The organism is Puerhibacterium sp. TATVAM-FAB25, from assembly GCF_046535855.1.
GTDB classification, from domain to species: Bacteria; Actinomycetota; Actinomycetes; order Actinomycetales; family Cellulomonadaceae; genus Puerhibacterium; species Puerhibacterium variabilis_A.
The window spans coordinates 1-56313 of the sequence record NZ_JAXUAK010000016.1 but is presented as its reverse complement, the minus strand read 5'-3'; the positions used below and the strand labels follow the sequence as shown (position 1 = coordinate 56313).

Here is a 56313-nt window from a genome sequence, read left to right as displayed (position 1 = left end):
GTGCGCACGACCAGGATCAGGGGGATGACGAACGGCACCATCAGCACGACCAGTCCGGCTCGGGCAAGGGCGCGGCGCAGTGGCGTGTCGCGGCCGATCATCGTTGCTCCCCGAATCGGTAGGCCCGCATCTGAACGAGTGTGAGCGCCAGGGTCAGTGCCAGCATGAGCACGGTGAGCGCGGCACCCAGCCCCACCTGGAACTGGTTCACGGTGAGGCGGTAGAGGTACGTCGTGACGAACTCCGTCACGCCACCGGGGCCACCGCCCGTGGTGAGGTAGACGACGTCGAACGTCTTGATCGCCCCGATCACGCCGGTGATGATCAGCGTCGCGTGAGTGCCCCGCAGCTGAGGCAGCACCACGGAGGTGATGGTCCGCACCGTGCCGGCGCCGTCGAGCTGCGCGGCCTCGAGCGTGTTCTGGTCGATCTGCGTCAGGGCGGCTTGGTAGAGGAGCGCGCTGAAGCCCGTCCACTGGAACACGTTGATGGCGACGATGGCGTACAGGGCGGTCCCTGGGTCGGCGAGCCAGGGCGTCGCCAGGGCGCCGAGACCGATGTCCCTCAGCAGGACGTTGAGATCTCCACCCGCGGCCAGGAGCTGCCGAGCGGTCGTCGCGATGGCCGCCGGTGCGAGGACGACGGGCAGGAAGACCATGACCTTGAAGATCCCAGTCCAGCGACCTGCCATCACCATCAGCTGCGCGATGATGAAGCCGAGGACCATCTGGATGCCGACGGTCAGCACGGCGAAGATCGCCACGTTGCGGAGCGCGCGCCACAACGTCGGGTCACCGAGCAGCGTCGCGTAGTTGTCCAGCCCCACCGCGCGTGGTGCGGGGCTCAGGCCGTCCCACGAGAGGCGGCTGATGCCGGCCGTGTAACCGATCCCGACGTAGACGATCCCCACCACGACGACGAGGGCCGGCAGGACGAAGAGGTACGCGGACCTGTCCCACCCGCGCCGCCGCCTCCGCTCGCCCGCCTCGGCAGCAGGACGGACGAGGTCGGTCGCGGCTGCGGTCGTCCTGGGGTCGTCCGTTCCCGCGGTACTGGGGCCTGCGTGCGTGACATTCATCGGGTGCTCTCGAGGACCGTCTGCACGTCGGAGAGCGCCGCGGCCGGTTCGCTCGTGCCTGCCGCGACGGCAGACAGCGCCTGTCCGAGAGCCTGCTCGACGTCAGCGTTCGGGATCTGGCGCGGGCCGACGAGGTTCTGGAGCGCCTTGCTCTCCCACTGCAAAGCCTCCTCTTGCTCGGGGGTGACCACGTCCGAAGCATCGATCTCGACCGTCTTCAGCGCTGCGGACTGGAGCGTCGCGTTCGCCAGAAGCTGCTGACCCTCCTCCTGCGACGTCATCCAGCTGATGAACGTCCAGGCCGCATCCTTGGCATCGCTCCGCGCACTCATCGCCCAGCCGACGTCGGGTCCGCCGAAGAGTCCTGGTTCGGGATGCTCGCCCGCCACGAGGGGGAACGGCACGGGCAGGAACACGCGCTCGCCGACATCCGGATCGTCCAGCTCCTCCGAGAGGCGGGTGAGAACCGTCTTGGTCATCGTGTTGTTCTCCCACGTACCCAGCGCAATGGTGGCCGCCTCGCCGCGTCGGAACATGTCGGAGGCGTCCGGGTACTCCGAGATCCCCGTCGCGCCCTCCTGGACGATCCCTGCGGTGAAGAGCTCCTGGTACGCCTTCATGGCGGTGACGAAGGGCTCGTCGGTGAACGACGCCGTGCCGTCCAGAGCGTCGTACAGGGCGCCCGGCTGCACCTGGTTCAGGATCGTCTGGTACAGGTCGATGTTGACCCAGGCGTCCTTCGCGCCATGTGCGAGGCAGGCGATGCCCTGCTCCTGCACCGTGGCGCAGACCCGCTTCCACTCCTCCAGGGTCGTCGGCGGCTCTAGGCCGAGGGAGTCGAAGAGCGTCTTGTCGTACCAGAGCAGGCCGCCGGCGGTGATGGTCCATGGCATCCCGACCTGCTTGCCGTCGACCTGCAGCTGGTCAGTGGTCAAGAGGCGATCTGCCCAGTCCGCACCGAATTCCTCTTGCGCGTACGGTGCCAGGTCCTCGGTCAAGGGCGCGTAGGCGTGCGTCAGCGCGCCGACCTGGAGGCCGAAGACGTCAGGGCCCGAGTCGGAAGTCACGGAGAGGCGCAGGGCGTTCGTGTACTCCGTGTACTGCAAGAACCTGTGCTCGACGGTGATGTTCGGGTGTGCCTTCTCGAACGCCTCGATGTACTGGCCCGCGGAGCCCTCGTCGGGGTTCCATGACCACCACTGGACGGTCACCTCGCCGTTGGCGCCATCGTCCTCGCCGCCCGCGCCCGAGCTGGAGCATGAGGTAAGAGCCAGGACTGCTGCCGTCGCCACCAACGCGACGGATGCGCGGGAGGCGGGACGGGCCTTGTAGTGCGAACGCCTCATCGGATGCTCCTCATTGAGCTGGTGTCATCGGCGCTCGATCTGGAGCGACCGACTCGTGAAACGGTTCACCCACACGCTAGGGTGCTGACTGCCGCTCGTCAAGGACGATGAGCGGGCGACGTGTGACGTGCCGCGCCGGCCGTGTGGTGAAATGTTCATTCATGGGAGAAGCAATGAAGCCGCGACCGACGATTCGTGACGTGGCTCGCCGAGCGGGTGTCTCGCTCGGCACCGTCTCGAATGTGCTCAACAGGCCTGAGAGGGTCAGTGCTGAGTCCCGGGAGCGCGTGCGCGCGGCGATCGAAGCCCTCGCATTTACTCCCTCGACCCCCGCGCGGTCCCTTCGCACCGGCGGCTCGGGGGCGATCGGGCTGGTCGTCCTCGACATCGCGAACCCGTTCTTCGCCGACCTCGTTCGTGGTGCCGAGGACGCTGCGCGGGCAGCCGGCCTCGTGCTCATGGTCAGCAGCAGCGACGAGGAACCGGGCCGTGAGTCCGACTGCTTGGACCTGTTCGGCCGTCAGAGAGTGCGCGGTGTCGTAATCACTCCCGCCAGCGACGTCGAGCCGCAGCTCGACTCGTTGCGAGCTGACGGCATACCCGCGGTGCGGATCGACAGCCGCGCGCACGACGGCGAGTGCTCGCTGACCACCGATGAGCTGGCCGGAGCCCGCATGGCCGTCACCCACCTGCTCGAACGGGGACACCGAACGATCGGGTTCGTCGGTGGTTCTCTGTGGCCCGTCGCTCGACGCCGGACGGGTGCCCTGCAGGCCATGGCTGCTGCGGGGCTCGGATCTGAGTGCCTCATCGACATACCGGTCGAGCACCACACGTTCATGGCCGGCCGCGACGCGGGAGAACGGCTCCTCGGCCTCTCTCCCCGTCCCTCGGCCGTGCTGTGCGTCAACGATCTCATCGCGATCGGGGTCCTTCAGGTGATGACCGAGCACGGGGTGCGCGTGCCTGACGAGCTCGCGATCGTCGGGTACGACGACATCGACTTCGCTGCAGCAGCGGCGGTGCCGCTCACCTCCGTCCGTCAGCCACGAAGACTGCTCGGCCGGACAGCGGTGGAGATGGTGCTCTCGGAGGCCGCCGAAGGGGAGGCGCACGTGCACGAGCACCGGGCGTTTCTCCCGGAGCTGGTCGTGCGCGGGTCGACCCGCGGGCGTGACGGCTCAGGTGGCGGGCAGGTGCGTTGACACCCCAGGGCTCGCCGTCCCGACGGGTGCTGGAGGGTCACGCATCAGTGCGATCGGGGACGTCGAGGTCGTCGTGCCGCGGGTGATGGAGCAAGGGCGCGGGCTGAATGCCCAACGTCCGTGAGCACCATGGCTCGACCCGTGGTCTCCGCCGTCGTGGGCGTCGTCATCCTCCTGGTTCTCTCGGTCGCGGCCGGTCTCGTGGCGCCTATGTGAGCGCCCTCCCGCTCCGGTTCCTGCCGCGAAGCAGAGGCGTTCGCCTGGGCCCGGCCCGCCCGGGGCCCTTTCGGCCAACCTCAAGCCCTGCGACGATGGCGGCGTGGAGCAGCGCACCAGCGTCGACGTCGCCGCCCCGCCGGACCGGGTGTGGGAGGTGCTCGTCGACGTCGAGCGCTGGCCCGAGTGGACCGACTCGGTTACCAGCGCCCGACGGCTGGACGCCGGACCCCTCGCCGTCGGGTCGCGGGTCGAGGTCGCGCAGCCGCGGGTCCCGCCCGGGACGTACACGGTGACCATGCTCGAGCCCGGCCGCGCCTTCACCTGGGAGCAGCGGCAGCCGGGCAGCGCGGTGTCGGCGCAGCACGAGTGCGCTCCGCTGCCCGACGGCGGCACCCGCGTCGAGCTGCGGGTCGTGATGGGCGGGGCGGTCGGGGGAGTCGTGGGCCGGATGTACCGGAGGCTGACCGAGCGCTACCTCGCCATGGAGGCGGCCGGCCTCAAGGCCCGCGCCGAGGGGCGCCGCTAGAGGTGGGTGTCACGGAAGGGGTCAGCCGGGTCCGGCTGACCCCTTCAGGTGAAGCGTCCCGCTCAGTCGGTGCGAGAAGCCGCTGACCGGATGACCTCGGCGAGGTCGCGGGGACGGCTCCACATGGGCCAGTGCCCGGTCGGGAGGTCGACGACGTCGAGGTGCTCGAGGTTCGCGACCTCGGCGAACATGGCATGGCCACCTCGGGCCATCTCCAGCACCTGCGTGCTCGGGATCGAGCAGCACACCAGGGTGGTGCGGACCTTGCGGCGGGCGTCGTTCGTGAGCTCGACGGGCTGGCGCAGCACGGGGCCAGGCTCAGGGACCGCCCGGGCGCGGAAACGCTCGAGGATCTCCGCGCTCAGGCCTTCGAGGCTCGCCTGCTGCGCGAGGACGTCGAAGGACGGCAGCGGGAGCTCATCCAGGCCCTCCGGGAGGTCGGGGGCGAAGGCGCTCCCGGCCGCCGCAGGGCCCGAGTCGACCCACACCACCCGCTGGACGAGCTCAGGGTGCCGGTCGAGGACGAGGCTGACGGGGCCGTTCGCCCCGCTGTGGGCGACGATCGTCGCGGGCTGCCCCTCGTCGCCGAGTCGAGCGAGGACGTCCAGGACCGCTGCGGCCTGGTCGTCGAGGGTCTTCGCCGCACGCTCAGGATCGTCGCCGTCGAGACCGGGCAGCGTCATCGCGGTCGCACGAGTGTGGTCGGTCTCCAGGTGTTCGAGGACTTCGTCCCACGCCCATGCGCCCAGCCAGTGGCCGGCGATGAGGACGATGGTCGGGCTGTTCGTCGTCGTTGTCATGTCTCCACCGTCGTAGACGCTACGGACAGGTGCATGTCACTATCTGTGTCATGAATTTGACGCGGATTGGACGGTGAAGCGGGCAGAGCGACTCCATGCCCTGTCGGAGATGCTGCGCCGTAGCGGCACACGGGGCTGCTCCGCCGAGCGGCTGGCACGAGAGTTCGGCGTGTCCGTGCGCACCGTCAAGAGGGACCTCGCTGCGCTCGAGAGCAGCGGCGCGCCCGTCTGGTCGCGCCCGGGTCCGGGTGGTGGCTACGGGCTGGCGCCAGGTGCGTCCCTGCCGCCCGTCAGCCTGTCCCCGGCGCAGGCCGTGGCGCTCATGGCGGCCGTGTCCGCGGCGCCCGACGCCCCCTACGCGGATCTGGCAGCCGCCGGGGTCCGGAAGGTCCTGGACGTCCTCGATCCCCGGACCCGGGCGCGGGCCGACGAGCTGGCCGGCCGCGTCTGGGTCGACGCGATTCCGTCCCCTTCGCGCGCGATCAGGTCGGCGCTGGAGGAGGCGATGGCCGAGCAGCGGGTGGTCCGCATCCGCTACACAGCGGGAGACGGGACGACGACCACCCGCGACGTCGAACCCGTGCTGTTCGCCTCCACGAACGGCCGGTGGTACCTCGTGGGGTGGTGCCGGCTGCGCGACGCGATGCGATGGTTCACCGTGTCGCGCATCGAGCGGGCCAGCGTGACCAGGACGGCGTGCGGCGGGCATACCGTGCACGAGGTCGGAGAACCCCCGGCGAACGCCAGACCCGTGCACGGCCGGGTCGAGCGAGCCACCCGAACTACCGCTCCGGTCGGGACGGCTAGACCAGGGCCGTGACGAGCGCGACGAGCGGCGGGCCGCTCTGGCCGATCATGCTGCGCCACAGCCTGCGGTCGGAGACCCACAGCACGACGCCGCACCCCGCCATGAAGGCGCAGCCGTAGATCACCAGCGCCCGGCCGACGCTCTCGTGCCCGGCGTGGTAGGCGATGAGCCCGGTGGCGGGACCGGCCGCCAGGAAGAGGTTGTAGAAGCCCTGGTTGAAGGCCCAGAGCCGCACCCCGGGCGCCGGCTCGGGCTTGCCGAGCAGGAAGGTCTGCACGCTCGGCCGGTGGAAGAGGAAGCTCTCCAGGACGAACGCCACCACGCCGAAGAGCACCGCGATCATCGCGAAGATCTGCGCCACCAGGCTCATGCCTCAGTATGCGTCTGCACCGTCCCGGCGTACCTCGCTCAGACGGTGCCGGGCGGTATGCCCCCTACGTCTCTGCGCGGCCCTGACAGGGCCCTACGTCACCAGCTCGGCGAGCGTCGCGACCACGTCGACGAGGGCCCCGCGCCGGTAGACGGTGACCGAGAACGGCTTGCCCACCGCGGTGCCGAGCATGAGGCGCTGCAGGTCCTGGGGGCTGCGGATCGGGACGTCGCCCGAGGCGATGACGATGTCGCCGATGAAGATGCCGGCGCTCGCGGCGGGGCTGCCGCGCACCACCTCGGCGACGCGCAGACCGGTGCGGCGCCCGAGCCGCTCGGCCAGCCGCGGCGGGACCGGCATGGCCGCCCCCGCGATGCCCAGCCAGGCCCGGCGCACCCGCCCGACGCTCGCCAGCTCGGTGAGGATGCGCCGCGTCGTGGTGTTGACCGGGACGGCGAGTCCCAGGCCGATGCCGGCGACGGCGGTGTTGACGCCCACGACGGTGGCGGTGGCGTCCGCGAGCGCCCCGCCGCTGTTGCCAGGGTTCAGCGCGGCGTCGGTCTGGATGACGTCGTCGATGGCGTGCGCGCCGAGCGAGGTGCGCACCGGCAGGGACCGGCCGAGCGCGCTGACCACCCCGGCGGTCACGGAGCCGGCGAAGCCCAGCGGGTTGCCGACGGCGACGACGAGCTGCCCGACGCGCAGGTGGTCGGCGTCGCCGAGCCGTGCGGGCGGCGCGACCCTGCCGCGGGTGCGCAGCACGGCCAGCTCGGACAGCCGGTCGGCGCCCAGCACCTCGAACGGCGCCTCCTCGCCGTCGGCGGTGACGACGCCGCCGCCCTCGACCCCCTCGACGACGTGCGCGCTGGTGAGCAGCAGCCCGTCGTCGGTGAACGCGACGGCCGACCCGGCGCCCTCGCCGCGGCGGCTGCGGACGAGCACCGACAGCACGGACGGCTGCAGCGCCGCCGCCACGGAGGTCACCACCCGGGAGTAGGTGTCCAGCGGATCGTCCATGACTGTGCAACACCGCTGCGGGGCGGTCCATGCCCGGCTCGCCGGAGTAGCGTCCACAGTGACGGGCTGCGCCGTACCGGCGGCCTGGCCCGCGGGAGCGGCATGAGCGTGGACCTGCTCGGCGAGGCGCGGACGTCCTTCGCGCGGCGGCGGTGGGCGGAGGCGTACGCGCGCCTGGCCGCGGCGGACCGGGCGGGCGGCGTGGGCGCCGACGACCTCGTGCGGTTCGCCACGGCAGCCGTGCTGCTCGGCCGCGACCTCGAGGGCAGCGACCTGTTCGGCCGCGCCCACCTCGCCCACCTCGAGGCGGGCGACGGGGAGGCGGCGGCCCGGTGCGCGTTCTGGGCCGGGATGGTGCTCGTCGGGCACGGCCGGGCCGTCCAGGGCGGCGGCTGGCTCGCCCGCGCCGCACGGGCGGCGGCCGACGCGCCGGCCGAGAGCGCCGTGCACGGGTACCTGCGGGTCCCGCCGGCGCTCGCGGCCATGCGCGCGGCGCGGTATGCCGAGGCGCTCGAGGGATTCGACGCCGCGCTGGAGGTCGGGCGCCGGTGCCGCGACCGCGACCTGCTCGCGCTGGCGCGCCTCGGCGTCGGCGGGACCCGGATGCTCGTCGGCGAGGGTGCCGCCGGCGCCGCGATCCTCGACGAGGTGATGGTCGACGTCACCGCCGGCCAGGTCTCGGAGATCCCGTCCGGCATCGTCTACTGCGCGGTGATCGGCGTGTGCCGCGCGACGTTCGACCTGCCCCGGGCGCGTGAGTGGACGGCGGCGCTGACCCGGTGGTGCGAGGAGCAGCCGGACCTCGTGCCGTTCCGCGGCGAGTGCCTGGTCAACCGGGCGCACGTCATGCTCGTGCGCGGGGACTGGCTCGACGCCCTGGAGGAGTGCGAGCGGGCCGTCGCGCGCCTGTCCGACCCGCCCGGCCAGCCGGAGGTCGGCCGCGCGCTGTACCAGCAGGCCGAGGTGCTCCGGCTCCTGGGCCGGACGGCGGAGGCGGAGGAGGCGTACCTGCGCGCGAACCAGCACGGGTGGCGGCCCCAGCCCGGGCTGGCGCTGCTGCGGCTCGACCAGGGCCGCGCGGACGACGCGGCGAGCGCCGTCCGGAGGGTCCTCGCCGACACGGAGCACGCCGCCGAGCGGTCCGCGGTGCTGCCCGCCGCCGTCGACGTCCTGCTGGCCGCGGGCGACGTGGCCGGTGCGCGGGCGGCGGCGGACGAGCTCGTCGCGGCGGCGGGGCGCCGCGGGGTCGCCTGGTTGGCGGCGGCGGCCGCCGCGGCCGACGGCGCCGTGCTGCTGGCGCAGGGGCGGCCCGCCGAGGCGCTGGGGGTGCTGCGCCGGGCCTGGGGCGGCTGGCAGGAGCTCGGCATGCCGTACGACGCGGCCCGGGTGCGGGCCGCGACGGGCCGCGCCTACCGCGCGCTCGGTGACGAGGACGCCGCCCAGCTCGAGCTCGACGCGGCCCTGTGGGCGTTCGGCGAGCTCGGCGCCCGCCACGACCTGGCCCGGGTGGAGGCGCTCCGCCGGCGCCGGCCCGTCGCGCCGGGCGGGCTGACCCCGCGGGAGGTCGAGGTGCTCCGCCTCGTGGCGACGGGGCGGACGAACCGCGCCGTCGCCGCCGAGCTGTTCCTCAGCGAGAAGACCGTCGCCCGCCACCTCAGCAACATCTTCGCCAAGCTCGACCTGTCCTCCCGTGCCGCCGCGACGGCGTACGCCTACGAGCACCACCTCGTGTGAGCCCGCCGCCGCGACCCGCCCCGCCGGCGTGCGCAGAAGTACCCATGCCGCCCGCGCGCAGATGGGTCGGTCGTCCGACGTCCCCGCCCGCCCCGGTGTTTAGCGTCGTGGGTGGCGGCTCCCGCCCGGGAGCCAGGAGGGACAGTCATGAGCGAGCAGGTCGAGACCCTCGTCGTCGGCGCCGGCCAGGCCGGCCTGTCCACCGCCTACCACCTGCGCCGGCTGGGCGTGCCGACGCTGGTGCTCGAGGCGCGGCGACGGGTGGGGGACGTGTGGCGAGAGCGGTACGACTCGCTGCGGCTGTTCTCGCCCGCGCGCGGCACAGGCCTGCCCGGGATGGCTTTCCCGGCGCCCCGCAACAGCTACCCCACGGGCGCCGAGATGGGCGACTTCCTCGAGGCGTACGCCGCCGCCATGGACCTGCCCGTGCGCACGGGCGTGCACGCGGAGCGCGTCACGGCCCGCGACGGCGGCGGCTTCCGCGTCTCGACGGCGGACGGGGGAGCCGTGGACGCCGAGCAGGTCGTCGTGGCCACGGGCGGGCACCAGCGGCCCTCCGTCCCGGCCTTCGCGGCGGACCTCGACCCGGGCATCGTGCAGGTCCACTCCGCGGGGTACCGCAACCCCGGCCAGCTCCAGGACGGGCCGGTCCTCGTCGTCGGCGCCTCGCACTCCGGCGCAGACCTGGCGCTCGAGGCCGCCGCCACGCACCCGACGTACCTCTCCGGGCGCGTGCACGGCGAGGTGCCGTTCACGCTGGGCCGGCCCTCGGCGGAGCTGGCCTACCTCGTCATCCCGACGGTCTTCCTGCACGTGCTCACGCTGCGTACGCCGGTCGGACGCCGGGCGGCCGCGGCCGTGCGCCGCGGCGGCGCGGCACCGCTCATCCGCGTCAAGCGCCGGGACCTCGCCGCGGCGGGCGTGGAGCTCGTCGAAGCCCGCACCGTCGGCGTCCGCGACGGCCGGCCCCTCCTCGCCGACGGCCGGGTGCTGGCCGACGTGCGCACCGTGCTGTGGTGCACCGGGTTCCGGGAGGACTTCCGGTGGGTCGAGCCGGCGCCGCTGGACGAGGACGGCTACCCGCGGCACCGCCGAGGCGTGGTCGAGGACGTGCCTGGCCTGTACTTCACCGGCCTGGTGTTCCAGTACGCCTTCGCGTCGATGCTCGTGCTCGGCGCGGGCAGGGACGCGCGGTACGTGGCCCGCCACGTCGCCGCCCGCCGGGGCGCGCCGGCGCTCGCGGCGGCCGCGGCGGGGTGACGGGCCCGCGCGTCAGGGCCGACGCCAGTCGTCCGACGTCAGGCTCGACCCCGCCATGGGGCCCATCCTCGTCATGCCGCCGTCGACGACCCACGAGGCCCCCGTGACGTAGGACGACTCGGGGCCGCAGAGGAGCGCGACCACGGAGGCGATCTCCCGCGCGTCGCCGGGGCGGCCCAGCGGCACGCCGGGGCGGGCGTTGCCGTGCGGGTCCTCGTCCTCCTGGCCGGTCATCGGGGTGGCGATCTCGCCGGGGGCGACGGCGTTGACGGTGATGCCGTGCTCGCCGAGCTCCAGCGCCGCCGTCTGCGTCAGCAGGCCGAGGCCGCCCTTGGCGGCGCAGTACGGGGCGGCGCCCACCTTCGGCAGGTGCTCGTGCACGCTGGTGATGTTGACGATCCGCCCGCCGCGCCCGGCGGCGACCATCCGCCTCGCGGCCGCCTGCATGAGCACGAACGGCCCGTCCAGGTCGGTCCCGATGACCGTGCGCCAGGCCGGGTAGTCCAGCTCGAGGAACGGCGTGGACGTGCCGGTGCCGGCCACGTTGACGAGGGCGTCGACCCGCCCGAGCCGCTCGGCCAGGTCGTCCACGGCGGGGCCGAGCGACGGCAGGTCGGTGACGTCGAGGTGGCGCAGCTCGGCGCGCGCGCCCTGCGCCTCGACCTCCCGCGCGGTCGCTTCGGCCTCGTCCTCGTCGGCGTACCAGCACAGGCCCAGGTCGAACCCGGCGGCGGCCAGCGCGACGGCGCTGGCGCGGCCGATGCCGGACTCCGAGCCGGTGACGAGGGCGACGGGGCGCCCGCCGCCGGGGGAGGCCTGCGCGGCGCTGCGCGGGTCGAGGTCCGGGGTGGTCTCGAGATCCGGGGTGTTCTCGGGGCTTCCGCTGCTCTGCGTCATGGCCCCAGGCTCGACAGCCGCGGCGGCGCTCGCACGCGCAGCCTGGATCGCGTCAGGGTTCGTCGCGCCGGGGCGCTCCCCGGAAAACACCGGAGGGCCGGCCGCCTCCGCAGAGACGGCCGGCCCTCGGCGAGCACGGGCGGGGAGGTCAGGACCCCGCGTGGCTGTGGTAGTCGACGTCCTTGGTCTCGCGCTCGATGAGCAGCGCGACCAGGGTCAGCACCGCCATCACGGCGAGGTAGACGCCCACCAGCCAGGTCGACCCGTCGGCCAGCGTCCAGAGCCACACGGCGATGAACGGGGCCACCGCGGCGCCGAGGATCGACGACAGGTTGTACGCCACGGCCGAGCCGGTGTAGCGCACGTTCGACGGGAACAGCTCGGGCAGGATCGCCGCCATCGGGCCGAACGTCAGGCCCATGAGCGTGAAGCCGAGCACGAGCACCGCCATGACGCCCACGGTGCCGCCGGAGAACAGCGGGGCGAACAGCGCGCCGAACACGATGATGGCGGCGGTGACGCCCAGCAGGTGCTTGCGGCGGCCGAAGCGCTCGGCCATCGGGCCGGAGACCACGGTGAAGATGCCGAAGAACACGACGCCGATGATCAGCATCCACAGGAAGTCGGTGCGCTCGTAGCCGAGGCCCGCCGGCGTCGCGTCGGACGCCGTGGTGCCGTACGTCAGCGTGAACGTGGTCATCAGGTAGAAGAGCACGTACGTGGCCAGCATGATGAACGTGCCGGAGACGATCTTGCGCCAGCTCGAGCGGAAGACGTGGGCGACCGGGACGGCGACGACGGCGTTGTCCTCCTGGACCTTGCGGAAGGCCGGGGTCTCGATGAGCTTGAGGCGCACCCACAGGCCCACGATCACCAGCACGGCCGAGGCCAGGAACGGCACGCGCCAGCCCCACGACAGGAACTGGTCCTCGGACAGCGTGCCGGCCAGGGCGATGAAGACCGTGTTGGCCAGGATGAAGCCGATCGGGGCGCCCAGCTGCGGGAACGTGCCCCAGACGGCGCGCTTGCCGGCCGGCGCGTTCTCCGTGGCCAGGAGGGCGGCGCCGCTCCACTCGCCGCCGAGGCCCAGGCCCTGGCAGAAGCGGCACAGCACCAGCGCGGCGGGCGCCAGGATGGCCCAGCCCGGCGTCGAGGCGGGCGGGATGAGGCCGATGAGGAACGTCGCGACACCCATGACGAGCAGGGACGCCACGAGGGTCGCCTTGCGCCCGACGCGGTCGCCGAAGTGGCCGAAGAGGATCGACCCGACCGGGCGCGCGACGAAGGCGACGCCGAAGACGGCGAACGAGCTCAGCAGCGCCGTCGCGTCGCTCTGCGTGGCGAAGAAGAGCGTCGGGAAGACGAGGACGGCCGCCGTGGCGTACGCGTAGAAGTCGTAGAACTCGATGGAGGTGCCGATGAGGCTCGCGACGACGACACGACCGCGCGAGTTCTCGGCGGCCGGTGCGTCGACGACGGCGGCGCCGGCACTCGTGGCAGCAGGGGTGGACATGCGGGCGAGGCTAGCCCGGCCGTCCGCATGGCGGATGTCTGTGTCCGCGATGTGGACGGGCGTTGACACCGTCCCCGGCGCTGTGCGGCATCGCACAGCCGCTGACGGTGCTCGTGCGTCACGCGCGTGACCCGGCGCGCCGCAGGTCCGCGCGGGGTGGTGGTGAAGGGCTGCGGCGTGTCGGCGAGCGTCGCGACGGAGGCGGCGTGAAGGTGTGGTGAACGGGAACGAACGGCCCGGTCGGCGTGTTGGCACCGGCGAACTCGCGGGGGGAGGATCAGCGGCGGTCCAGGGCGCACGGAGTGCGACCGACCGCACCGACCTTGCCCCGGACGAAGACCTCGACGACAGGACGACGACGAGCACATGAACGACTTGCTGTACGTGAACGGCGGTAACCCCCTCGAGGGCACGATCACCGTGCGAGGGGCCAAGAACTTCGTCTCCAAGGCGATGGTCGCCTCGCTCCTCGGCGAGACCGCCAGCGTGCTGCGCAACGTCCCGCAGATCCGCGACGTCGGCGTGGTCACCGGCCTGCTCGAGCTGCACGGCGTGACGGTGAAGTCCGACCCGGACGCCGGGATCCTCGATCTCGACCCCTCCAACGTCGAGTCGGCGCACATGGCGGACATCGACGCGCACGCCGGCTCCAGCCGCATCCCGATCCTGTTCTGCGGCCCGCTGCTGCACCGCCTGGGGGAGGCCTTCATCCCCGACCTGGGCGGCTGCCGCATCGGCGACCGGCCCATCAACTACCACCTCGACATCCTGCGCCAGTTCGGCGCCGTGGTGGACAAGCGACCCAACGGCATCCACCTGCGCGCCCCGCGCCGCCTGCAGGGCACCAAGATCGCCCTGCCGTACCCGTCGGTCGGCGCCACCGAGCAGCTGCTGCTGACGGCCGTGCGCGCCGAGGGCATCACGGAGCTGTCCAACGCGGCCACCGAGCCGGAGATCATGGACCTCATCGCCGTCCTGCAGAAGATGGGCGCGATCATCTCCGTCGACACCGACCGCGTGATCCGCATCGAGGGCGTCGACCGGCTCGAGGGCTACACGCACACGGCGCTCGGCGACCGCATCGAGGCCGCCTCCTGGGCCTCGGCGGCGCTGGCCACCGGCGGCGACATCACCGTCAAGGGCGCCACCCAGCCGGAGATGATGACCTTCCTCAACACCTTCCGGAAGGTCGGCGGCAACTTCGACGTCCAGGACGACGGCATCCGGTTCTGGCACCCGGGCGGCGACCTGCGGTCCATCGTGCTGGAGACCGACGTCCACCCCGGCTTCATGACCGACTGGCAGCAGCCGCTCGTCGTCGCGCTGACCCAGGCTACCGGCCTGTCGATCGTGCACGAGACGGTCTACGAGAACCGGTTCGGCTTCACCGAGGCGCTGCGCCAGATGGGCGCGACGATCCAGGTCTACAAGGAGTGCCTGGGCGGCGGCGACTGCCGCTTCGGCCAGCGCAACTTCCACCACTCCGCCGTGATCTCCGGCCCGACGCCGCTGTCCGCGGCGGACATCGAGGTGCCGGACCTGCGCGGCGGGTTCTCGCACCTCATCGCGGCGCTCGCCGCCAAGGGCACCTCCACGGTGCGCGGCATCAGCCTCATCGACCGCGGCTACGAGAACTTCCAGGAGAAGCTGGTCGCCCTGGGCGCGGACGTCTCCCGCGACTGATCCCGCGACCGACCCGCGACGGGGGCCGCCCGACGGCGGCACCCGCTCGGCACCGACGACGGCGCCCCCGGCCACCCGGCCGGGGGCGCCGTCGTCGTCGCGGGTACTCTCTTCGGGTGCCTGTCGCCCGCCCCGAGTCCCGAGCGTTCCGCGCCGTCGCGTGGCTCGTCCGCACCCTGCTGTTCGCGATCTTCCGCTACGAGTGGTCCGGCGGGCGCAACCTGCCGGCCCAGGGCGGGTTCATCGCCGCGGCGAACCACGCCACCGAGCTCGACGCGCTGACGTTCGCCCACTACCTGTTCGACCACGGGTACGAGCCGCGCATCCTCGCCAAGCGGGGCCTGTTCACCGCGCCGGTCGTCGGCTGGGTGCTGCGGGCCACCAACATGATCCCCGTGGACCGCGGCACCGCCGACGCGGGCCGCTCGCTCGAGAACGCCCGCGAGCAGCTCGGCGCCGGGGCGTGCGTGGCGATCTTCCCCGAGGGCACCATCACCCGGGACCCCGACCTGTGGCCCATGGAGGGCAAGACCGGCCTGGCCCGCATCGCGCTGGCCACGAGGATGCCGGTGGTGCCGATCGCGCAGTGGGGCGCGACCGCGGCGCTGCCCCGGTACGGGCGCATGCTGCGGCCCTTCCCGCGCAAGCGGGTGCAGGTGGTCGCCGGCCCGCCGGTGGACCTGTCCGACCTCTACGACCGGCCGATGGACTCCGCGACGCTGCGCGAGGCCACCAGCCGCGTCATGGACGCCATCACCGAGCTCCTGGCCGGGCTGCGCGGCGAGCCTGCCCCCGCGGCGCGCTTCGACCTGCGCAAGCACCCCGAGTACGCCGCGAGGCGCACCGTCTACCCGCCCGTGGAGCGCCCGTGACCGCGTCGGCCACCGAGCCCACCACGGACCCCACCACGGACCCTGCGGCGCAGCCGCTGGTCGCCGCCGTCCTCGGCTCCGGCTCGTGGGGCACCACGTTCGCCAAGGTGCTCGCCGACGCCGGGTGCGAGGTGCGCCTGTGGGGCCGCGACCCCGAGGCGGCGCGGGAGGTCACCGAGCGGCACCGCCACAGCCGGTACCTGCCCGACGTCGAGCTGCCCGCGCGCCTGACCGGCACCACGGACGCCGCGGCCGCCCTCGCCGGCGCGCGCGTCGTCGTCGTCGCCGTGCCGTCGCAGGTGGCCCGCGGCGTGCTCGACGGCGTGCGCGACCTCGTCGAGCCCGACGCCGTCGTGGTGTCGCTCATGAAGGGCGTCGAGCTCTCCACCGACCGCCGCATGAGCCAGGTGGTGGCCGAGACGCTCGGCGTGCCGGACGAGCGCGTCGCCGTCGTGTCCGGGCCCAACCTCGCCCGCGAGATCGCCCACGAGCAGCCCACCGCCACCGTCGTCGCGTCGACGTCCGAGGCGACGGCGCGGCTCGTGGCGTCCGCCTGCACGACGAGCTACTTCCGCCCGTACACCAACCCCGACGTCGTCGGCGTCGAGCTGTGCGGCGCGGTGAAGAACGTCATCGCCCTGGCCGTCGGGATGGCCCAGGGGCTCGGCTTCGGGTGGAACACCACCGCGAGCCTCATCACGCGCGGCCTGGTGGAGATCACCCGCCTGGGCCAGGCGCTGGGGGCGGAGCCCGAGACGTTCTCCGGCCTGGCCGGCATGGGCGACCTCGTGGCGACCTGCGCCTCGCCGCTGAGCCGCAACCACACCCTGGGGCGGCACCTGGGCCAGGGGCTGAGCCTGGAGCAGGCCGTGGCCGCCACGGGCGGCACCGCCGAGGGCGTGAAGTCCTCCCAGTCGGTGCTCGACCTCGCCTCGCGCCACGGCGTGGAGATGCCCATCACCGCGGGCGTGGTCGCCGTCGTCGAGGGCACGCTGCCCATCGCCGAGCTCGGCCCGACGCTCCTGGCGCGCCCGCAGAAGGCCGAGGGCGCCTGACCTCAGGCGGTCGCGGCGCGCAGCGCCCGGTCGAGGTCCGCCCAGAGGTCCTCGACGTCCTCGACGCCCACCGACATCCGCAGCAGGTCCTCGGGCACCGTGACCGACTCGGTCGCGAAGCGGCGGCGGCGCTCGAGCGTCGACTCCACGCCGCCCAGGCTGGTGGCCGGGACCCACAGGCGCAGCGCGGCGACGACGGCGTCGGCCGCCGCGGCGCCGCCGACGGGCCGCAGCCCGATGATCGCGCCGTAGCCGCCCATGAGGCGCGTGGCGCGGTCGTGGCCGGGGTCGGACGGCAGCGACGGGTGGCGCACCTCCGCGACGGCCGGGTGGTCGGCGAGGCGGCGGGCCAGCTCGGCGGCGTTGGCCTGGGCGCGCTCGACCCGCAGGTGCAGGGTGCGCAGGCCGCGCAGCGCCAGCCACACCTCCATCGGGCCGGCGATGGCGCCGTGCAGCGTGCGGTACCCGCGCAGCTCGGCCTCGATGGCCGGGTCGTTCGTGAGCAGGGCGCCCATGACGACGTCGGAGTGGCCGGCCAGGTACTTGGTCACCGAGTGCAGCACCACGTCGGCGCCGAGCTCCAGCGGCCGCTGCACCAGCGGGGTGGCGAAGGTGTTGTCGACGACGGTGCGCACGCCGCGCTCCTTGGCCGCGGCGATCAGCGCCGGCAGGTCGGCGACCTCGAGCATCGGGTTGGTGGGCGACTCCAGCAGCGCGACGTCGGCGCCGTCGAGCGCCGCCACCACCTGGTCGGTGTCGGCGATGTCGACGCGGCGCACCTCGACGGCGCGGTTGGCGGCCAGGTCGTCGGCGAACCCGAGGCTCACCTGGTAGGCGTGGCGGGGCACCACGAGCACGCCGCCGTGCGGCACGGCCGCCAGCGCGGCGGCGACGGCCGCCATGCCGGACCCCATGACGATCGCCGGGCGGGCGGCGCCCTCGAGGGCCGCGAGCGCCGCCTCGAAGTCCTGCCAGGTCTCGGTGCCCGAGCGCGTGTAGAGCAGCTCCTCGCCGGGCGCGCCCTGCGACACGTAGGTGGAGCTGAGCACGATCGGGGCGTTGACCGGGCCGCCCTGCACCCGCGGCGGCCGCCCGGCGGTGACGGCGATCGTGGCCGGGGCGAGGGACTCGAAGGACATCTCGGGCATGGCGGCAGGGTACGACGCCGCACCGGCGGGGCGTCTCGCCGGCTCAGGCCTCGAGCGGCCCCAGCAGCGACTGCGCGACCGTGGAGTGCGCCGACTCGTCGTCGGACGGGTGGAAGATCCCCGCGAGCACGTCCCGGTAGAGCCGGCCGAGCTCGGAGCGGTTGAAGTAGCTCGACCCGCCCGAGGCGCGGATCGCCTCGTCGACGACGTAGCGGGCGGTCTCGGTGGCGCGGACCTTGACGCCGGCCGTGGCGCGGAAGTACCCGGCGCCGCGGTCGACGCCCGCGTCGAGCTGCGCGGCCACCTGGTCGATCTGCGGCCAGATCCCGTCCTGGGCCAGGGCGGCCGAGGCGAGGCGCCGCCGGATGTCCGGGTCCTGCGCGTAGGCCTTGCCGGTCTTCATCGACGTGCGCCGGCCCACCGTCTCGACGGCGAGCTCGAGCGCCCGGTCGGCGATGCCGGCGTACACCGACGCCAGCAGCACCTCGAACGACGTGAAGATGCCCAGCACGTACGGGTCGAGCGACGGCCCCGGGGCGATCCGGCGCATCACCCGGTCGGCGGGCGCGTGGGCGCCGTCGAGCACCGTGGTGCGCGACTGGGAGGCGCGCATGCCGATCGTGTCCCAGTCGTCGAGGATCTCGAACCCGCCGCCGTCGCGGGTGACGAAGGCGTGCACGATCACCGGGTTGTCCGGGTCGGTGGCCGAGTCCAGCCCCATGACGCCCAGCCGGGTCCAGCCGGGGGAGTTGGAGGTGAAGATCTTGCGGCCGTGGAAGGTGTAGCCGCCCGCGCCGTCGGGCCGGGCCTCGGTGCGCGCGCCCAGCAGCACCAGGTCGTTGCCCGCCTCGGAGTAGCCGAAGCCGAACACCTCGCCGGCCGCCGCCTCCTCGAGCAGCCAGTCCATCGACGCGTCGCCGCGGTCGTGCAGGTAGCGGGCGACGCCGACCCACACGTGGTGCATGTTGACCGCCAGCGCCGTCGCCGGGGCCGCGCCCGCCAGGCGCGCCTGCTCGTGCGCCGTCTCGCGCAGCCCGAGCCCCGCGCCGCCCAGCTCGGCCGGCACCAGCGCGCCGAGGTACCCGGCCGCCCGCAGGTCGGCGAGGTCGTCGGCGAAGAACGCGTTCTCGCGGTCGTAGGCCGCCGCGCGGCCGCGGACCGTGGCGAGCAGGTCGTCGTCGAGGAGGGTGCGGGAGGGCAGCGTGGCGGTGCCCACGAACGGTTCGGCGGCCATGGGACCTTTCCTACCACCCGGACCCCGCTCGCGGACCCCGGGGCGCCGCGGCGGTCCGGTAGGGTCGGCGCGATGTCCGAGACCGCCCCGACGCCGCCCGCCGGCGCCGCCCCCGCGCCCGCCACCCCCACCGCCGACCCGACCGCCGCCGCGCCCGCCGCGCCTGCCGTCGACGCCCCGGCCGGCACCCGCAAGACCCGCGTCGCGCTGCTGTTCGGCGGCCGCTCCGGCGAGCACGCCGTCTCCGCGGCCACGGCCGCCGGCGTGCTGCGCGCCATCGACCGCGAGAAGTACGACGTCGTGCCGGTGGGCATCACGCGCGACGGTCGCTGGGTCGTGGCGGCCGACGAGCCGGAGCGCTGGGACATCACCGCCGGCCGGCTGCCCGAGGTCACGGCGGGCTCGGGCGGCGAGGTCGTGCTGTCGCTGACGTCGGGGGAGCGCACGCTGCGCGTGCTGGAGCCCGGCCGGGTGCCGGACGTGCTCGGCCAGGTCGACGTCGTCTTCCCGCTGCTGCACGGCCCGTTCGGCGAGGACGGCACGCTGCAGGGCCTGCTCGAGCTGGCCGACGTGCACTACGTCGGGGCCGGCGTGCTCGCCTCCGCCGTCGGCATGGACAAGCACTTCATGAAGCTGGTGCTCGCCGGCCAGGGCCTGCCCGTGGGCCCGTACACGGTGATCCGGCCGCAGGACTGGGACCACCGCCGCCCGGCGTGCCTCGGCGCCGTCGAGACCCTCGGCCTGCCCGTGTTCGTCAAGCCGGCCCGCGCCGGCTCGTCGCTCGGCATCACCCGCGTCGACGACCTGGCCGACCTGCCCGCCGCCGTCGAGGAGGCCCGCCGGCACGACCCCAAGGTGATCGTCGAGGCGGGCATCGAGGGCCGCGAGGTCGAGTGCGCCGTGCTCGGCGGCCGGGACGGGCAGCCGCCGCGGGCGTCGCTGCCCGGCGAGATCGTCGTCGACCACGCCACGCACGCGTTCTACGACTTCGAGGCCAAGTACCTCGACGAGGCGCACGTGGACCTGCGCTGCCCGGCGGACCTGCCCGAGCACGTCATCGCGGAGGTGCGCCGCCTCGCGGTGCGCACGTTCGAGGCGGTCGGCGCCGAGGGCCTGTCGCGGGTGGACGTGTTCGTCACGCCCGACGAGCAGGTGGTCGTCAACGAGATCAACACCATGCCGGGGTTCACGCCGTTCTCGATGTACCCGCGCATGTGGGCGGCGTCGGGCCTGGCCTACCCCGAGCTGGTCGACGAGCTCATCCAGCTCGCGCTGGAGCGCCCCACCGGCCTGCGCTGACCCGGCCTGCGCCGAGCCGTCCTGCGCCGACCCGTCGCCGGCTCGCCGGCGCCGCGTCGGCGGCGGCTGGCACGGTGGCGGCATGGACCAACGACTGAGCCTCGTGACCCTCGTCGTCGCGGACGTCGAGGCCGCCCGCCGCTTCTACGCCGACGGGCTCGGCTGGGAGCCCGCCTTCGTCGGCGCCGACGTGGCCATGTTCCGCGTGGGCGAGAAGGTGCTGCTGTCCCTGTGGGACGCCACCGCGGCCGCCGCCGAGATCGGCGAGGTCTCCGGGGCGGGCGCGGCGCCGCTCACGCTGGCGCACAACGTCGCCAGCCGCGAGGAGGTCGACGCCGTGCTGGCCCTCGCCCGGCGCGCCGGGTCGCCGCGCGTGGGGGAGGCCGTCGAGCGCGAGTGGGGCGGCTACTCCGGCTACTTCGCCGACCCCGACGGGTTCCGGTGGGAGGTCGCCCAGAACCCCGGCCCGCTCGGCGACTCGCTGCTGCCGTAGCCGCGGGTCACGAGCACTGCGGGTCACGAGCACTGCGCGGTGGCCTCGACCTTCGACACGGCCGGGGCCAGGTCGCCGATGAACGACGTCGAGTGGTCCTCGGTGACGGCCGGCGGCACCAGCACCTCGACGGCGGGCTCGCGGCCGTAGGTGACGAAGCGCCACGTGCCGTCCTCGCCGGCCTGGACGATCCAGTCCACGGTGCCCGTGGGCGACTCGACGTGCTGGCAGTCGGCCGACGGCCCCGGCGGGGTGACCCCGCAGCGCAGCGTCACGGCGGCGCCCGCGCTGCCCCACGCCGTGGTGGCCTGCGAGTCGGTGCTCAGCTGCGGCAGGTCGCCGCCCAGCTCGTCGGGCAGGGTCAGCATCACCTCGGCGCACTTCGGGTCGGCCGCGTCCTCCGCGGCGGGCACGCCGATCGTCGGCGCGCAGGCCGCCAGGGCGGCGACGGAGGCGAGGGCGAGCGCGGCGGGGACGGCCCGGGCGGGGCGGGGCCGAGCGGGGCGGGGCCGGGCGGTGACGGAGGCGGTGACGGAGGCGGTGACGGACGGGCGGCGGAGCACCCGACCACGGTACCCGCGCCGGCGCCGCCCTCCCGCCCCGGGTGGGCTGCCTCCCGGCGACGCCCCGTAGGGTCTCCCCGTGACGTCCCCCGACCCGCTGCGCGTGGCCGACCTCGACGAGTCCGCGCTGCTCGCGCGGATCTTCCCGCTGCTGCCCGCGGGCGCCGCCACGCTGCTCGGTCCCGGCGACGACGCCGCGGTCGTCGCGGCCCCGGACGGCCGGTTCGTCGTCTCCACGGACGTGCTCGTCGAGGACCGCCACTTCCGCCGCCGCTGGTCGACGGGGTACGACGTCGGCGCGCGGGCCGCGGCGCAGAACCTCGCCGACGTGGCCGCGATGGGCGCCCGGCCGACGGCGCTCGTCGTCTCGCTGGCCGTGCCCGGCGACCTCGCGGTCGCGTGGGTCGAGGGGCTCGCGCGCGGCCTCGCCGACGCGTGCGCGCCCGCGGGGGCTGCCGTCGTCGGCGGCGACCTGTCCGGCGCCGACGCCGTGGTGGTCGCGGTGACCGTGCACGGCGACCTCGGCGGGCGGGCGCCCGTGCGGCGCTCCGGCGCCCGGCCGGGCGACGTCGTCGCCCACGCCGGCGTGCGGGGCTTCTCGGCCGCCGGCCTCGCGCTGCTGGTCGCGGGCGTCGCGGCGCCCGCCGACGGCGCCCTGGGGGCCGACGGCCCGCTGGCCCCGTTCGTCGCCGGTTACCTGCGCCCGCGGCCGCCGCTGGGGTCCGGCCCGGCCGCGGCGGACGGCGGGGCGACGGCGATGCTCGACGTCTCGGACGGCCTGCTGCGCGACGCCGGGCGCGTCGCGGCGGCGAGCGGCGTCGTCGTCGACCTGGACGGCGATCTGCTCGCGCCGGACGTCGCCGCGCTCGCCCCGGCGGCCGCGGCCCTCGGTGCGGACGACGGCACGGCCCTCGGCTGGGTGCTCGGCGGCGGGGAGGACCACGGGCTGCTCGCGACCTTCCCGGCGGACGCGGCCCTGCCCGCGGGCTTCCGCGCCGTCGGGCACGTGCGGGCGGCCGACGGCGCGCGGCCCGGGGTCACCCTCGACGGGGCGACGCCCGACGTCGGCCCCGGCTGGGACCACTTCGGCGGCTGAGCCGCCGGGCGTCGACCGACCCCTCCGGCGTGTCAGGCGTCCCAGTCGTAGGCCGGCCGCAGCTCGACCGCGTCACCGGGCCCGGCGAAGCCGCGGGCGACCTCCTCGGCGCGGGCACGGGTGGCGACGTCGACGAGGAAGAACCCGGCGAGGTGCTCGTCCGCCTCGGCGTACGGGCCCTCCGTCGCGAGGACGCCCCGGTCGGACCAGCGCAGCACCGTCGAGGTCGCGGGGTCGGCGAGCGCCTCGGCCGCGACCAGCTCCCCGCGGGCGGACAGGTCGGCGAGGAAGGCGTCGAACGCGGCGGCGCTCTCCGCACGCTCGGCCGCGGGACGGGCGCGGCCCTCGGGCGTGAGGTCGATCGTGGGATGGCCCCAGGGCTTGGGGTGCGAGTGGACCAGGACGACGTACCGCATGGCGCTCCTCCTGACGGAAGGCGGTGCCGTCGGCACCGATGAGCCACAGGGTGGCCCGTGCCCGGCGCGCTGTCGACCCGTCGCCGTCCCCGGGCGCTCAGCCGCGGCGGTAGCGCACCTCGGTGACGGGGGTGCCGCCGAGCTCGTCGATGCGCTCGATCCCGTCGGCCTGGAAGCCGTGCCGCCGGTAGAAGTGCTGCGCGCGCTCGTTGTCGGCGAGCACCCACAGGGTCATCGGGGTGCGGGGCGGCAGGTCGGCCAGCACGGTGCGCATGAGCTCGCGCGCCACGCCGCGGCCCCAGGCGCCCGGCTCCAGGTACATGGCGTACAGCTCCTGCGTGCCGGCGTCGGCGTCCTCGTCGAGCGAGGGGCCGAAGCTGGCGAAGCCGACGGTGCGGTCCCCGGACTCGGCCACGAGCACGCGGGCCCCGCCCGGGCGCGAGCCGTCGCTCTCGGCGATCGCGGTCTGCCACCGCTTCGCGCGCACGGCCGGGTCGAGGCCCTCGAGGAAGGCCTCCGGCAGGATGCTGGAGTAGGCGCTGCGCCACGAGGTGACGTCCACCTGGGCGATGGCCTGGGCGTCAGACGTCTTGGCGGGCCGGATGGTCACGCCGTCGAGATCCACCGTCATGGGCTTAGCGTGCCACCTGCAGGGCTGCCGACCAAGCGGTATTGGTGAACCCTTCACGAACTCTTGGCAGTCGGGCGGTGCCGGGACGCGACGGAGCCCGCCGGGACGTGTCCCAGCGGGCTCCGTGAAGATCTGAGGCAGTGCTGCGGGCGGACCCGTCAGCGCAGCGGGCTCACGCCTGGCGCGTGACCTTGCCGGCCTTGAGGCACGAGGTGCACACGTTGACGCGCTTCGGGGTGCCCGCGACCACGGCACGCACGCGCTGGATGTTCGGGTTCCAGCGGCGCTTGGTGCGGATGTGGGAGTGCGAGATGCTGTGCCCGAAGCCCGGGCCCTTGCCGCAGACGTCGCAGTTGGCAGCCACGGTGTCTCCTGATGTGTCGTGCACGTCCGCTGCGGGGCAGCGTCGACGTGGTGGTGGAAAGGTCGGGGGCCCGATCGTGACCGGGCAACCACGACAGGATAGCCGACGCCCGGGACGGTCTCCAACGTGGGGCCGGTCACCCCGTCCGCGCCGCTACCGTGGACGTCAGCCCGGGCGAGATCCGCACGGGGACGAGGAGGCGCGCGTGACCGACGAGCTCCGTGGGGCCGTCGTGCGCGCCTGGGCCTCCCTCGCGGTCGGTGCCCTGGCGCGCGAGCGTACCGCCATCGACCGCGTCAACGTCTTCCCCGTGGCCGACGGCGACACCGGCACGAACCTGCACCTGACGCTGCGCGAGGGCGCCCGCGCGCTGGCCGGCGCGGACGCCGGCGCCGGCGGCCCCGCGCTGCTGCGCCGGCTGGCCCGGGGCGCGCTGCTCGGCGCGCGCGGGAACTCGGGCGTCATCCTCAGCGAGTGGCTGCGCGGCCTGGCCGCCGCGGCCACGCACGGCGACGCGCTCGCCGTGGGCCTCGACCGCGCCGCGCGGACCGCCCGCGCCGCCGTCGCGCACCCCGAGCCCGGCACGATCCTCACCGCCGCCGACGTCGCCGCCGCGGCGGCCCGGCACGCGGCGGCCGCCCCGGGCGCGGCGACCGACGACGTCCTGGCGGCGGCGGTGCGCGGGGCGCGCGAGGCGGCGTCCTCGAGCGTCGCCACCCTGGCGCCGCTGGCCCGCGCCGGCGTGCTCGACGCCGGCGCGTGCGGGCTGGTGCTGGTGCTCGACGCGCTGGCGGTCGCCCACCGGGCCGCCTCCGCCGCGCCCGCCGGCGCCGCGGTGTCGGTGGCGACCGCGATGATCCCTGTCGTGACCCCCACCACGGTCCGGGCGCCGGCTCCCGTGACGCTGGGCCTGGAGCTCGCCGGGCACGCGCCGGACCCCGGCGCCCCGGGCCTGCCCGGCGGCGCGCACGCGCCCGGCCACGAGCACGGACACGAGCACGGCCACGGGCACGAGCACGAGCACGGGCACGCCGACGCCGACGAGCTCGAGGTGATGTTCGTGCTGCGCCGCGCCGCGGGCGCGCGGGAGTTCGCCGAGGGGGAGGTGGCCCGGGCGCTGCGCGCGGACCTCGACCGGGTCGGCGGGTCGGTCGTGGTGGTCGGCGGGGCCGGCGAGGACGAGGACTCCGTCTGGCAGGCGCACGTGCACACCACGGACCTCGACGCGGCGCTGGCCGTGGCCCGCGAGTGGGCGCGCCACGGGCACGTCGACCCGGCCCACGTGCGGCACCTCGCGGTGCCCGAGGAGGGCTGGGGCGTGGTGGCCGTGACCGGCGCCCCGGCGCTCGCCGCCGAGCTCGCGCGCGGCGGCGCCGTCGTGCTGCTGCCCCAGGGCGGCCCCGTGACGCCCGACGACGTCGCCCTGGCGGCGCTCGGGACCGGCAGCCCCGTGCTCGTGCTGCCGGCCGGCGTGGACGCCGACGCGGTCCGCGCGGCCGTGGCGCGCCGGACGGACGGCGACGGCCCCGACGGTGCCGGTGCGGACGGCGACGGCCCCGACGGTGCCGGTGCGGCCGGCGTCGTGGTCGTGCCCGCGCCCACCGACGCCCACGTCGCCGTCGGCGTGGCGACGCTCGCCGGGGCGGCCGACCTGGCCGACCCGGCCGCGGTCGTGCGGCGCTCCCTGGCCGGGCTGCGGGTCGCGACCGCCGACGCCGCGGGCGCCGAGGACGCGCTCGCCCGCCTGCTGGGCGCGGGGCCGGCCGCGGTGGTCACGGTCCTGACGGACGCGGACCTGCCGGAGGCGGTCGCCGGGGCGCTGGCCGCGGCGGCGGAGGCGGCGACGGCGGGGGCGGAGGTCGTGGTGCTGCCCACCGGGCGGCCCGGCGGCGGCGTCACGATCGCGGTCGAGGGCGGCGTCGAGGGCGGGGTCGAGGACGGCGTCGGGAACGACGCAGGGCACGGCGAGGAGGAGGCGGGCGCGTGACGGGCCGGCTGGAGGAGAAGCTCACCCGGCTGCTGGGGACCCGCAGCGGCGCGGCGCTGGAGAAGATGGGCCTGGTCACCGCCGACGACCTGCTGCGCCACTATCCGCGCCGCTACGCCGAGCCGGGCCAGCTCACGGACATGGCGCAGCTCGCGCTCGGCGAGCACGTCTCGGTGCTCGCCCGCGTCGCCGAGGCGACGGTGCGGCCCATGCGCAACCGCGGCGGCGTGCTGCTGCAGGTGGTGGTCACGGACGGCCGGCAGCGGCTGGCGCTGACGTTCTTCGCCCGGCACGCCGGCGCGCTGCGCGGGCACGAGGCCAAGCTCGTGCCGGGCCGCACCGGCGTCTTCTCCGGCACCGTGAGCGCCTACCGCGGCGAGCGGCAGCTGACGCACCCGGACTACGTGCTGGTCGGCGGCGACGTCGAGGACGCCGACGCCGCGCTCGACGAGGCGAGCAAGCCGATGCCGATCTACCCCGCCACGGCCGCGGTGCCCACGTGGCGGCTGCAGCGGGCGGTGCGCACCGTGCTCGACCCGCTCACCGAGGACGACGTGCCGGACCCGGTCCCCGCCGAGGTCCGCGCGAGCGCCGGGCTGCCGAGCCGCCTGGAGGCCCTGCGCCGGGTGCACGCCCCGGCCACCGCGGCCGACTGGCGGGCCGGGCAGCACCGGCTGCGGTACGAGGAGGCCTTCGTGCTGCAGGCCGCGCTGGCGCAGCGGCGGGCCGCCGCCGCGCAGGAGGACGCCACCGCCCGGCCGCCGCGGCCCGCGGACGACCCGGGCATCCTGGCGCGGTTCGACGCGTCGCTGCCCTTCACGCTCACCGCGGGCCAGCGCGCCGTCGGCACCGACATCGCGGACGACCTGGCCCGCCCGCGGCCGATGCAGCGCCTGCTGCAGGGCGACGTCGGCTCCGGCAAGACCGTCGTGGCGCTGCGCGCCATGCTGCAGGTGGTCGACGCGGGCGGCCAGGCCGCCCTGCTCGCGCCCACCGAGGTGCTCGCCGCCCAGCACGCCCGCACGCTGCGGGCGCTGCTCGGCCCGCTCGCCGAGGGCGGCCTGCTCGGCGGGGCCGAGGACGGCACGCGCGTCGCGCTCCTGACCGGCTCCCTGCCCGCCGCCGCCCGCAAGACGGCGCTGCTGCAGGCGGCGAGCGGCGAGGCCGGCATCGTCGTCGGCACGCACGCCCTGCTGTCGGAGCACGTGCAGTTCGCCGACCTCGGGCTGGTCGTGGTGGACGAGCAGCACCGCTTCGGCGTCGAGCAGCGCGACGCCCTGCGCGCCAAGGGGCGGGTCGCGCCGCACCTGCTGGTCATGACGGCCACCCCGATCCCGCGCACCGTCGCCATGACCGTGTTCGGCGACCTCGAGGTCTCGTCGCTGACCGAGGTGCCCGCCCAGCGCGCCGGCATCCGCACGCACGTGGTGCCCGCCGACAACCCGCGCTGGATGGAGCGCACCTGGCAGCGGGTGCGCGAGGAGGTCGACGCCGGGCACCGGGCGTACGTGGTCTGCGCGCGCATCCACCCGGACGAGGAGGACGACGCCACCGGCAAGGCCAAGGCGGCCGAGTTCGACGACGAGGTGCCGGAGTTCCTCGACGGCGACGCCGAGGAGCGTCCGCCGCTGCGGGCCGTGCTGGAGGTGGCCGACGCGCTGCGGGCGACGCCGGCGCTCGCGGGGCTGGAGGTCGGCGTGCTGCACGGCCAGATGCCGCCGGCGGAGAAGGACGCGGCCATGGCGGCGTTCGCCTCGGGCGCCAGCCAGGTGCTGGTCTCGACGACGGTGATCGAGGTGGGCGTCGACGTGCCCGAGGCCACCGCGATGGTGGTGTTCGACGCCGACCGCTTCGGCCTGTCCCAGCTGCACCAGCTGCGCGGCCGCGTGGGCCGCGGGTCGGCCCCGGGGCTGTGCCTGCTGGTGTCCACCGCGCAGCCCGGCACGCCGGCCGCCGCGCGCGTCGAGGCGCTCGCGGAGACCACCGACGGCTTCCGGCTCGCCCAGCTCGACCTCGAGCTGCGCAACGAGGGCGACGTGCTCGGCGCCGCGCAGTCCGGGCGCACCAGCTCGCTGCGCCTGCTGCGGGTGGTCAAGGACGCCGACCTCATCGAGGAGGCCCGCCGGGCGGCCGTCGCGCTCGTCGACGCCGACCCCGGCCTGTCCGGCCACCCGCTGCTCGCCGCGGCCATCGCCGCGCAGCTCGACCCGGAGAAGGAGGAGTTCCTCGAGCGGGCGTGACGCGCGGCGGTCCCGGCGGCCCACGGGGTCCCCGGAGCGACAGCCCGCCGTTTCGACAGCCCGACCGGCGCGAACCTAGGCTCGCGCGCATGACGCGGATCGTGGCCGGGACCGTCGGCGGGCGCACCCTGCGGGTGCCGGCGAAGGGCACCCGGCCCACGAGCGAGCGCGTGCGCGAGGCGATCTTCTCCCGCCTGGAGCACTACGGCGTCGTGGACGGCGGCCGGGTGCTCGACCTGTACTGCGGCTCCGGCGCCCTCGGCATCGAGGCGGCCAGCCGCGGCGCGGCCCGCGTGACGCTCGTCGACGCCCAGCGGCGCGCGGCCGACGTCGCACGGGCCAACGTCGCCGCCCTCGGCCTCGCCGGCGTCGTGCGCGTCGTCGCCGACGACGCCGTGCGCTACGCCGCGTCCCTCGCGAGCGCGCTCCCGGCCGGCGCGTCCCCGGCCGGCGCGGACGACGCCCCCGCCGCGCCCCCGCCCGCACCCGGGCCGGGCCTGCCGCTCGACCTCGTCTTCCTCGACCCGCCGTACGACCTGGCCGAGGAGGCGCTCGCGGCCGTGCTCGGCCACCTCGCCGCGCCGGGCGTGCTCGCCCCGGAGGCCGTCGTCGTCGTCGAGCGCTCCACCCGCAGCCCCGAGCCGGCGTGGCCCGCCGGGCTCGTGCCGCTGGCGCGCAAGGACTACGGCGAGACCGCCGTGCACTACGCCGAGCCAAATGCCCCCGCCGCCTGACGCCGCGGCATACCGTGACCGCGTGACCATCGCCGTGTGCCCCGGGTCCTTCGACCCGTTCACCCTCGGCCACCTCGACGTCGTGCGGCGCGCCCGCCGCCTGTTCGACGTCGTCGTGGTCGGGGTCGCCAGCAACGCCAGCAAGAACGCCCTGCTCACGCCGCCGCAGCGCGTCGAGGTCGCGCGCGCGGCCCTGGCCGCCGACGCGGGGACCGTCGACGTGCGCGTCGAGCTCGTGCCCGGCCTGCTGGTGGACTTCTGCCGCGAGCTGGGCGCCGTGGCGGTGGTCAAGGGCCTGCGCGGCGGGGCGGACTACGACCACGAGGTGCCCATGGCGCTGATGAACCGGCACCTGACCGGGCTGGAGACCGTCTTCGTCACGGGTGACCCCGCGTACGCCCACGTGGCGTCGTCCCTCGTCAAGGACGTCGCGCGGTTCGGCGGGGACGTCGCCGACCTGGTCCCGGCGGCCTCCGCCGCGGCCGTGGCGGCGGCGCTGAGGCAAGCACGAGAGCAGCAGGAGCAGCGATGAGCCAGAACAGGACCACCTCGGACCAGCCGGCGCAGGGCATGACGCCGACGGACGTGCTCGACGTGCTCGAGGAGCTCGCCGGGCTGATCGAGAACGCGCGGCCGCTGCTGATGTCCTCCGACGTGCGCGTGGACCGCGACCAGGCCCTCGGGCTCGTCGACGAGCTGCGCGGCGGCCTGCCCGGCGCCATCGAGCAGGCGGACACGATGCACGCCCAGGCCGCCGAGGAGCTCGAGGAGGCCCGCCGCTCGGCGGAGGAGACCATCGTGCAGGCGCGCCAGCGGGCGATGGAGCTGGTGCAGCACGAGCAGGTGGTCGCGCAGGCGAAGGCGCGCGCCGCCGAGATCGTCGCGGAGGCCGAGCAGCAGGCCGCCCGGCTGCGCGCCGACGCCGACGACTACTGCGACCGGCGGCTCGCCGACTTCGAGCGGGACCTCGAGGGGCTCGTCGGCCAGGTGCGGGCCGGGCGGGCGAAGCTCGCCGAGCGGCTCGAGCCCGAGCCGGTGGAGCGCCTGCGCCGCGACCGCGACGCCACCGACTGAGGTCGGGCGGCCGGGAGGCCGCCCGGTCGGCCGTGTGCCGGGTGGTCGGCGTCACGCCGGCGGCGCGTTGGCCGCTCCCGGCCGATGACCTAGACTGGTGCGCTGGCCCGCGTCCCGGAGAGATCCGTGACCGGCTGCCGACCCCCTTTGCCGAAACCCTCCTCGACCTGCCCGGAGACCGCCATGAGCACCGAACCCCGTTCGCCGCTCGTGCTCGACACGCACGAGCTGTCGCGGCGACCCGGCACGATGGCGGAGGTCGCTCGCGTCGTCAAGGCGCCCGCCGACCTCGGCACCGCCGTCATCGGCATCCCGGAGGGATCCGCCCTCACGGTCGGGGTGCGCCTGGAGTCGGTCATGGAGGGCGTCCTCGTGACCGGCGTCGTGCGGGGCACCGCGGCGGGGGAGTGCGTGCGCTGCCTCGAGCCGCTCAGCGAGGAGCTCACCGTCCGGGTGCAGGAGCTGTTCCTCTACCCGGAGCGCGCCCGCGCCGCCGAGGACATGGGCGACGACGAGGACGAGCAGTACGTCCTCGAGGAGGATCTGGCCGACCTCGAGCCCGCGGTTCGGGATTCGGTCGTCACTGCACTACCATTTCAACCGCTGTGTCGGCCGGACTGCCCTGGCCTGTGCTCCGAGTGCGGTGCACGGCTCGCGGACGACCCTGATCACCACCATGACGTCGTCGACCCCCGTTGGTCGGCGTTGCAAGCCATGCTCGAGCAGTCGAGCGTGACCGACGAGACGAAAGAGAGCTAGCCGTGGCTGTTCCCAAGCGCAAGATGTCGCGCAGCAACACCCGTGCGCGTCGCTCGCAGTGGAAGACCACCGCGGCGACCCTCACGACGTGCCCGAACTGCAAGGGACAGAAGCTGTCCCACGCTGCGTGCCCGACCTGCGGCACGTACAAGGGGCGTCAGTACGCCGAGGCGCTGCGCACCGAGCACGCGGGCTGACATGCCCGTGAACGGCACGGCTGCATCATCGATGCCGGCGCCGACCGCTCTTCTCGAGAAGCTCGGGGTCCACCTGGACCCCGAGCTTCTCGTCCTTGCGCTGACGCACCGGTCGTTCGCGCACGAGGCCGGCGGCATCCCCACCAACGAGCGCCTGGAGTTCCTGGGCGACACCGTGCTGGGGCTCGTGGTGACCGAGGCGCTCTACCGTCGCCACCCTGACCTGTCCGAGGGCGAGCTCGCGAAGATGCGCGCCGCGACGGTCTCGCAGCGCTCCCTCGCCGCCATCGCCCGCCGCCTCGAGCTGGGCCGGTACGTGCTGCTCGGCAAGGGCGAGACGCGTACGCGCGGCTTCGACAAGGACTCGATCCTGTCGGACACCGTCGAGGCGCTCATCGGCGCCACCTACCTCTCGCACGGCCTCGAGACCGCCCGCGAGCTGGTGCTGCGCCTCGTCGACACCACGCTCGACGCGGCCGCGGGGCTGGGCGCCGGCCTCGACTGGAAGACGTCGCTGCAGGAGGCCGCGGCCCTGCGCGGCCTCGGCGCGCCGGTCTACGAGGTGACCTTCGAGGGGCCCGAGCACGCCCGCGTGTTCCACGCGTCCGTGACGGCCGGCCCGGTGCTGGGCCTCGGCCAGGGCACCGCCAAGAAGCACGCCGAGCAGGCCGCCGCCGAGCAGGCGTACCGCGCGCTGCAGGCGCTGCCCGTCGAGCCCGCCGACGGGACGCCGCCCGCCCGTGCCTGAGCTGCCCGAGGTCGAGACCGTCCGCGACGGGCTCGCCCGCCTCGTCGTGGGCGCCCGGGTGCGCGACGTCGAGGTGCTGCGCGACTACAGCGTGCGCCGGCACGACGGCGGCCCGGCCGCGTTCGCCGACCAGCTGCGCGGCCGGCGCCTGGCCGCCGCCGCCCGGCGCGGCAAGTTCCTCTGGCTGCCGGTGGGGCAGGACGCCGCGCTCCTGGCGCACCTGGGCATGTCCGGGCAGCTGCTCGTGCGCGACGGCGCCGACCCGTGGGTGCACCCGCACCTGCGGGTGCGGATGCACCTCGAGGACGCGCCGTCGGGCGCCACGGCCCTCGACTTCGTCGACCAGCGCACGTTCGGCCACCTCGCCGTCGTCGACCTGGCGCCCACGCCCGACGGCGCGCCGGGCGGCCTGGGCACCGACCGGCCCGCCGTCCCCGAGCCCGTCGCCCACATCGCGCGCGACCTGCTCGACCCCGTCCTCGCGACGGGCACCCCCGGGCGCGAGGCGGTCGTGGCGGCGATCCGCCGCCGGCGCACCGGGGTCAAGCGCGCGCTGCTGGACCAGACGGTGGTCTCCGGCATCGGCAACATCTACGCCGACGAGGCGCTGTGGCGCGCGCGGCTGCACTTCGCCCGCGCCACGGACGCGATGCGGCCGGGCGACGTGCGCCGCGCGCTCGACGCCGCCGAGGAGGTCATGCGCGAGGCGCTGGTGCAGGGCGGCACGAGCTTCGACTCCCTGTACGTGAACGTCAACGGCGCGTCGGGCTACTTCTCCCGGTCGCTCGCCGTCTACGGCCGCGAGGGGGAGCCGTGCCCGCGCTGCGGCACGCCCGTGCGCCGCGACGCGTTCATGAACCGCTCGGCGTTCACCTGCCCGGTGTGCCAGCGCCGCCCGCGCGACGGCCGGTGGTGACGCGGCCGGTGGTGACGCGGCCGGTGGTGGCTGGCCGGTCCTGACGCGGCCGGGTCAGCGCTCGACGACGTTGCGCAGCCGCGCGGCGCCCCCGGCCTTCCATGCCCGTACCTGCTCGGTGAGGAACTGCTGGGCCTGCTGCGGGCGGCCGCCGGCCACGTGCGGCGTGATGATGACGTTCGGGGCGTCCCACAGCGGGGACTCGGCCGGCAGCGGCTCGGTCTCCGTGACGTCGAGCGCCGCCCCGGCCAGCCGGCCGTTCGCGAGGGCGTCGACGAGCGCGGCCTCGTCCACCGTGGCGCCGCGGCCCACGTTGACGAACCGTGCGTGCGGCGGCAGCAGCGCGAGCCGGTCGGCGTCGAGGGCGTGCTTGGTCTCCTCGGTCGCGGGCAGCACGGACACCAGCACGTCGGTGCTCCGCAGCAGCTCGGGCAGGCCGGGCTCGTCGACCACCGGGAAGCCGGCGCGCTCGCCGGCGGTGCCGGCCACGCCCGTGACCCGGGCGCCGAGCGCCGCCAGCAGCGGGGCGAGGCGCTGCCCGATCGAGCCGAAGCCCCAGATCGTCACCCGGGCGCCGTCGAGCGTGAAGGTGCGCCCCTGCTCGGCCGAGGCCTGCTCCTTGCCGAGCGCCCGGTCCCAGACGTGGTCGCGCTGGGCGGCCAGCGAGCGGTCGAGGCGGCGCACCGTGGCCAGCACGAGCGCCAGGGCGTGCTCGGCCACCGTCGAGTCGTGCAGCCCGCGCCCCGAGGAGACGACGACGTCCGGGGCGAAGCCGGCGCCCAGCGCGGCGTCCGGGCCCGCCGACAGGGTCTGCACCCAGCGCAGCCCCGTCAGCCGCCGCGCGGCGTCCTCGAGGACGCGCGGCGGCGTCGACCAGGTCACGAGCGCCTCGGCGTCGAGGTGCTCGTCGGGGATCGGCTCCCGCATGACGTAGGGGACCGCGACGTCCGCCGGGTCGTCGAGGTCGGGGACGATGTCGAACGGGACGTTGCCGGGGACGAGGATCTTCACGCGTCGCGACGTTACCGTGCGGCCTCCTGCGCCGCGGCCCAGGCGTAGGCCGGCACGTCGCGCAGCAGGTCGGCGTGCCGCCCGCGCGCGACGACGGTGGCGGGCGCGCCGCCGGCGGCGGCCGTCGCCCCGCCGGCCTCCGCACCCGGCCCGCCGAGCAGCAGCACCTCGTCCGCCCCCGCGGCGGCGGCGAGCCGGTGGGTCGCGACGACGACGGCGCCGCCCGTGGCCCGCGCGTGCCGGGCCAGGGCGTCGACGAGGGCGTCCGCGGTGGCGGCGTCGAGGTGCTCGGCCGGCTCGTCCACCAGCAGCACCTTCGCGCGCGCGAGCAGGCCGCGGGCCACCAGCAGGCGGCGGCGCTCGCCGCCGGACACCGTGGTGGCGTCGGCCCCCAGCAGCGTGTCGAGCCCGGCGGGCAGCGCCGCGAGCCAGCCGCCGAGCCCGACGGCGTCGAGCGCGGCGCGCGCCTCGGCGGGCGTGACGTCCCCGCGCGCGACGCGCAGGTTCTCCAGCACCGTGGTGTCGAACAGGTGGGCGTCCTCGGCGAGGAAGAGCGGGGCGTCCGCCCGCACGGCGCCGCCCGCCGCGGGCAGCAGGCCGGCGGCGGTCATCAGCAGCGTCGTCTTGCCGACGCCGGACGGCCCGGCGAGGGCGACGACGCCGCCGGGCCGCAGCGCGAGGTCGACGCCGGCCACGGCGGCCCGGGTGCCGCCGTCCGGCCCGGGCCAGCCGGCGGCGACGCCGTCGAGCTCCAGCAGCACGCCGGGCGCGGGCGGTGACGGCGCCCCGGGGGGCGTGCCGTCGGGCAGCTCGTCGGGCAGCAGGGCCACGAGCCGGCGCGCGGCCTCGCGCGAGCGGCGCAGCTGGATCGCCGCGGCGGGCAGCGCCGTGGCGGCCTCGAACGCCGCGAGCGGGGTCAGCACGATGACGGCGAGCTCGGTCGGCGCCAGCGTGCCGGCCGTCACCGCGGGGATGCCGAGCACCAGCGCGGCCACGACGGCCAGGGTCTGCGCCGCCGCGCCGATCGCCGCCGCCGTGCCCGCGGTGCGCGCGCCCTGGTCGCCGGCCTCGGTCAGCCGCGCGTCCGCCTCCCGCAGGGCGGCGAGCTCGGCGTCGAGCCGGCCGGCCACGCGCAGCTGGGCGCCCTCCTCGAGGATGCCCAGCGCCCGCGTGGTGACGTCCGCGCGGGCCTGCGCGCCGAGCACCTCCGTGGCGCGCGAGGCCCGGGCCGCGAGCCACGGCGCGAGCACCCCGGCCAGCAGCAGGCACACCAGCAGCGCCACGCCGGCCGCCGGCAGGAAGACCCCGACGAGCACCACGGAGCCGAGGCTCACGAGCAGGGCCACCCCGGCGGGCACCAGGCTGCGCACCACCACGTCGCCCACCGCGTCGACGTCGGCGCCGACGCGGGCCAGCAGGTCGCCGCGGCGCAGGCTCACCACGCCGGTCACCGGGCCGCGCGCCATCGCCTCGTACAGGCGCGCGCGCAGCGCCGCCATGCCGCGCAGCGCGACGTCGTGCGACGCCAGCCGCTCGAGGTAGCGGAAGACGCCGCGGCCGATGCCGAACGCCCGCACCGTCACCGTGGCGATCGACAGCGTGAGCACGGGCGGCATCTGCGAGGCGCGGGCGATGAGCCAGGCCGCGACGGCGGAGAGCCCGACGGCGCAGCCCAGCGCCACGGTGCCGAGCAGCACGGCGCGCACGACGCGGCCGCGGTCGACCTCGAGCAGGGGCGCGAGCCGGCGCAGCGGGTCACGGGCGGCGGCGCGGCGGGGTGCGGGCCGGGTCAGGGTGCGGGACACGGTGCGGGTCACGGTGCGGGTCACGGTGCTGGGCACGGGGCGGGTCACGCGGGGACCTCCTCGAGGGTGCGTGCCGCGACGTCGACCACCTGGTCCGCGAGGGCCAGGAGCGAGGCGCGGTGGGCCACGACGACGACCGTGGCGCCCGCGTCGCGCCACGCGCGCACGGCGTCGAGCACGACGCGCTCGCCGGCGGCGTCGAGATGGGCGGTGGGCTCGTCCAGGACGACGAGCGGGCGCCGCGCCGACGGCGCGAGCAGTGCGGCGGTGAGGGCCACGCGCTGGCGCTGGCCGACGGACAGCCCCACGCCGCCGAGGCCGACGGGCGTGTCCCAGCCCGCCGGGAGCGTGGCCACGACGGCGGCGAGCCCGGTGGCCGCCGCGGCGGCGTCCAGCGCCGCGGCGTCCGGCCGCGCCCCGTCACCGGCCGGGTCACCGGCCGTCCCGCCGGCGGCCTCACCCAGCACGGCGTCGCGCAGCGTGCCCGGCGGCAGCGCGGGGCGCTGCGGCACCCAGGCCACCTGCGCCCACCACGTGGCGGGGTCGACGTCGGCGAGGTCGACGACGCCGTCCGGCGTCTCGACGAGCACGCGGCCGGCGTCCGGGCGCAGCAGCCCGAGCAGCACGAGCGCCGTCGTCGACTTCCCGGCGCCGCTGGGACCGCGCAGGGCGACGACGCGGCCGCCGCCGGGGCGGGCGGTGCCCAGGGGCACCCGCGCGCGCAGGTCCGCGGGCGCGGCGACGGCGCGGTCCCCGGCCCGCACGGTGACGCCGTCGAGGACGAGCGTGGCGCCGGCCAGCGGGGGAGCGGGCACGCGCCGGGCGGCGGGCGCGGCGTCGGGCAGCGGCTCGGCGAGGATGGCGAAGGCGCGCTCGGCGGCGGCGAGCCCGTCGGTCGACGCGTGGAACTGCGCGCCCACCTGCCGCAGCGGCTGGTACACCTCCGGGGCGAGCATGATGACCGCGAGGCCCGCCTGGAGGGTCATGTGGCCCTCGACGAGCCGCAGGCCCACGCCGACGGCGACGACCGCCACCGACAGGGTCGTGAGCAGCTCGAGCACCATGCCGGAGAGGAAGGCGACCCGCAGGGTGCCCATGGTGGCCTTGCGCGAGGCGTCGCCGAGGGCGCGCACCCGCGCCCCGGGGCCGGTCTCGCGGCCGAACGCGCGCAGCGTGGGCAGCCCGGCCAGCAGGTCGAGCACCTGGGCGCCGAGGCGCTGGACCACCACGAGGCGGCGCTCGGAGGTGCCGGCGGTCATGACGCCGACGAGCCACATGAACAGCGGCACCAGAGGCAGCGTCACCAGGCAGATGGCGAACGACACCCAGTCCAGGCCCAGCACCACCACCAGCGCGGCGGGCGTGACGAGCGCCGTGAGCAGCAGGGACGGCAGGTAGCGCACGAGGTAGGGCTCGAGCGCGTCCAGCCCGCGGGTCACCAGCGTGGCGACCTCCGTGCGGCGCGCGCCGGTGGCCCAGCGCGGCCCGAGCGCGACGGCGTGGGCGAGCACCTGCTCCCGCAGCTCGGCCACGGTGCGGGCCGCCGCGCGCTGGGCCGCCCGCTCCTGCGCCCACGCGACGGCGGCGCGGCCGGCCGCGACGGCCACGAGCACGCCGAGCAGCCGGGCCGCGTCGTCGGCGTCCACCGACCGCTCGGCCACCGCCTGCGCGAGCAGGGCCGCCACCGCCAGCGCCTGGACCACCACCAGCACGGCGGAGGCGAGGCCGAGCACCGCCGTGAGGACGACGTACCGGCGCGCGGCGCGCGCGCGGCGCAGGAGCCGGGGGTCGAGGGGCTTCACGGTGCGGTGAGGTCGGTGGGGCGCACGGCCGCCCCGCCGTCGTGCCCGAACGCGGCGTCCCTCACCTTGCGCCAGGACAGGCCGGCGGGCGCGGGGATGTGCCGGGTGCTCAGGCGGCGCCGGAACACCCAGTACGTCCAGCCCTGGTACAGCAGCACGAGCGGGGTGAGGAACACCGCGACCCAGGTCATGATCGTCAGGGTGTACGGCGTCGAGGAGGCCTCGGCGACGGACAGCGACTCGCCGCCGGGCAGGCCGGGCATGACGTCCGGGTACATCGAGCCGAAGATCAGCACCACGGCGGCCACGATCGCGGTGGCCGACAGCGTGAACGCCCAGCCCTCGCGGCCCCGCGCGTTCGCGACGACGACGCCGAGCAGGGCGGCGGCCGCGACGGCCACGGCGGCCCACGTCCAGGTGACCGAGTAGGCGACCTGCGCCCACACGGCCCAGGCGCCGGCCACGGCCACGGCCGCCACGGCGAGCACGCCGGCGGCGCGGCGGGCGCGGTGGCGGATCGCGCCGTCGGTCTTGAGCGCCACGAACACCGCGCCGTGCAGGAGGAACAGCACGAGCGTCGTCAGGCCGCCGAGCAGCGCGAACGGGTTGAGCAGCGCCCAGAAGCCGCCCACGTACTGGTGGTCGGCGTCGAGCAGCACGCCGCGCACGAGGTTGCCGAACGCCACGCCCCACAGCACGGCCGGGACCCACGAGCCGACCTGGATGCCGACGTCGCAGCGGCGCGCCCAGGCGCGGTCGGCGATCTTGCCGCGGTACTCGAAGGCGACACCGCGCAGGATCAGCGCGACGAGGATGAGCAGCAGCGGCACGTAGAAACCCGAGAACATCGTGGCGTACCACTCGGGGAACGCCGCGAAGGTGGCGCCGCCGGCGGTGATGAGCCACACCTCGTTGCCGTCCCACACCGGGCCGATGGTGTTGACCAGCAGGCGGCGCTCGGTCTCGCGCTCCTCGCGCGAGCCGCGCGGCAGCACCGACATGAGCATGCCGACGCCGAAGTCGAAGCCCTCGAGCACGAGGTAGCCCGTCCACAGCAGGGCGATGAGGACGAACCAGAGCAGCTGCAGGTCCATGGCGATCTCCGTCGGCTCGGGCCGTCAGTAGGCGAAGGACAGGGGGCGGTCGGCGTCGGCGTCGGCACCCGGGCCGTCGGGGCCGCCGTCGGGGCCACCGTCGGGGCCGTCGTCGGGGCCGTCCCCGCGCCGGCCGCCGTCGCGGGCGGCGGCGCGCGCCTCGGGCGACTCGTCGCGGACCGTGCCGGGCACGCCCTCGACGGCGTAGCGGTGCATGAGGCGGACCCACACGACGCCGAGCGCGCCGTACAGGAGCGTGAAGACGACCATCGAGCCGAGGACGACGCCGGGGGACACCGCGGTGGACACGCCGCGCTCGGTGAGCAGGCGGATCTGGTCGATCCCGGTGGGGTTCGGCGCCACGACCCACGGCTGGCGGCCCACCTCGGTGAAGATCCAGCCGAAGGACGAGGCGAGGAACGGCATCGGGACGGCGAGGATGCCCAGGCGGGCGAGCCAGCGCTTGTCCGTGACGCGTCCGGAGCGGGTGTACCACCAGGCGGCCACCGCCAGCGCGGCCGAGAAGCCGGCCAGGCCGATCATGAGCCGGAAGGACCAGTAGGAGATCGCGAGCGGCGGCGTGTACTGCACGGGGTCGCCCGAGGCCGTCGTGTCGCCGTAGCGCTCGGTGTACTCCCGCTGCACGTCCTCGGTGCCCGGCAGGTAGGACTCCTCGCCGGAGAAGTGGCCGGTGCCGAGGTAGCTCGCCAGGCCCGGGACGGTGAGGAGGTGCCTGACGTCCTCGCACGAGTCGGGGTCGGACAGGTCGCCGATGGTGAGGATCGAGAACGCGGCGCCCTCCTCGCCCTCGCACAGCGCCTCGGCGGCCGACATCTTGCCCGGCTGCTGCTCGTACATCAGCTTGCCCTGCAGGTCGCCGCTGATCGCGACGCCGGCGCCGGAGACGAGCATGACGACGACGCCGAGCGTGACCGCCGGGCGGTAGGTGTCGCGGGCGAGCTCGACGAGCTCCGGCCGGCGGGTGCGCACGAGGCGGACCATCCACCACAGGGCGATCGCGCAGACGAACGTGCCGCCGACGAGGAACGCGGCCGAGATCGTGTGCGGGTACGCCGCCCACAGCGTGCTGTTGGTGAGGACCGCGCCGAACGACTCCATCTCCGCGCGGCCCGTCTCGGGGTTGAACCGCGTGCCGACGGGGTGCTGCATCCAGGAGTTGGCCGCCAGGATGAAGAACGCGGACAGGTTCGTGGCGAGGGCGAACAGCCAGATGGCGGCGAGGTGCACCTTCTTGCTGACGCGGTCCCAGCCGAAGATCCACAGGCCGAGGAACACCGACTCGACGAAGAAGGCGGCCAGGGCCTCCATGGCGAGCGGCGCGCCGAACACGTCGCCCACGAACCGCGAGTACTCGCTCCAGGCCATCCCGAACTGGAACTCCTGGACGATGCCCGTCACCACGCCCAGGGCGAAGTTGATGAGCAGCAGCTTGCCGAAGAACTTGGTGAGCCGCAGCCAGCGGTCCTTCTGCGTGACGACCCAGGCCGTCTGCATGCCCGCGACCAGCGGCGCCAGGCCGATGGTCAGGGGCACGAAGATGAAGTGGTAGACGGTGGTGATGGCGAACTGCCACCGGGCGAGCGCGAGGGTGTCCACGGGCGTCTCCTGAGGTGCGTGAGGGCGCCGCCGGCGGGCCGCACCACCCCGGTCGGAGCGGGGCGAGGAGGCTCGTCGAGCGCACCTCCAGACTGCTCGTGAAGACTTTCACAAGTCAACAGGATCCGATGTGACCTCCATCTCGTGAAGGCTTTCACAAGCCGCCGCGGCGCTCGGCGGCGCCGCTCGCGGACTTGCGCGCCACGCCGGTGCGGGCCGCCGGACGCGGAGCGCGCGGATGGTGCGATACTGGAGGGCAAGCCGCCGGGGCCCACACCTCCGGGCGGCCACGAGCCCGCAGCTCCCGCGTCCGCACGCGGTGCCGCGGTCGGGGTGCTTGAAGGGAGCCCCGGACCGCACGGCGTCCGCGAAGACCGCAGGAGCCGCCGGCCGCGACCGAGACTTCCGTCCGGCGCCAGCGCTCCGCAGCGCGGTCCGGACGACGACCGCCCGGCGGTCCGCAGGTGTGGGGCGGGCCGCAGGGCAGCAGGAGCACGCTTCGTGACCTCTGACAGCACGACCGGCCCCCAGAACGACTCCACCGGCGCCCCCGCGCGCCGCAGCCGCCGCCGCGTGGTCCGCCCCGCGGGCGGCCCGGTCGCCGAGCCGACGCCCGCGGCCCCGGAGGACCTCGGCATCACGCTCCCCGCCCGCGAGCCCGCCCCGGCGCAGCCGGCGGACGAGGCCCCCGCGGCGCCCGCGCGGCGCAGCCGCCGGGTCACGCGCCCGGCCTCGACGCCCGAGCCCGGCGCCGGGCTCTCGCTCGACGACATCGTCCTGCCCGAGCGCCCGACGCCGCCGGCGGCCGAGCCCAGGACGCAGGTGACGGCGGGCCGGTCGACCGGCCGCGGCGCCCGCCGCGCCGTGCGCTCGCTCGACGACATCGTCCTGCCGGGCGGGGACGCCGCCGAGCCCGCCACCGCGCCGGCCGAGCCCGCGCCGGCCGAGCCCGCGCCGGCCGAGGCCGCCCCGGAGCCGGCACCGGCGAAGGCGCCGCGCTCGCGCCGCCGCAAGGTCGACGTCGCGGTCGAGGTCGCGGCCGACGCCGCGACGCAGCCGGCCGTCGAGGAGCCCGCCGCGGCCGCCCCGGCGGAGGAGACCCCTGCCGCGGAGGCCGCCGAGCCGGCCCCGAAGAAGCGCGCCACCCGCTCCCGCCGTCGCAAGGCCGACGAGCCCACCCCCGAGCAGGCCGCCGAGGTGGCGGCGCAGGCCGAGGCCGCCGCGGCCCAGGACGCCCCCGCCGTGCTGGAGCAGCACCAGGAGAGCCCCTCCTCGCCGGCCGCCACGGCCCCCGGCTCGGCCACGCCGCGCCTGGCCACCACCGCGCTGCTCTTCCAGGCCCCGGACCTGTCCGCCGCCGCCCGCCGCCCGCGCCGGGCGCAGGCTCCCGCGGGCCCGCCGCGCTTCCACGACGTGGAGCAGGCGGCGCCGAGCGCGCCGGAGGCCCCGGCCGACGCGGCCGACGCGACCGCCGCGCCGGCGCAGCCCGCCGAGACCCCCGAGGCTGCCCCGGCCGCCGGCCGGCGCTCGCGCCGCGCGATCCGTGCCACCCGTGCCGCCGCCCCGGCGGAGGCTCCCGCGCCCGCCGAGGCCGCCCGGCCCGCCGCCGAGGCCGCAGCCGAGGCCACCGCCGCGCCGTCCGCCACTGCGCCCGGGCCCGTGCTGAGCGAGGACGAGGTCGCCGCGGCGGAGGAGGTCGCCGCGATCGAGGCCGAGCTGCTGGCCGACGGCGTCGAGCTCGTCGACCTGCGCCCGGAGGACCTCGTCGAGGACGACCGCGATGCCGATGCCGATGCCGAGGCCGACGCCGAGGCCGACGCCGACGCCGACGAGCGCCCCCGCCGGCGCCGTCGCCGCGGCGGCCGTGGCCGTCGTGGCGGTCGCCGCGGCGACGAGGCCGCCGACCGCGAGGGCGAGGAGCTCGAGGACGAGGCCGAGGACGCCGAGGAGGTGCCCGGCGAGGACGAGGAGGAGGCCGCCGAGCAGGTATCCGAGCAGGTCTCCGAGCAGGGCGCCGAGCCGGACGAGGCCGCGCCGGGCGAGCCGGAGGACGAGCAGGAGGGCGGCGCGTCCCGCCGTCGCCGCCGCCGCCGCCGGGGCTCGCGCGCCGAGCGCCTCGAGCGCGCCGAGACCACGACCCGCACGCGCGAGCGCGACGAGGTCACGGCGCTCAAGGGTTCGACCCGCCTCGAGGCCAAGCGCCAGCGCCGTCGCGAGGGCCGCGACGCCGGCCGCCGCCGGCAGATCATCACCGAGGCCGAGTTCCTCGCCCGCCGCGAGTCGGTCAAGCGCTCGATGATCGTGCGGGAGAAGGCCGGCCGCACGCAGATCGCGGTGCTCGAGGACGGTGTGCTCGTGGAGCACTACGTCTCCCAGCAGTCGCAGTCGTCGATGGTGGGCAACGTCTACCTCGGCCGCGTGCAGAACGTGCTGCCCTCCATGGAGGCCGCGTTCGTCGACGTCGGCAAGGGCCGCAACGCCGTGCTGTACGCCGGCGAGGTGAACTGGGACGCCGCGGGCCTCGAGGGCCAGCCGCGCCGCATCGAGCAGGCGCTGAAGTCGGGCGACACCGTGCTGGTGCAGGTCACCAAGGACCCGATCGGGCACAAGGGCGCGCGCCTCACGAGCCAGATCACCCTGGCCGGCCGCTACCTGGTGTTCGTGCCGGGCGGCGGGATGACGGGCATCAGCCGCAAGCTGCCCGACGTCGAGCGCGGCCGGCTCAAGAAGATCCTGCGCGAGATCGTGCCCGACGGTGCCGGCGTCATCGTGCGCACGGCCGCCGAGGGCGCCAGCGCCGAGGAGCTGCGCGCCGACGTCGAGCGCCTGCAGGCCCAGTGGTCCGCCATCAGCGCCAAGGCGGAGAAGGGCGCGTCGGCGCCCGCCCTGCTGCAGGGCGAGCCCGACCTGGCCATCCGCGTGGTCCGCGACATCTTCAACGACGACTTCACCTCGCTCGTCGTCCAGGGCGACGACGCGTGGCGCGAGGTCTCGTCGTACGTCGAGGAGCTCGCCCCGGACCTGCGCGAGCGGGTCACCAAGTGGACCGAGACCACCGACGCGTTCGCGACGCACCGCGTCGACGAGCAGCTCGCCAAGGGGATGGACCGCAAGGTGTGGCTGCCCTCGGGCGGCTCGCTGGTCATCGACCGCACCGAGGCGATGACGGTCATCGACGTCAACACCGGCAAGTTCACCGGCGAGGGCGGCACGCTCGAGGAGACCGTCACGCGCAACAACCTCGAGGCTGCCGAGGAGATCGTCCGCCAGCTGAGGCTGCGCGACATCGGCGGCATCATCGTCATCGACTTCATCGACATGGTGCTCGAGTCGAACCGCGACCTGGTGCTGCGCCGCCTGGTGGAGTGCCTGGGCCGCGACCGCACCAAGCACCAGGTGGCCGAGGTGACCTCGCTGGGCCTGGTGCAGATGACCCGCAAGCGCGTGGGCCAGGGCCTGGTCGAGGCGTTCTCGGAGACCTGCGAGCACTGCAAGGGCCGCGGCTTCGTCGTGCACACCGACCCGGTCGAGAAGGGCCAGCACAACCACGCCCACGAGGGCGGCGGCGAGGCCGAGGGCGCGAAGCGCTCGCGCCGCAAGCGCGGCACGGCCAAGGAGCCGGAGCCGGCGCACGCCGAGGTCCCCAAGCTCCCCGACGACAGGTCGGAGGCGCGCGAGGCCGTGAAGGCCAGGCTGGCCACGATCGCCGCGGCCGCGGCGCACGCGCACGAGCACAAGGACGAGGTCGCCGGGACGGTGGTCGAGGAGACGGTGCAGGAGGCCGTGCAGCAGACGGTCGTCGTGGCCGGTCGCGAGGAGGTCGTCGAGCCGGTCGCCGACGCCGAGCCGGTCGCCGACGTCGAGCCGGTCGCCGACGCCGAGCCCGCCGAGGACTGAGCCCGCCGAGGACTGAGCCCGCCGAGGACCGAGCCCGCCGCGAGCCCGTCCTGGCTCGCGACCCGACGCCCCGCCGCGCACCTGCGCGGCGGGGCGTCGCCCGTCGTGCGACCGGGTCCTCGAGCGGTCCTCGACCGGGGACCTCGACCGGGGTGCTTGACCGGTCCGCTTGACTGGGCGCATGACCGTGCCGCGGGAGGCGTCGCCCGGCCTGGGGGCCGGGCGCATCGAGGTGGTGGCCGGCCCCATGTTCGCCGGCAAGTCGGAGGAGCTGGTGCGGCGGGTGCACCGGGCGCGGCTCGCGGGCCGTGCCGTCGTCGTGGTCAGCCACGCGCTCGACACCCGCTCCGGCGCCGGGCGGGTCGCCTCGCACTCGGGGCTGGCGGTGGAGTCGCTGCCGGCGGCGTCCGCCGCGGACCTGCCGGACCTGGTGCCGCCGGGCACGGAGCTGGTGGCCGTCGACGAGGCGCAGTTCTTCGGCCCGGGGCTCGTCGAGGTGGCGACCGGGCTGGCGGACGCCGGCGTCGTCGTCGTGGTGGCCGGGCTGTCCGTGACGTTCGACGGGCGGCCGTTCGAGCCGATGCCGGCGCTCATGGCCGTGGCGGAGCGGGTCGACAAGCTCACCGCCGTCTGCGCGGTGTGCGGCCGCGACGCCGCGTACCACGTGCGGGTGCGCGCCGACGAGCCGCCGGGCACGGTCGCCGACGCCGCCGCGCCCGTGCCCGCGCACGTCGGCGGCACGGAGTCCTACCAGGCGCGCTGCCGGCTGCACCGCGGCGGGTAGCGCCCGCCGCGGGCGGCGGTCAGACGCCGCGCAGGCGGTGGTACGCGGGGCAGTCGAACGGGTCGCGCGCCGCGAGCCCGACCCGATTGAGGTAGCGCACGACGATCGCGTAGGACCGCACGAGGCTCGTCTCGGTGTAGGGCACCTGGTGGGTCGTGCAGTGCGCGCGGACCAGCTCGCGCGCTCGCGTCAGGTGCGGCCGGGGCATGCTGGGGAACAGGTGGTGCTCGACCTGGTGGTTGAGCCCGCCCATGAGCACGCTCATCAGCGCCCCGCCGCGGATGTTGCGCGAGGTGAGCACCTGCTTGGAGAAGAAGTCGATCCGGCTCTCGGCCGGGATGATCGCCATGCCCTTGTGGTTGGGCGCGAACGACGCCCCCATGTAGACGCCGAAGACGGCGAGCTGCACGCCCAGGAACGCCGCGGCGAGCCCGAGCGGCAGGGCCCAGCACACCACGCCGACGTACGCCGCCAGCCGCAGCGCGATGGTGACGACCTCCAGGGCCCGCGCGCCGCGGTCGGCCCGCGTGCCGCGCAGCAGCGAGCGGACGGAGGTGACGTGCAGGTTGAGCCCCTCGAGCGTCAGCAGCGGGAAGAACGCCCAGCCCTGCACCCGGGTGAGCGGCCGCAGCCAGCGGCGCTGGCCGCGGGCCCCGTCCTCGGTGAAGACGACGACGTCGTTGGCGATGTCGGGGTCCTTGCCCACCCGGTTGGGGTTGGCGTGGTGGCGCGAGTGCTTGGACATCCACCACGAGTAGCTGATGCCCACCACGACGTTGGCGAGGAAGCGCCCGAGCCGGTCGTTGGCCGGTCCGGAGGCCAGCACCTGGCGGTGCGCCGCCTCGTGGGCGAGGAAGGCGAACTGCGTCAGCACGATCCCCAGCGCGCCCGCGACGAGCAGCTGCAGCCACGAGTCGCCGAGGAGCACGAACCCGGCCGCGAGGCCGCCGAGCGCGGCGACAAGCACGGCGCCCGTCCACGCGTAGTAGCCGTACGCGCGGCGCAGGAGGCCGGCCTCCCGCACGCGCTGGGAGAGCGCGGTGTAGGAGCTGGTGCCGGGCGCCGTGCGGCGGCCGGCGGACGGTGCTGCCAGGGGCATGCTGCCTCGCAGTGGTCGGTTCGACTTCCCAGCCGCGAAGGTGAGCGGACGCCCGTGGATGACCCGAGCCTACGGGACCGTAGGTTCCGGCGCGCGCGGTGCCCGCGGAGCCTCGGGCGGGCACCGACGGGTCAGGCGTCGTCCTCGACGAGCGGCACGAACGAGTACGTGCCGTGCCCGCTGACCGCCACCTCGCCGTCGTCGTCCCTGGTCACCAGCACCATCACGTGGCGCACCGGGATGACCATCCGGCCGCCCGGCGCGACCTGCTCGACGAGCGCCGGCGGCAGCGACCCCGCGGCGGCGGAGACCAGCACGCGGTCCCACCCGCCGGGGCGGGGGGAGCCGAGCACTCCCGGCGCCGCCTCGGCCAGGCGGGCCCACGGCATGGCTGCCCGCGCCACGTTGGCCGCGCCCCACGCGGCGAGCTCCGGGCGCACCTCGAGGCCGAGCACCTCGCCGTCGGGCCCCACCAGGTGCGCGAGCAGGGCCGTGGTCCAGCCGGAGCCCGCCCCGACGTCGAGCACCCGGGCGCCGGGCGGCACCCGCAGGAGCCGCAGCATCGCCGCCACCGTGGACGGCTGGGAGCACGTCTGGCCCAGCCCGATGTCGAGCGGCCGGTCCTCGCGGGCGTGCTGCCGTCGCGCACGGGGCAGGAAGGCCCTGCGGTCGACGGCGCGCAGCGCCTCGGCCACGGGGTCGTCACCGGCGTCCCAGGCTCGCCCCACGAGCCCATCGTCCCGCTGAGTGGCGCGCCTCACAGGCCGGGCCGATCCTGGCCGTGCGGGCCGAGGCGCCGAGCGCGCCCCGCCGGCGCCCACCCGCCGCGACGGGGCGACGAGGTCGGGGGAGCGGTCGACGACGATCGGAGGACGACATGGCAGGCACGCACACGGTCGCACGGATCACCGAGATCAGCGCGCGGTCGGAGAAGAGCTTCGAGGACGCCATCCGGGTGGGCGTGGAGCGGGCGGCCTCGACGCTGCGCCACGTCCAGGGGGCGTGGGTCAAGGACCAGAAGGTGGAGATCGAGGAGGGCCGCATCGTCGCCTGGACGGTGATGCTCGCGATCACCTTCGTGCTCGAGGACTGACGGACCCGCGAGAGCGACCCGGGCCGCGAGGAGGACCGCGCACGGCGGGCGCCGCCGGCGTGCCGGCGGCCCCCGCCGTGCGGCGGCTCAGCCCACCGGGGCGGGAGCGCGGCCGTCGCCGGCACGCTCGGGCCGGTCCGCCGGCCGGGGCTTGGGCTCCGGGCTCCGGTCCCCGGGCCGGTCCCCGGGCTGGTCCTCGGGCTGGTACCAGTCCGTGAGCGCCGGGTCGTCGGTGTCCAGCCAGGCGCCCGCGCCCTCGTCGGGCTCCGTGGCCACGACCCCGACGACGAAGTCGTCGCCGTGCTCCTCGATGCCGGCGCGCACGCCCTGGTCGAGCGCCTCGCGCGCGTACCGGCGGCGCAGCGTCAGCGGGTCGCGGGCGAGGTCCTTGGCCCACGCGACCATGACGAGGATGACCACGACGGCGAACGGCAGCGCCGAGACGATCATCAGGCTCTGCAGGCCCGACAGGGCCACCTCGCCGCCGCCCACGAGGAGCACCCCGGCGATCGCGGCGAGCGCGACGCCCCACACCACCGTCGTCCAGCGGCGCGGCTCGGGGTTGCCCCGCTCCGAGAGGGACGCCATGACGATCGACGCGGAGTCGGCGCTGGTGACGAAGAAGATGACGATCGAGACCATCGCCAGCACGGAGGTCACCGCGCCGAACGGCAGCTCGCGCAGCACGGTGAAGAGCATGTCCTCGCCGGACTCGGCGGCGCTGATCGCGGCGCCGGTCTGCTCGAGCCACATGCTCGTGCCGCCCACGACGGTGAACCACACGAGGCACACGACGCTCGGCACGACGATGACGGTGACGACGAACTCGCGCAGGGTCCGGCCGCGGCTGATCTTCGCGATGAACATGCCCACGAACGGCGTCCAGGACACCCACCAGGCCCAGTAGTAGGTCGTCCAGGTGCTCATGAACCCCTGGGCGTCGGACGTGGTCGCCGCCGACTGTGCCATCAGCGTCGGCAGCTCGCCGAGGAACGTCATGAGGACGCCGGGCACGAGGTTGAGCAGCAGCACCGTGGGCCCGGCGACGAAGACGAAGACGCCGAGCAGCCCGGCCACGGCCATGTTCACGTTCGACAGGGCGCGGATGCCGCGCTTGAGGCCCGAGACCGCCGAGAAGATGAACGCGACGGCCAGCACGGCGATGATGCCGACGATCACCCCGTTGCCCAGCGGGCCGATCCCACCGACGATCTCGACGCCCCGGCCGATCTGCAGGGCCCCGATGCCGAGCGAGACCGCGGTGCCGAAGAGGGTGACGACGATCGCGAAGACGTCGACGACCTTGCCGAGCGCGCCCTCGGTGCGCCGCCCGAAGATCGGCTCCAGCAGGGCCGACATCAGCGGCGAGCGGCCCTTGCGGTAGGCGGCGTACGCGACGGCGCCGCCGACGAGGGCGTAGTAGCCCCACGCGACCGGTCCCCAGTGGAAGAGCGTCTGGGCCACGGCCACGTGCATCGCCTCGTTGCTGCCGGCCGCGGCGTCCTCGAACGCGGGCGGCAGGTCGAGGAAGTAGGTCATGGGCTCGAGCGGCCCGTAGAACAGCAGGCCGATGCCGATGCCCGCCGAGAACAGCATCGCGACCCAGGAGACGGTGGAGAACTCCGGCTTCTCGTCGTCCTGGCCGAGCCGCACGGCGCGGTAGCGGCCGAAGCCGAGCCACATCATGAACAGGAAGACCGCGACGGTGAGGATGCCGAAGAACCAGCCGAAGTCGGTGGTGACGAAGGCGAAGCCGGCGGAGGCGAAGGCGGAGAGGCTGCCCGGGGACGCGACGCCCCAGACCAGGACCGCCACGACGAGCGCGGCGGCGACGGCGAAGACGGCCTTGTCGATGCCGAAGGTCCGGTCCGTCTGCTCGACGCCGATCCCGGGCAGCAGGGCCGGGTGCGGGCTTCCCGTGGTGGCGGGGGAGGTGACCTCCCGCAGGATGCGCGCGGCGCGAGGCCGGTGCGAAGGTGGGGCGGCGGGGGTGCTGCGCGGGGGATGGCTGGGCTTGTCGTCGGCCGACGTGGTGCGTGAGGCGGGCGCCACAGGCGTGGTCCTCTCATCGAATGGTCAAGAGACGGCCAACGACTGTACCGAACCCGGGTGGATCGTGCCTGCGCACGGCCTGCGCACGGCCTGCGAGCGGTCCTCGGGCGCCCTCGGTGCGGCACCTCACGTTTGATCCGCTACGGGCCGTCGCGTAGGCTGTGACGTCGGCGCGCCATCGGCGTGCCTGTCCCGTGTGCCCACGGACGCACCGCACTCGACCGCCGCGGCGGGCCGAGTTGCCGACCAAGACGGTGTATCCCGACGTGCGGCACGCCAAGACCAGGAGAGATGAGCAGCAACGTGGTTTACGCGATCGTCAAGGCCGGTGGCCGTCAGGAGAAGGTGTCCGTCGGGGACATCGTCGTCACGAACAAGATCGAGGCGAAGGCCGGCGACACGGTCGAGCTCGCCGCTCTCCTGTTGGTGGACGGGGAGAAGGTGACCACCGACGCCGCGCAGCTGGCCAAGGTCAAGGTCACCGCCGAGGTCGTGCGGGACGAGAAGGGCCCGAAGGTCACGATCCTCAAGTACAAGAACAAGACCGGCTACCGCAAGCGCCAGGGTCACCGCCAGAGCCTGACCCGCCTCAAGGTCACCGGCATCAAGTGACTTCCCGGCGCCGCGGGCCCGCCCGCACGGCGCTGGTGACAATCCCCGTTCTTCGGTACTGAAAGCAGGTCAGTCAGATGGCACACAAGAAGGGCGCGAGCTCCTCGCGCAACGGTCGCGACTCGAACGCCAAGTCCCTCGGCGTCAAGCGCTTCGGCGGTCAGGTCGTCAAGGCCGGCGAGATCATCGTCCGCCAGCGCGGCACCCACTTCCACCCGGGCGCCAACGTCGGCCGCGGTGGCGACGACACGCTGTTCGCGCTGGCCGCCGGCGCGGTCCAGTTCGCGACGCGTCGCGGCCGCAAGGTCGTCGACATCGTCGAGGCCTGAGCCTCACCCACACCACTCCAGCGGAGGGGCGCACCGGTGCGGTGCGCCCCTCCGCTGCGTCCTGAGAGGATCGTCCCATGGCCAGCTTCGTCGACCGAGTCGTCCTGCACGCTTCCGGCGGCGACGGCGGCCACGGTGTCGCCTCCATCCGTCGCGAGAAGTTCAAGCCCCTCGCGGGCCCCGACGGTGGCAACGGGGGAGACGGCGGCAGCGTGCGCCTCGTCGTCGACCCCCAGACCACCACGCTGCTCGAGTACCACCACTCGCCGCACCGCCACGCGGCCAACGGCACCCAGGGCATGGGTGACGACCGCGACGGCGCGAAGGGCGAGGACCTCGTCCTGCGCGTGCCCGACGGCACCGTGGTCAAGACCCCCGACGGCACCGTGCTCGCCGACCTCGTCGGCGAGGGCGCCGAGTACGTCGTCGCGCACGGCGGGCGCGGCGGGCTGGGCAACCGCGCGCTGTCCTCCCCGAAGCGCAAGGCCCCCGGCTTCGCGCTGCTCGGCGAGCCCGGCGAGACCGCCGACGTCGTGCTCGAGCTCAAGACCATCGCCGACGTCGCGCTGGTGGGCTTCCCCAGCGCCGGCAAGTCCTCGCTCATCGCCGCCGTCTCCGCGGCGCGCCCGAAGATCGCCGACTACCCGTTCACCACGCTGGTGCCCAACCTCGGGGTGGTCGAGGCCGGCGACACCCGGTTCACCGTCGCCGACGTGCCGGGCCTCATCCCCGGCGCGAGCGAGGGCAAGGGCCTCGGCCTGGAGTTCCTGCGCCACATCGAGCGCACCGCCGTCATCGTCCACGTGCTCGACTGCGCCACGCTCGAGCCGGGCCGCGACCCGCTGAGCGACCTCGACGTCATCGAGGCCGAGCTGGCGGCCTACGCCGGCGACCTGGAGATCGAGGGCGGCCGCGTGCCGCTCACGGAGCGCCCGCGCCTGGTCGTGCTGAACAAGATCGACGTGCCCGAGGCCCGCGAGCTGGCCGAGCTGGTGCGCCCCGAGCTCGAGGCCCGTGGCCTGCGGGTGTTCGAGATCTCCACGGCGAGCCACGAGGGCCTGCGCCCGCTGACCTTCGCCCTGGCCGAGATCGTCGCCCAGGCCCGCGCGGCCGCCCCGGCGCCCGCGCCGGCCCGCGTCGTGCTGCGCCCGCGCGCCGTCGACGAGGCGGGCTTCACGGTGACGCGCAGGACCGACGCGGACGGCGTCTACTTCGAGGTGCGCGGGTCCAAGCCGGAGCGCTGGGTGCGCCAGACGGACTTCAACAACGACGAGGCCGTCGGCTTCCTCGCCGACCGCCTGGCCAAGCTGGGCGTGGAGGACAAGCTGCTCCAGGCCGGGGCCGTGGCGGGCGACGAGGTGCGCATCGGCGACCCGCGCAACGCCGTCGTCTTCGACTGGGAGCCGACCCTCATGACGGGGCCGGAGCTGCTCGGCGCCCGCGGCACGGACCTGCGTCTCGAGGACCGCGCTCGCCCGACCCGCGCCGACCGGCGCCGGGAGTTCACCGAGCGCATGGACGCCAAGACGGAGGCCCGCCGCGAGCTGTGGACCGAGCGCGAGCAGGGCGTCTGGACCCGCCCCGACGACGAGTGACGGCCGTCTGACCGGCGGACACGTCCGCCCACCGGGGGCCACGGCGGGCGATGATGGGGCGGTGAACGTCCCCGTCGTCCGTGCCACCTCCCGCGACGCCACCTCCCGCGACGTGCTGCCCGCGGCCCGCCGCGTCGTCGTCAAGATCGGCTCGTCCTCGCTCACCGGCCCGGACGGCCGGCTCGACGTCGGCGCCCTGCGCGCCCTGGTGGACGTGCTCGCCGCGCGGCACGCCGCCGGGGCGCAGGTCGTCCTGGTGACCTCCGGCGCCATCTCGGCCGGGATCGGACCCCTGGGGCTCGCGACCCGCCCGCGCGACCTGGCCACGATGCAGGCGGCCGCGTCGGTGGGCCAGGGCATGCTCGTGGCCCGGTACACGGAGGCGTTCGCGGCGCACGGCATCGGCGTGGGGCAGATCCTGCTCACCGCCGAGGACACGGTGCGCCGGCTGCGCTACAAGAACGCCCAGCGCTCGCTGTCGCGCCTGCTGGCGCTCGGCGTCGTGCCCGTGGTCAACGAGAACGACGCCGTCACCACCGACGAGCTGAAGTTCGGCGACAACGACCGGCTCGCCGCGCTCGTGTCCCACCTCGTCAAGGCGGACGCGCTCGTGCTGCTCACCGACGTCGACGGCCTGCACGACGCGCCGCCGTCGCGCCCCGGCGCGCGCCGCATCCCGTACGTGGGCGACCTCGCCGAGGTGGCCGACGTGCCCGTGACCGCGCGGGGCAGCGTGCTCGGCACCGGCGGCATGGTCACCAAGCTCGAGTCGGTGCGGATCGCGACGGCGTCCGGCGTGCCGGTCGTGCTCACCCGCGCGGCGAACGCCGCCGCGGCGCTGGCCGGCGCGGACGTCGGCACGTTCTTCGCGGCCACCGGGCGGCGGGCGTCGGCGCGCCGGCTGTGGATCGCGCACGCGGCGCGGGTGCGGGGGCGGCTGCACGTCGACGACGGCGCGGCCCGCGCGGTGCTCGGCGGCCGCGCGTCGCTGCTGCCCGCGGGCGTCACGCGCGTCGACGGCGAGTTCGACGCCGGCGACCCGGTGGAGCTCGTGGCGCCCGACGGCGCCGTCGTGGCCCGCGGCCTCGTCGCCTTCGACTCCCACGAGCTGCCCGCGCTGCTGGGTCGGCAGACCGCCGAGCTGCGCGAGGCGCTGGGGGAGGGGTACGACCGCGAGATCGTGCACCGCGACGACCTGGTGCTGGAGCACCGCGCCCGCCAGCGGGCGCGCGCCGCCCGCTGAGCCCCCGTCAGGCGGCCGGGAGGTCCTCCTCCAGGCGGCGGCCGCGCAGCTCGGCGAGCATCGCCGAGCCGGCCATCGCCAGGACGAACGCCGCGGCGAACACGACGAACACGCCCACGGTGCCGATGCGGTCGTGCAGCGGCAGCACGACGAGCGGGGCGAGGATCGAGGCGAGGCGGCCGAACGCGGTGGCGCTGCCCGAGCCGGTCGCGCGCAGGGCGGTGGGGTAGCTCTCCGGCGTCACCGCGTACAGGGCGCCCCACGCGCCGAGGTTGAAGAACGACAGCGCGATACCGGCCACGAGGATCGCCGGCACGGAGCCCGCCAGGCCGAAGCCGACCGCCGAGACCGCCGAGCCCGCCAGGAACGTCACCAGGACGGCGCGCCGGCCCCAGGCCTCGATGAGCCAGGCCGCCACCGCGTAGCCCGGCAGCTGGGCGAGCGTGAAGACCAGCGTGAACGTGAACGACCGCACCAGGCCGAACCCGTCGGCCACCAGCAGCGTCGGCATCCACGTGAACGCGCCGTAGTAGGCGAAGTTCACGCCGAACCAGGTGAGCCACAGCGCGACCGTGCGGCGGCGCAGGGCGGCGGTGAACAGCTCGCGCACGGGCACGCGGCGCGCGGGCGCACCGGCGCGGACCAGGTCGGTCGGGATGCCGGCGTCATCGGGCACCGGCACCCCGGCCGACTCCTCGAAGCGGCGCACGGCGGCCTCGGCCTCGGCGTGCCGGCCCTGGCGCTCGAGGAACCGCACCGACTCGGGCAGCCCGACCCGCACGACGATCGCGTACAGCGCCGGCGCGAGCCCGATGAGGAACGCCCAGCGCCAGCCGTCGTCGGACCCGGCGACGACGAACGTCCCGATGAGCGCGGCGGCGATCCAGCCCACGGCCCAGAAGGACTCGAGCACCACGATCACGCGGCCGCGGATGCGCGCCGGGGCGTACTCGCTCACGAGCGTCGAGGCGACGGGCAGCTCGGCGCCGAGGCCCAGCCCGACGACGAAGCGCAGCACGAGCAGGACGGCGACGCCACCGGCGAGGGCGGAGGCGCCGGTCGCGAGCCCGTACACCAGCAGGGTCAGCGCGAACACCTGCCGGCGGCCCACCTTGTCGGCGAGCAGCCCGCCGAGCGCCGCGCCCACGGCCATGCCGGCGAAGCCGATCGAGCCGAGCAGCGACAGCTCCCCGGTGGTCAGCTGCCACTGCACCGCCAGGGCGGCCAGCACGTAGGACACGATGCCGACGTCCATCGCGTCGAGCGCCCAGCCCACCCCGGCGCCCGTGAGCAGCCGGCGGTGCGCCCGGGTGAAGGGCAGCCGGTCGAGCCGCGCGGTGCGGCTGAGGTCGGGGGTGGTCGCTGTCGACATCGGTTCTCCCGTCGGTGACCACGGCCGTCGTGGTCGGCGGAATGCTAGGGGGTCGCGCGCGGGCCTGGCGAGCCGCCGCCGTCGCGCCCGTGGACGGCCCTGCCGCGGCGCCCGCCGCCGAAGTACCCTCGGGGCATGACCTCGACCCTCAGCGACCGGACGGCCGGGACCGACGTCGAGCAGGCCGTCCGTGACGTCGCGCGCCGCGCCAAGGTGGCCTCGCGCGCCCTGGCGACCGCCACGCGGGCGACCAAGGACGCGGCCCTGCACGCCGTCGCGGACGCCCTCGTGGCCGCGGCCGACGACGTCGTCGCGGCCAACGCCGACGACCTGGCGCGCGGGCGCGAGAACGGCCTGACGCCGGGCCTGCTCGACCGGCTCGCGCTCACCCCGGAGCGCGTGGTCGCCGTCGCCGACGCCCTGCGTGAGCTCGCGGGCCTGCCCGACCCGGTCGGCGAGGTGCTCCGCGGCCAGACGCTGCCGAACGGCCTGCGCCTGCGGCAGCTGCGGGTGCCCATGGGCGTGGTCGGCATGATCTACGAGGCGCGGCCCAACGTCACGGTCGACGCCGCGGGGCTCGCCCTGAAGTCGGGCAACGCCGTGATCCTGCGCGGCGGCAGCGCCGCGGCGTCGTCGAACACCGTCATCACCGACGTGATGCGCCGCGCGCTCGAGGCGCAGGGCCTGCCCGCGGACCTCGTGCAGTCGATCGACCGGTACGGCCGCCCCGGCGGCGTCGCGCTCATGCACGCCCGCGGCCTGGTGGACGTGCTCATCCCGCGCGGCGGCGCCGACCTGATCCGCACCGTCGTGCGGGAGTCCACCGTCCCGGTGATCGAGACCGGCGTCGGGAACGTGCACGTCTACGTGGACGCGACCGCGGACGTCGCCACCGCCGTCGAGATCGTGATGAACGCCAAGACCCAGCGCGTCGGCGTGTGCAACGCCGCCGAGACGCTGCTGGTGCACCGCGACGCGGCTCACGGCTTCCTGCCCGCGGCGCTCACGGCCCTCGCCGGTGCCGGCGTGGTGCTGCACGGCGACGACCGAACGGCGGCGCTCGCGCCCGAGGGCGTCGCGGTGGTCCCCGCCACGGACGAGGACTGGGCCACCGAGTACCTCGCGCTGGAGCTCGCGGTGCGCGTGGTCGACTCCCTCGACGAGGCGATCGAGCACGTCCGCACCTGGTCCTCGGGCCACACCGAGGCGATCGTCACGCGCGACCTCGCCGCCTCCGAGCGGTTCGTCGCCGAGCTCGACTCGGCCGCGATCATGGTCAACGCCTCGACCCGGTTCACCGACGGCGGCCAGCTCGGCCTCGGCGCGGAGATCGGCATCTCGACGCAGAAGCTGCACGCGCGCGGCCCCATGGGCCTGGCCGAGCTGACGACCACCAAGTGGGTCGTGCACGGCGACGGGCACGTGCGCCCCTGACCGCCCGCCGCGCGGCGCCGCGACCCCGGCCGACGCCGGGCGGAGCCGCGCGCGCCGTCGTGAGAGACTGATCGCCGAAGTCCACGCACCTTCAGGAGGAGCATCGTGCTGCAGACCGCCGTCCAGGCCGCCCAGGAGACCGCCGAGCACGCCGCCGGGATCTCGCCCGTGCTGCTAGGGGTCCTCGCCTTCGGCGGCCTGCTGTTCGCCCTGGCGGTGACCTACGCGTTCCGCAACATCTGGAACCGCCACTGAGCACCGGCTCCGGAACCGTCTGCCTGCCCGTGAGCACCGACGCGCCCGGACGTGACCGCCGTCGCCCCCGCATCGGGGTGATGGGCGGCACGTTCGACCCGATCCACCACGGACACCTCGTGGCCGCCTCGGAGGTGGCCGCGCACTTCGGCCTCGACGAGGTCGTGTTCGTGCCGACCGGGAAGCCGGGCTTCAAGCAGCACCAGAAGGTCTCGCCGGCCGAGGACCGCTACCTCATGACGGTGATCGCGACGGCGTCCAACCCGCGGTTCACGGTCAGCCGGGTCGACATCGACCGTCCCGGCCTGACGTACACCGTCGACACGCTGCGCGACCTGCGCGCCGAGCGGCCGGACGCCGACCTGTTCTTCATCACGGGTGCCGACGCCGTCGAGCAGATCCTGGCGTGGAAGGACGCGGGCGAGCTGTGGGACATGGCGCACTTCGTCGCCGTCACGCGGCCCGACCACGCCCTGACGATCGACGGGATTCCTGAGGGCGCCGTCACCACCCTCGAGGTGCCGGCCATGGCGATCTCGTCCACCGACTGCCGTCGGCGGGCCGAGGCCGGCCAGCCGGTCTGGTACCTCGTGCCCGACGGCGTGGTGCAGTACATCGCCAAGCACGGTCTGTATCGAGGTTCCGAGGATGAGTGAGAACCAGGCCCAGCCGTCCCGGCCGCTGACCCGCCGGGAGCTCCGCGCGCGCGAGGAGTCCGCGCAGCCCCAGGCCGGCGCCCCGGCGTTCCCGCCGGCGTCCGGCGCGACGCCGCCGCCGACCCGCCGCTCGCTGCACCAGCCGCCCGCGGGCACCGGTGGTGCGGCGCAGGCGCCCGTGGTGCGCCCGCCCGCCACGACGGGCGGGACGCGCGGCATCGACGCGACGACCGGGCGCCTGACTCCCGTGCAGCGCACCGGCGTCGGCGCGGTGCCGGTGC

53 protein-coding genes and 1 pseudogene (1 of these 54 only partly in view) are annotated in these 56313 nt (G+C 75.4%); 31 read left to right on the top strand and 23 right to left on the bottom strand.

Features of this window, described 5'->3' with window-relative positions; genetic code table 11:
- The 3 genes from U5M74_RS13510 to U5M74_RS13500 all read right to left on the bottom strand — a co-directional run.
- A protein-coding gene (locus U5M74_RS13510) for a carbohydrate ABC transporter permease (RefSeq protein WP_410909456.1) crosses the window boundary here: on the bottom strand, positions 1-41 show its 5' end (the start). 688 nt of this gene lie to the left of the window's left edge; only the first 41 of its 729 coding nucleotides appear in the window; the start codon lies at positions 39-41; its stop codon lies off the left edge, out of view.
- Between the two features lie 56 nt (positions 42-97).
- Positions 98-910, bottom strand: coding sequence for a carbohydrate ABC transporter permease (locus U5M74_RS13505; protein ID WP_410909455.1), 813 nt, complete (start codon positions 908-910; stop codon positions 98-100).
- A gap of 164 nt (positions 911-1074) precedes the next feature.
- Positions 1075-2424, bottom strand: a complete 1350-nt coding sequence (locus tag U5M74_RS13500; protein ID WP_410909454.1) for an ABC transporter substrate-binding protein — start codon at positions 2422-2424, stop codon at positions 1075-1077.
- Between the two features lie 161 nt (positions 2425-2585).
- Here U5M74_RS13500 and U5M74_RS13495 point away from each other — a divergent pair, with 161 nt between their 5' ends.
- On the top strand, positions 2586-3629 hold the full coding sequence (locus tag U5M74_RS13495; protein WP_410909453.1) for a LacI family DNA-binding transcriptional regulator: 1044 nt from the start codon (positions 2586-2588) through the stop codon (positions 3627-3629).
- 319 nt (positions 3630-3948) lie between these two features.
- Positions 3949-4374 carry an SRPBCC family protein gene (locus U5M74_RS13490; protein ID WP_410909452.1) on the top strand — a complete coding sequence of 142 codons (426 nt, stop codon included), beginning with the start codon at positions 3949-3951 and terminating at the stop codon, positions 4372-4374.
- 62 nt (positions 4375-4436) lie between these two features.
- Here U5M74_RS13490 and U5M74_RS13485 read toward each other — a convergent pair whose 3' ends face one another.
- Positions 4437-5174, bottom strand: a complete 738-nt coding sequence (locus tag U5M74_RS13485) for an alpha/beta fold hydrolase (RefSeq protein ID WP_410909451.1) — start codon at positions 5172-5174, stop codon at positions 4437-4439.
- A 73-nt stretch (positions 5175-5247) separates the two neighbouring features.
- On the opposite strand from U5M74_RS13485, the gene U5M74_RS13480 reads away from it, so the two are divergent.
- On the top strand, positions 5248-5994 hold the full coding sequence (locus tag U5M74_RS13480; RefSeq protein WP_410909450.1) for a helix-turn-helix transcriptional regulator: 747 nt from the start codon (positions 5248-5250) through the stop codon (positions 5992-5994).
- Here U5M74_RS13480 and U5M74_RS13475 read toward each other — a convergent pair.
- Both U5M74_RS13475 and U5M74_RS13470 read right to left on the bottom strand, forming a co-directional pair.
- Positions 5978-6352, bottom strand: coding sequence for a DUF1304 domain-containing protein (locus tag U5M74_RS13475; protein WP_410909449.1), 375 nt, complete (start codon positions 6350-6352; stop codon positions 5978-5980). The two genes, U5M74_RS13480 and U5M74_RS13475, sit on opposite strands and share 17 nt — an antisense overlap.
- A gap of 93 nt (positions 6353-6445) precedes the next feature.
- Complete coding sequence (locus U5M74_RS13470; protein WP_410909448.1) at positions 6446-7369, bottom strand: S1C family serine protease; 924 nt, start codon at positions 7367-7369, stop codon at positions 6446-6448.
- Positions 7370-7471: 102 nt separating this feature from the next.
- Here U5M74_RS13470 and U5M74_RS13465 point away from each other — a divergent pair, with 102 nt between their 5' ends.
- Together U5M74_RS13465 and U5M74_RS13460 are read left to right on the top strand one after the other, a co-directional pair.
- Positions 7472-9103, top strand: a complete 1632-nt coding sequence (locus U5M74_RS13465; RefSeq protein ID WP_410909447.1) for a LuxR C-terminal-related transcriptional regulator — start codon at positions 7472-7474, stop codon at positions 9101-9103.
- A 147-nt stretch (positions 9104-9250) separates the two neighbouring features.
- Complete coding sequence (locus tag U5M74_RS13460) at positions 9251-10363, top strand: flavin-containing monooxygenase (RefSeq protein WP_410909446.1); 1113 nt, start codon at positions 9251-9253, stop codon at positions 10361-10363.
- 12 nt (positions 10364-10375) lie between these two features.
- Here the strand turns inward: U5M74_RS13460 and U5M74_RS13455 are convergent, their stop codons facing one another.
- Positions 10376-11260, bottom strand: coding sequence for an SDR family oxidoreductase (locus U5M74_RS13455; protein WP_410909445.1), 885 nt, complete (start codon positions 11258-11260; stop codon positions 10376-10378).
- Positions 11261-11408: 148 nt separating this feature from the next.
- On the bottom strand, positions 11409-12773 hold the full coding sequence (locus tag U5M74_RS13450; RefSeq protein WP_410909444.1) for an MFS transporter: 1365 nt from the start codon (positions 12771-12773) through the stop codon (positions 11409-11411).
- A 366-nt stretch (positions 12774-13139) separates the two neighbouring features.
- Here U5M74_RS13450 and murA point away from each other — a divergent pair, with 366 nt between their 5' ends.
- The 3 genes from murA to U5M74_RS13435 all read left to right on the top strand — a co-directional run bounded on the left by murA (position 13140) and on the right by U5M74_RS13435 (position 16383).
- On the top strand, positions 13140-14456 hold the full coding sequence (gene murA / locus U5M74_RS13445; RefSeq protein WP_069984213.1) for a UDP-N-acetylglucosamine 1-carboxyvinyltransferase: 1317 nt from the start codon (positions 13140-13142) through the stop codon (positions 14454-14456).
- Between the two features lie 116 nt (positions 14457-14572).
- Positions 14573-15328, top strand: coding sequence for a lysophospholipid acyltransferase family protein (locus U5M74_RS13440; protein WP_410909443.1), 756 nt, complete (start codon positions 14573-14575; stop codon positions 15326-15328).
- Positions 15329-15384: 56 nt separating this feature from the next.
- Entirely contained in the window at positions 15385-16383 is a 999-nt protein-coding gene (locus tag U5M74_RS13435) for an NAD(P)H-dependent glycerol-3-phosphate dehydrogenase (RefSeq protein ID WP_410909467.1), read from the top strand.
- Positions 16384-16385: 2 nt separating this feature from the next.
- On the opposite strand, the gene U5M74_RS13430 is transcribed toward U5M74_RS13435, so the two are convergent.
- Together U5M74_RS13430 and U5M74_RS13425 are read right to left on the bottom strand one after the other, a co-directional pair.
- Positions 16386-17531, bottom strand: coding sequence for a trans-sulfuration enzyme family protein (locus U5M74_RS13430; protein WP_410909442.1), 1146 nt, complete (start codon positions 17529-17531; stop codon positions 16386-16388).
- Positions 17532-17574: 43 nt separating this feature from the next.
- Positions 17575-18765, bottom strand: coding sequence for an acyl-CoA dehydrogenase family protein (locus tag U5M74_RS13425; protein WP_410909441.1), 1191 nt, complete (start codon positions 18763-18765; stop codon positions 17575-17577).
- Between the two features lie 72 nt (positions 18766-18837).
- Here U5M74_RS13425 and U5M74_RS13420 point away from each other — a divergent pair, with 72 nt between their 5' ends.
- Both U5M74_RS13420 and U5M74_RS13415 read left to right on the top strand, forming a co-directional pair.
- The gene (locus U5M74_RS13420; protein WP_410909440.1) at positions 18838-20064 is read left to right on the top strand and encodes a D-alanine--D-alanine ligase family protein; all 1227 of its coding nucleotides are present in this window, start codon (positions 18838-18840) and stop codon (positions 20062-20064) included.
- 82 nt (positions 20065-20146) lie between these two features.
- A complete protein-coding gene (locus U5M74_RS13415) occupies positions 20147-20557 on the top strand; it encodes a VOC family protein (RefSeq protein WP_410909439.1) in 411 nt (136 codons plus the stop codon).
- A gap of 23 nt (positions 20558-20580) precedes the next feature.
- On the opposite strand, the gene U5M74_RS13410 is transcribed toward U5M74_RS13415, so the two are convergent.
- Positions 20581-21120: a DUF3515 family protein gene (locus tag U5M74_RS13410; RefSeq protein ID WP_410909438.1), complete on the bottom strand. Its 540-nt coding sequence runs from the start codon at positions 21118-21120 to the stop codon at positions 20581-20583.
- A gap of 79 nt (positions 21121-21199) precedes the next feature.
- On the opposite strand from U5M74_RS13410, the gene U5M74_RS13405 reads away from it, so the two are divergent.
- The gene (locus U5M74_RS13405) at positions 21200-22216 is read left to right on the top strand and encodes a thiamine-phosphate kinase (RefSeq protein ID WP_410909437.1); all 1017 of its coding nucleotides are present in this window, start codon (positions 21200-21202) and stop codon (positions 22214-22216) included.
- 32 nt (positions 22217-22248) lie between these two features.
- Here U5M74_RS13405 and U5M74_RS13400 read toward each other — a convergent pair whose 3' ends face one another.
- The 3 genes from U5M74_RS13400 to rpmB all read right to left on the bottom strand — a co-directional run bounded on the left by U5M74_RS13400 (position 22249) and on the right by rpmB (position 23627).
- Positions 22249-22632 carry a YciI family protein gene (locus tag U5M74_RS13400; RefSeq protein WP_410909436.1) on the bottom strand — a complete coding sequence of 128 codons (384 nt, stop codon included), beginning with the start codon at positions 22630-22632 and terminating at the stop codon, positions 22249-22251.
- 97 nt (positions 22633-22729) lie between these two features.
- Positions 22730-23263, bottom strand: coding sequence for a GNAT family N-acetyltransferase (locus U5M74_RS13395; protein ID WP_410909435.1), 534 nt, complete (start codon positions 23261-23263; stop codon positions 22730-22732).
- A gap of 172 nt (positions 23264-23435) precedes the next feature.
- Positions 23436-23627, bottom strand: coding sequence for a 50S ribosomal protein L28 (gene rpmB, locus U5M74_RS13390; protein ID WP_069984843.1), 192 nt, complete (start codon positions 23625-23627; stop codon positions 23436-23438).
- Between the two features lie 205 nt (positions 23628-23832).
- Here rpmB and U5M74_RS13385 point away from each other — a divergent pair, with 205 nt between their 5' ends.
- The 9 genes from U5M74_RS13385 (at position 23833) to mutM (ending at position 32282) form a co-directional block, all read left to right on the top strand.
- Complete coding sequence (locus U5M74_RS13385; RefSeq protein WP_410909434.1) at positions 23833-25614, top strand: DAK2 domain-containing protein; 1782 nt, start codon at positions 23833-23835, stop codon at positions 25612-25614.
- Entirely contained in the window at positions 25611-27854 is a 2244-nt protein-coding gene (locus U5M74_RS13380) for an ATP-dependent DNA helicase RecG (protein ID WP_410909433.1), read from the top strand. Before U5M74_RS13385 ends, U5M74_RS13380 begins: the two co-directional genes overlap by 4 nt.
- Positions 27855-27943: 89 nt before the next feature.
- Positions 27944-28588 (top strand): RsmD family RNA methyltransferase, encoded by a 645-nt coding sequence (locus U5M74_RS13375; protein WP_410909432.1) that lies wholly within the window; start codon positions 27944-27946, stop codon positions 28586-28588.
- A 22-nt stretch (positions 28589-28610) separates the two neighbouring features.
- A complete protein-coding gene (gene coaD / locus U5M74_RS13370) occupies positions 28611-29120 on the top strand; it encodes a pantetheine-phosphate adenylyltransferase (RefSeq protein WP_410909431.1) in 510 nt (169 codons plus the stop codon).
- Positions 29117-29662 (top strand): hypothetical protein, encoded by a 546-nt coding sequence (locus tag U5M74_RS13365; RefSeq protein ID WP_410909430.1) that lies wholly within the window; start codon positions 29117-29119, stop codon positions 29660-29662. The genes coaD and U5M74_RS13365 overlap by 4 nt, the downstream gene beginning before the upstream one ends.
- A 183-nt stretch (positions 29663-29845) precedes the next feature.
- The gene (locus tag U5M74_RS13360; RefSeq protein ID WP_410909429.1) at positions 29846-30421 is read left to right on the top strand and encodes a YceD family protein; all 576 of its coding nucleotides are present in this window, start codon (positions 29846-29848) and stop codon (positions 30419-30421) included.
- A 2-nt stretch (positions 30422-30423) separates the two neighbouring features.
- Positions 30424-30618, top strand: a complete 195-nt coding sequence (rpmF, locus tag U5M74_RS13355) for a 50S ribosomal protein L32 (RefSeq protein WP_069984441.1) — start codon at positions 30424-30426, stop codon at positions 30616-30618.
- A 31-nt stretch (positions 30619-30649) separates the two neighbouring features.
- Complete coding sequence (rnc, locus tag U5M74_RS13350; RefSeq protein ID WP_410909428.1) at positions 30650-31366, top strand: ribonuclease III; 717 nt, start codon at positions 30650-30652, stop codon at positions 31364-31366.
- Positions 31359-32282, top strand: coding sequence for a bifunctional DNA-formamidopyrimidine glycosylase/DNA-(apurinic or apyrimidinic site) lyase (gene mutM / locus U5M74_RS13345; RefSeq protein ID WP_410909427.1), 924 nt, complete (start codon positions 31359-31361; stop codon positions 32280-32282). Before rnc ends, mutM begins: the two co-directional genes overlap by 8 nt.
- Positions 32283-32336: 54 nt before the next feature.
- Here mutM and U5M74_RS13340 read toward each other — a convergent pair whose 3' ends face one another.
- From U5M74_RS13340 to U5M74_RS13320, 5 genes are read right to left on the bottom strand one after another with little or no spacing between them, the layout of a single operon-like run.
- Complete coding sequence (locus U5M74_RS13340; RefSeq protein WP_410909426.1) at positions 32337-33293, bottom strand: phosphoglycerate dehydrogenase; 957 nt, start codon at positions 33291-33293, stop codon at positions 32337-32339.
- Between the two features lie 11 nt (positions 33294-33304).
- On the bottom strand, positions 33305-35146 hold the full coding sequence (gene cydC, locus U5M74_RS13335; protein WP_410909425.1) for a thiol reductant ABC exporter subunit CydC: 1842 nt from the start codon (positions 35144-35146) through the stop codon (positions 33305-33307).
- Positions 35143-36900 (bottom strand): thiol reductant ABC exporter subunit CydD, encoded by a 1758-nt coding sequence (gene cydD / locus U5M74_RS13330; protein WP_410909424.1) that lies wholly within the window; start codon positions 36898-36900, stop codon positions 35143-35145. Before cydD ends, cydC begins: the two co-directional genes overlap by 4 nt.
- Positions 36897-37994, bottom strand: coding sequence for a cytochrome d ubiquinol oxidase subunit II (gene cydB, locus U5M74_RS13325; RefSeq protein WP_410909423.1), 1098 nt, complete (start codon positions 37992-37994; stop codon positions 36897-36899). Before cydB ends, cydD begins: the two co-directional genes overlap by 4 nt.
- A 24-nt stretch (positions 37995-38018) precedes the next feature.
- Positions 38019-39611 carry a cytochrome ubiquinol oxidase subunit I gene (locus U5M74_RS13320; RefSeq protein ID WP_410909422.1) on the bottom strand — a complete coding sequence of 531 codons (1593 nt, stop codon included), beginning with the start codon at positions 39609-39611 and terminating at the stop codon, positions 38019-38021.
- Between the two features lie 501 nt (positions 39612-40112).
- Between U5M74_RS13320 and U5M74_RS13315 the strand changes: the two genes are divergently transcribed.
- Positions 40113-43508 (top strand): Rne/Rng family ribonuclease, encoded by a 3396-nt coding sequence (locus U5M74_RS13315; RefSeq protein ID WP_410909421.1) that lies wholly within the window; start codon positions 40113-40115, stop codon positions 43506-43508.
- A gap of 181 nt (positions 43509-43689) precedes the next feature.
- Entirely contained in the window at positions 43690-44292 is a 603-nt protein-coding gene (locus U5M74_RS13310; RefSeq protein WP_410909420.1) for a thymidine kinase, read from the top strand.
- Between the two features lie 19 nt (positions 44293-44311).
- Here the strand turns inward: U5M74_RS13310 and U5M74_RS13305 are convergent, their stop codons facing one another.
- Positions 44312-45391 (bottom strand): fatty acid desaturase family protein, encoded by a 1080-nt coding sequence (locus U5M74_RS13305; RefSeq protein WP_410909419.1) that lies wholly within the window; start codon positions 45389-45391, stop codon positions 44312-44314.
- Positions 45392-45522: 131 nt separating this feature from the next.
- Complete coding sequence (locus tag U5M74_RS13300; RefSeq protein WP_410909418.1) at positions 45523-46119, bottom strand: protein-L-isoaspartate O-methyltransferase family protein; 597 nt, start codon at positions 46117-46119, stop codon at positions 45523-45525.
- Between the two features lie 149 nt (positions 46120-46268).
- On the opposite strand from U5M74_RS13300, the gene U5M74_RS13295 reads away from it, so the two are divergent.
- Entirely contained in the window at positions 46269-46484 is a 216-nt protein-coding gene (locus tag U5M74_RS13295) for a dodecin family protein (protein WP_069983181.1), read from the top strand.
- Between the two features lie 87 nt (positions 46485-46571).
- On the opposite strand, the gene U5M74_RS13290 is transcribed toward U5M74_RS13295, so the two are convergent.
- Entirely contained in the window at positions 46572-48536 is a 1965-nt protein-coding gene (locus U5M74_RS13290) for a BCCT family transporter (RefSeq protein ID WP_410909417.1), read from the bottom strand.
- Positions 48537-48839: 303 nt separating this feature from the next.
- On the opposite strand from U5M74_RS13290, the gene rplU reads away from it, so the two are divergent.
- From rplU to proB, 4 genes are all read left to right on the top strand, one after another.
- Complete coding sequence (rplU, locus tag U5M74_RS13285; protein ID WP_216092989.1) at positions 48840-49148, top strand: 50S ribosomal protein L21; 309 nt, start codon at positions 48840-48842, stop codon at positions 49146-49148.
- A 77-nt stretch (positions 49149-49225) separates the two neighbouring features.
- Positions 49226-49477, top strand: coding sequence for a 50S ribosomal protein L27 (rpmA, locus tag U5M74_RS13280; protein WP_069983179.1), 252 nt, complete (start codon positions 49226-49228; stop codon positions 49475-49477).
- Between the two features lie 77 nt (positions 49478-49554).
- Positions 49555-51072, top strand: a complete 1518-nt coding sequence (gene obgE, locus U5M74_RS13275) for a GTPase ObgE (RefSeq protein WP_410909416.1) — start codon at positions 49555-49557, stop codon at positions 51070-51072.
- Between the two features lie 61 nt (positions 51073-51133).
- Entirely contained in the window at positions 51134-52315 is a 1182-nt protein-coding gene (gene proB / locus U5M74_RS13270) for a glutamate 5-kinase (protein ID WP_410909415.1), read from the top strand.
- 7 nt (positions 52316-52322) lie between these two features.
- Here the strand turns inward: proB and U5M74_RS13265 are convergent, their stop codons facing one another.
- Complete coding sequence (locus tag U5M74_RS13265) at positions 52323-53687, bottom strand: MFS transporter (protein WP_410909414.1); 1365 nt, start codon at positions 53685-53687, stop codon at positions 52323-52325.
- A gap of 135 nt (positions 53688-53822) precedes the next feature.
- Here U5M74_RS13265 and U5M74_RS13260 point away from each other — a divergent pair, with 135 nt between their 5' ends.
- The 4 genes and pseudogenes from U5M74_RS13260 to U5M74_RS13245 all read left to right on the top strand — a co-directional run.
- Positions 53823-55121 carry a glutamate-5-semialdehyde dehydrogenase gene (locus U5M74_RS13260; RefSeq protein WP_410909413.1) on the top strand — a complete coding sequence of 433 codons (1299 nt, stop codon included), beginning with the start codon at positions 53823-53825 and terminating at the stop codon, positions 55119-55121.
- A 105-nt stretch (positions 55122-55226) separates the two neighbouring features.
- Entirely contained in the window at positions 55227-55376 is a 150-nt protein-coding gene (locus U5M74_RS13255) for a hypothetical protein (protein WP_171906167.1), read from the top strand.
- Between the two features lie 29 nt (positions 55377-55405).
- The gene (gene nadD, locus U5M74_RS13250) at positions 55406-56032 is read left to right on the top strand and encodes a nicotinate-nucleotide adenylyltransferase (protein ID WP_290438914.1); all 627 of its coding nucleotides are present in this window, start codon (positions 55406-55408) and stop codon (positions 56030-56032) included.
- Positions 56025-56313, top strand: a pseudogene (locus U5M74_RS13245) (hypothetical protein); the annotation flags it as partial. The gene nadD and the pseudogene U5M74_RS13245, both read left to right, overlap by 8 nt.

Excerpts from the sequence above, each read along its gene's own strand:
- rnc (WP_410909428.1), top strand. The coding sequence starts at position 30,650 with ATGCCGGCGCCGACCGCTCTTCTCGAGAAGCTCGGGGTCCACCTGGAC.
- U5M74_RS13305 (WP_410909419.1), bottom strand. The coding sequence starts at position 45,391 with ATGCCCCTGGCAGCACCGTCCGCCGGCCGCCGCACGGCGCCCGGCACC.
- U5M74_RS13460 (WP_410909446.1), top strand. The coding sequence starts at position 9,251 with ATGAGCGAGCAGGTCGAGACCCTCGTCGTCGGCGCCGGCCAGGCCGGC.
- U5M74_RS13400 (WP_410909436.1), bottom strand. The coding sequence starts at position 22,632 with ATGCGGTACGTCGTCCTGGTCCACTCGCACCCCAAGCCCTGGGGCCAT.
- U5M74_RS13420 (WP_410909440.1), top strand. The coding sequence starts at position 18,838 with ATGTCCGAGACCGCCCCGACGCCGCCCGCCGGCGCCGCCCCCGCGCCC.
- U5M74_RS13265 (WP_410909414.1), bottom strand. The coding sequence starts at position 53,687 with ATGTCGACAGCGACCACCCCCGACCTCAGCCGCACCGCGCGGCTCGAC.
- U5M74_RS13455 (WP_410909445.1), bottom strand. The coding sequence starts at position 11,260 with ATGACGCAGAGCAGCGGAAGCCCCGAGAACACCCCGGATCTCGAGACC.
- U5M74_RS13500 (WP_410909454.1), bottom strand. The coding sequence starts at position 2,424 with ATGAGGCGTTCGCACTACAAGGCCCGTCCCGCCTCCCGCGCATCCGTC.
- U5M74_RS13415 (WP_410909439.1), top strand. The coding sequence starts at position 20,147 with ATGGACCAACGACTGAGCCTCGTGACCCTCGTCGTCGCGGACGTCGAG.
- U5M74_RS13310 (WP_410909420.1), top strand. The coding sequence starts at position 43,690 with ATGACCGTGCCGCGGGAGGCGTCGCCCGGCCTGGGGGCCGGGCGCATC.
- U5M74_RS13395 (WP_410909435.1), bottom strand. The coding sequence starts at position 23,263 with ATGACGGTGGATCTCGACGGCGTGACCATCCGGCCCGCCAAGACGTCT.
- U5M74_RS13365 (WP_410909430.1), top strand. The coding sequence starts at position 29,117 with ATGAGCCAGAACAGGACCACCTCGGACCAGCCGGCGCAGGGCATGACG.
- U5M74_RS13260 (WP_410909413.1), top strand. The coding sequence starts at position 53,823 with ATGACCTCGACCCTCAGCGACCGGACGGCCGGGACCGACGTCGAGCAG.
- murA (WP_069984213.1), top strand. The coding sequence starts at position 13,140 with ATGAACGACTTGCTGTACGTGAACGGCGGTAACCCCCTCGAGGGCACG.
- U5M74_RS13375 (WP_410909432.1), top strand. The coding sequence starts at position 27,944 with ATGACGCGGATCGTGGCCGGGACCGTCGGCGGGCGCACCCTGCGGGTG.
- U5M74_RS13470 (WP_410909448.1), bottom strand. The coding sequence starts at position 7,369 with ATGGACGATCCGCTGGACACCTACTCCCGGGTGGTGACCTCCGTGGCG.
- U5M74_RS13295 (WP_069983181.1), top strand. The coding sequence starts at position 46,269 with ATGGCAGGCACGCACACGGTCGCACGGATCACCGAGATCAGCGCGCGG.
- cydB (WP_410909423.1), bottom strand. The coding sequence starts at position 37,994 with ATGGACCTGCAGCTGCTCTGGTTCGTCCTCATCGCCCTGCTGTGGACG.
- obgE (WP_410909416.1), top strand. The coding sequence starts at position 49,555 with ATGGCCAGCTTCGTCGACCGAGTCGTCCTGCACGCTTCCGGCGGCGAC.
- U5M74_RS13465 (WP_410909447.1), top strand. The coding sequence starts at position 7,472 with ATGAGCGTGGACCTGCTCGGCGAGGCGCGGACGTCCTTCGCGCGGCGG.
- U5M74_RS13425 (WP_410909441.1), bottom strand. The coding sequence starts at position 18,765 with ATGGCCGCCGAACCGTTCGTGGGCACCGCCACGCTGCCCTCCCGCACC.
- U5M74_RS13475 (WP_410909449.1), bottom strand. The coding sequence starts at position 6,352 with ATGAGCCTGGTGGCGCAGATCTTCGCGATGATCGCGGTGCTCTTCGGC.
- rpmA (WP_069983179.1), top strand. The coding sequence starts at position 49,226 with ATGGCACACAAGAAGGGCGCGAGCTCCTCGCGCAACGGTCGCGACTCG.
- U5M74_RS13450 (WP_410909444.1), bottom strand. The coding sequence starts at position 12,773 with ATGTCCACCCCTGCTGCCACGAGTGCCGGCGCCGCCGTCGTCGACGCA.
- U5M74_RS13495 (WP_410909453.1), top strand. The coding sequence starts at position 2,586 with ATGGGAGAAGCAATGAAGCCGCGACCGACGATTCGTGACGTGGCTCGC.
- U5M74_RS13360 (WP_410909429.1), top strand. The coding sequence starts at position 29,846 with ATGAGCACCGAACCCCGTTCGCCGCTCGTGCTCGACACGCACGAGCTG.
- U5M74_RS13485 (WP_410909451.1), bottom strand. The coding sequence starts at position 5,174 with ATGACAACGACGACGAACAGCCCGACCATCGTCCTCATCGCCGGCCAC.
- U5M74_RS13430 (WP_410909442.1), bottom strand. The coding sequence starts at position 17,531 with ATGCCCGAGATGTCCTTCGAGTCCCTCGCCCCGGCCACGATCGCCGTC.